Annotated in this window: 51 protein-coding genes (2 of these 51 cut by a window edge); 21 read left to right on the top strand and 30 right to left on the bottom strand. The window is 73.2% G+C overall.

The annotated features are described in order from the left end of the window. From ACQPXS_RS10290 to ACQPXS_RS10320, 7 genes are all read right to left on the bottom strand, one after another. Positions 1–919 carry the 5' portion of a glycosyltransferase gene (locus tag ACQPXS_RS10290; protein WP_433448993.1) on the bottom strand. 263 nt of this gene lie to the left of the window's left edge, so only the first 919 of its 1,182 coding nucleotides appear in the window; the start codon lies at positions 917–919; its stop codon lies beyond the left edge, outside the window. Next, positions 916–1,716 carry an alpha/beta fold hydrolase gene (locus tag ACQPXS_RS10295; protein WP_433448994.1) on the bottom strand — a complete coding sequence of 267 codons (801 nt, stop codon included), beginning with the start codon at positions 1,714–1,716 and terminating at the stop codon, positions 916–918. Before ACQPXS_RS10295 ends, ACQPXS_RS10290 begins: the two co-directional genes overlap by 4 nt. Positions 1,717–1,719: 3 nt before the next feature. After that, a complete protein-coding gene (locus ACQPXS_RS10300) occupies positions 1,720–2,040 on the bottom strand; it encodes an acyl carrier protein (RefSeq protein ID WP_433448995.1) in 321 nt (106 codons plus the stop codon). Beyond that, on the bottom strand, positions 2,037–6,833 hold the full coding sequence (locus tag ACQPXS_RS10305) for a beta-ketoacyl synthase N-terminal-like domain-containing protein (protein WP_433448996.1): 4,797 nt from the start codon (positions 6,831–6,833) through the stop codon (positions 2,037–2,039). Before ACQPXS_RS10305 ends, ACQPXS_RS10300 begins: the two co-directional genes overlap by 4 nt. Before the next feature lies 1 nt (position 6,834). Next, positions 6,835–13,842 carry an SDR family oxidoreductase gene (locus tag ACQPXS_RS10310; RefSeq protein WP_433448997.1) on the bottom strand — a complete coding sequence of 2,336 codons (7,008 nt, stop codon included), beginning with the start codon at positions 13,840–13,842 and terminating at the stop codon, positions 6,835–6,837. 385 nt (positions 13,843–14,227) lie between these two features. Further along, the gene (locus ACQPXS_RS10315; protein WP_433448998.1) at positions 14,228–16,054 is read right to left on the bottom strand and encodes an RICIN domain-containing protein; all 1,827 of its coding nucleotides are present in this window, start codon (positions 16,052–16,054) and stop codon (positions 14,228–14,230) included. 368 nt (positions 16,055–16,422) lie between these two features. Next, positions 16,423–16,875 (bottom strand): DUF4442 domain-containing protein, encoded by a 453-nt coding sequence (locus ACQPXS_RS10320; protein WP_351807952.1) that lies wholly within the window; start codon positions 16,873–16,875, stop codon positions 16,423–16,425. Positions 16,876–17,023: 148 nt separating this feature from the next. On the opposite strand from ACQPXS_RS10320, the gene ACQPXS_RS10325 reads away from it, so the two are divergent. Together ACQPXS_RS10325 and ACQPXS_RS10330 are read left to right on the top strand one after the other, a co-directional pair. Further along, entirely contained in the window at positions 17,024–18,043 is a 1,020-nt protein-coding gene (locus tag ACQPXS_RS10325) for a hypothetical protein (RefSeq protein WP_433448999.1), read from the top strand. Between the two features lie 166 nt (positions 18,044–18,209). Beyond that, the gene (locus tag ACQPXS_RS10330) at positions 18,210–19,505 is read left to right on the top strand and encodes an MFS transporter (protein WP_433449000.1); all 1,296 of its coding nucleotides are present in this window, start codon (positions 18,210–18,212) and stop codon (positions 19,503–19,505) included. On the opposite strand, the gene ACQPXS_RS10335 is transcribed toward ACQPXS_RS10330, so the two are convergent. From ACQPXS_RS10335 to ACQPXS_RS10345, 3 genes are all read right to left on the bottom strand, one after another. After that, the gene (locus ACQPXS_RS10335) at positions 19,467–20,312 is read right to left on the bottom strand and encodes a spermidine synthase (RefSeq protein WP_433449001.1); all 846 of its coding nucleotides are present in this window, start codon (positions 20,310–20,312) and stop codon (positions 19,467–19,469) included. The two genes, ACQPXS_RS10330 and ACQPXS_RS10335, sit on opposite strands and share 39 nt — an antisense overlap. Before the next feature lie 91 nt (positions 20,313–20,403). After that, positions 20,404–21,576 carry an elongation factor Tu gene (tuf, locus tag ACQPXS_RS10340; RefSeq protein WP_433449002.1) on the bottom strand — a complete coding sequence of 391 codons (1,173 nt, stop codon included), beginning with the start codon at positions 21,574–21,576 and terminating at the stop codon, positions 20,404–20,406. Positions 21,577–21,845: 269 nt separating this feature from the next. Beyond that, positions 21,846–22,568, bottom strand: coding sequence for a DNA alkylation repair protein (locus tag ACQPXS_RS10345; RefSeq protein WP_433449003.1), 723 nt, complete (start codon positions 22,566–22,568; stop codon positions 21,846–21,848). Positions 22,569–22,708: 140 nt separating this feature from the next. Here ACQPXS_RS10345 and ACQPXS_RS10350 point away from each other — a divergent pair, with 140 nt between their 5' ends. Together ACQPXS_RS10350 and ACQPXS_RS10355 are read left to right on the top strand one after the other, a co-directional pair. Further along, positions 22,709–23,860 (top strand): glutathione-independent formaldehyde dehydrogenase, encoded by a 1,152-nt coding sequence (locus ACQPXS_RS10350; protein WP_356305804.1) that lies wholly within the window; start codon positions 22,709–22,711, stop codon positions 23,858–23,860. Between the two features lie 98 nt (positions 23,861–23,958). Next, the gene (locus tag ACQPXS_RS10355) at positions 23,959–24,726 is read left to right on the top strand and encodes a TVP38/TMEM64 family protein (RefSeq protein WP_366487479.1); all 768 of its coding nucleotides are present in this window, start codon (positions 23,959–23,961) and stop codon (positions 24,724–24,726) included. A gap of 12 nt (positions 24,727–24,738) precedes the next feature. On the opposite strand, the gene ACQPXS_RS10360 is transcribed toward ACQPXS_RS10355, so the two are convergent. Continuing rightward, the gene (locus tag ACQPXS_RS10360; RefSeq protein WP_433449004.1) at positions 24,739–25,908 is read right to left on the bottom strand and encodes a thiolase family protein; all 1,170 of its coding nucleotides are present in this window, start codon (positions 25,906–25,908) and stop codon (positions 24,739–24,741) included. Positions 25,909–26,031: 123 nt separating this feature from the next. Here ACQPXS_RS10360 and ACQPXS_RS10365 point away from each other — a divergent pair, with 123 nt between their 5' ends. Further along, complete coding sequence (locus ACQPXS_RS10365; protein WP_351807960.1) at positions 26,032–26,502, top strand: winged helix-turn-helix transcriptional regulator; 471 nt, start codon at positions 26,032–26,034, stop codon at positions 26,500–26,502. A 253-nt stretch (positions 26,503–26,755) separates the two neighbouring features. On the opposite strand, the gene ACQPXS_RS10370 is transcribed toward ACQPXS_RS10365, so the two are convergent. From ACQPXS_RS10370 to ACQPXS_RS10380, 3 genes are read right to left on the bottom strand one after another with little or no spacing between them, the layout of a single operon-like run. Continuing rightward, positions 26,756–27,481 (bottom strand): cupin, encoded by a 726-nt coding sequence (locus tag ACQPXS_RS10370; protein ID WP_433449005.1) that lies wholly within the window; start codon positions 27,479–27,481, stop codon positions 26,756–26,758. Next, positions 27,478–28,407 carry a PmoA family protein gene (locus ACQPXS_RS10375; protein ID WP_433449006.1) on the bottom strand — a complete coding sequence of 310 codons (930 nt, stop codon included), beginning with the start codon at positions 28,405–28,407 and terminating at the stop codon, positions 27,478–27,480. Before ACQPXS_RS10375 ends, ACQPXS_RS10370 begins: the two co-directional genes overlap by 4 nt. Further along, positions 28,404–29,585 (bottom strand): Gfo/Idh/MocA family protein, encoded by a 1,182-nt coding sequence (locus ACQPXS_RS10380; protein WP_433449007.1) that lies wholly within the window; start codon positions 29,583–29,585, stop codon positions 28,404–28,406. Before ACQPXS_RS10380 ends, ACQPXS_RS10375 begins: the two co-directional genes overlap by 4 nt. A 246-nt stretch (positions 29,586–29,831) precedes the next feature. On the opposite strand from ACQPXS_RS10380, the gene ACQPXS_RS10385 reads away from it, so the two are divergent. The 3 genes from ACQPXS_RS10385 (at position 29,832) to ACQPXS_RS10395 (ending at position 31,503) form a co-directional block, all read left to right on the top strand. After that, positions 29,832–30,707 carry an undecaprenyl-diphosphate phosphatase gene (locus ACQPXS_RS10385; protein WP_433449008.1) on the top strand — a complete coding sequence of 292 codons (876 nt, stop codon included), beginning with the start codon at positions 29,832–29,834 and terminating at the stop codon, positions 30,705–30,707. 15 nt (positions 30,708–30,722) lie between these two features. After that, positions 30,723–31,232, top strand: a complete 510-nt coding sequence (locus ACQPXS_RS10390) for a DUF1877 family protein (protein ID WP_433449009.1) — start codon at positions 30,723–30,725, stop codon at positions 31,230–31,232. A 91-nt stretch (positions 31,233–31,323) separates the two neighbouring features. Then, a complete protein-coding gene (locus tag ACQPXS_RS10395) occupies positions 31,324–31,503 on the top strand; it encodes a hypothetical protein (protein WP_351807966.1) in 180 nt (59 codons plus the stop codon). Positions 31,504–31,569: 66 nt separating this feature from the next. Here the strand turns inward: ACQPXS_RS10395 and ACQPXS_RS10400 are convergent, their stop codons facing one another. Further along, positions 31,570–31,872, bottom strand: coding sequence for a DUF4291 family protein (locus ACQPXS_RS10400; RefSeq protein WP_433455783.1), 303 nt, complete (start codon positions 31,870–31,872; stop codon positions 31,570–31,572). Positions 31,873–32,153: 281 nt separating this feature from the next. On the opposite strand from ACQPXS_RS10400, the gene ACQPXS_RS10405 reads away from it, so the two are divergent. The 6 genes from ACQPXS_RS10405 to lnt all read left to right on the top strand — a co-directional run bounded on the left by ACQPXS_RS10405 (position 32,154) and on the right by lnt (position 38,175). Beyond that, positions 32,154–33,872: a hypothetical protein gene (locus ACQPXS_RS10405; protein WP_433449010.1), complete on the top strand. Its 1,719-nt coding sequence runs from the start codon at positions 32,154–32,156 to the stop codon at positions 33,870–33,872. After that, a complete protein-coding gene (locus ACQPXS_RS10410; protein ID WP_433449011.1) occupies positions 33,873–34,340 on the top strand; it encodes a hypothetical protein in 468 nt (155 codons plus the stop codon). A gap of 236 nt (positions 34,341–34,576) precedes the next feature. After that, positions 34,577–35,056 carry a hypothetical protein gene (locus ACQPXS_RS10415; protein WP_433449012.1) on the top strand — a complete coding sequence of 160 codons (480 nt, stop codon included), beginning with the start codon at positions 34,577–34,579 and terminating at the stop codon, positions 35,054–35,056. A 198-nt stretch (positions 35,057–35,254) separates the two neighbouring features. Further along, a complete protein-coding gene (locus tag ACQPXS_RS10420; protein WP_356305384.1) occupies positions 35,255–35,809 on the top strand; it encodes a hypothetical protein in 555 nt (184 codons plus the stop codon). A 143-nt stretch (positions 35,810–35,952) separates the two neighbouring features. Then, positions 35,953–36,429 carry a nuclear transport factor 2 family protein gene (locus tag ACQPXS_RS10425; protein WP_433449013.1) on the top strand — a complete coding sequence of 159 codons (477 nt, stop codon included), beginning with the start codon at positions 35,953–35,955 and terminating at the stop codon, positions 36,427–36,429. Positions 36,430–36,600: 171 nt separating this feature from the next. After that, complete coding sequence (gene lnt / locus ACQPXS_RS10430) at positions 36,601–38,175, top strand: apolipoprotein N-acyltransferase (protein WP_433449014.1); 1,575 nt, start codon at positions 36,601–36,603, stop codon at positions 38,173–38,175. On the opposite strand, the gene ACQPXS_RS10435 is transcribed toward lnt, so the two are convergent. Beyond that, entirely contained in the window at positions 38,093–39,004 is a 912-nt protein-coding gene (locus tag ACQPXS_RS10435) for a Gfo/Idh/MocA family protein (protein WP_433449015.1), read from the bottom strand. The two genes, lnt and ACQPXS_RS10435, sit on opposite strands and share 83 nt — an antisense overlap. A gap of 10 nt (positions 39,005–39,014) precedes the next feature. Next, entirely contained in the window at positions 39,015–40,184 is a 1,170-nt protein-coding gene (locus ACQPXS_RS10440) for an FAD-dependent monooxygenase (protein ID WP_433449016.1), read from the bottom strand. Positions 40,185–40,267: 83 nt separating this feature from the next. Between ACQPXS_RS10440 and ACQPXS_RS10445 the strand changes: the two genes are divergently transcribed. The 3 genes from ACQPXS_RS10445 to ACQPXS_RS10455 all read left to right on the top strand — a co-directional run bounded on the left by ACQPXS_RS10445 (position 40,268) and on the right by ACQPXS_RS10455 (position 41,992). Continuing rightward, positions 40,268–40,858 carry a TetR/AcrR family transcriptional regulator gene (locus tag ACQPXS_RS10445; RefSeq protein ID WP_351807975.1) on the top strand — a complete coding sequence of 197 codons (591 nt, stop codon included), beginning with the start codon at positions 40,268–40,270 and terminating at the stop codon, positions 40,856–40,858. A gap of 43 nt (positions 40,859–40,901) precedes the next feature. Further along, the gene (locus ACQPXS_RS10450) at positions 40,902–41,414 is read left to right on the top strand and encodes a DinB family protein (protein WP_433449017.1); all 513 of its coding nucleotides are present in this window, start codon (positions 40,902–40,904) and stop codon (positions 41,412–41,414) included. Between the two features lie 113 nt (positions 41,415–41,527). Then, entirely contained in the window at positions 41,528–41,992 is a 465-nt protein-coding gene (locus tag ACQPXS_RS10455) for a hypothetical protein (RefSeq protein ID WP_433449018.1), read from the top strand. Positions 41,993–42,030: 38 nt separating this feature from the next. Here ACQPXS_RS10455 and ACQPXS_RS10460 read toward each other — a convergent pair whose 3' ends face one another. From ACQPXS_RS10460 to ACQPXS_RS10490, 7 genes are all read right to left on the bottom strand, one after another. Next, on the bottom strand, positions 42,031–42,480 hold the full coding sequence (locus tag ACQPXS_RS10460; RefSeq protein ID WP_351807978.1) for a hypothetical protein: 450 nt from the start codon (positions 42,478–42,480) through the stop codon (positions 42,031–42,033). Positions 42,481–42,677: 197 nt separating this feature from the next. After that, positions 42,678–43,361: a uracil-DNA glycosylase gene (locus ACQPXS_RS10465; RefSeq protein WP_390683102.1), complete on the bottom strand. Its 684-nt coding sequence runs from the start codon at positions 43,359–43,361 to the stop codon at positions 42,678–42,680. 106 nt (positions 43,362–43,467) lie between these two features. Next, complete coding sequence (locus ACQPXS_RS10470; protein WP_433449019.1) at positions 43,468–45,045, bottom strand: ABC transporter substrate-binding protein; 1,578 nt, start codon at positions 45,043–45,045, stop codon at positions 43,468–43,470. A gap of 186 nt (positions 45,046–45,231) precedes the next feature. Then, complete coding sequence (locus ACQPXS_RS10475) at positions 45,232–45,999, bottom strand: SDR family oxidoreductase (RefSeq protein ID WP_351807981.1); 768 nt, start codon at positions 45,997–45,999, stop codon at positions 45,232–45,234. 13 nt (positions 46,000–46,012) lie between these two features. Then, positions 46,013–46,774, bottom strand: coding sequence for a 3-oxoacyl-ACP reductase FabG (gene fabG, locus ACQPXS_RS10480; RefSeq protein WP_356305361.1), 762 nt, complete (start codon positions 46,772–46,774; stop codon positions 46,013–46,015). A 148-nt stretch (positions 46,775–46,922) separates the two neighbouring features. After that, on the bottom strand, positions 46,923–47,372 hold the full coding sequence (locus tag ACQPXS_RS10485) for a DUF3037 domain-containing protein (RefSeq protein ID WP_351807983.1): 450 nt from the start codon (positions 47,370–47,372) through the stop codon (positions 46,923–46,925). Next, positions 47,369–48,133 carry a HipA family kinase gene (locus ACQPXS_RS10490; protein ID WP_356305359.1) on the bottom strand — a complete coding sequence of 255 codons (765 nt, stop codon included), beginning with the start codon at positions 48,131–48,133 and terminating at the stop codon, positions 47,369–47,371. Before ACQPXS_RS10490 ends, ACQPXS_RS10485 begins: the two co-directional genes overlap by 4 nt. A 160-nt stretch (positions 48,134–48,293) precedes the next feature. Between ACQPXS_RS10490 and ACQPXS_RS10495 the strand changes: the two genes are divergently transcribed. Next, positions 48,294–48,791, top strand: a complete 498-nt coding sequence (locus ACQPXS_RS10495; protein WP_356305357.1) for a Rieske (2Fe-2S) protein — start codon at positions 48,294–48,296, stop codon at positions 48,789–48,791. 6 nt (positions 48,792–48,797) lie between these two features. On the opposite strand, the gene ACQPXS_RS10500 is transcribed toward ACQPXS_RS10495, so the two are convergent. Then, positions 48,798–49,442, bottom strand: coding sequence for a cysteine hydrolase (locus tag ACQPXS_RS10500; RefSeq protein ID WP_433449020.1), 645 nt, complete (start codon positions 49,440–49,442; stop codon positions 48,798–48,800). 159 nt (positions 49,443–49,601) lie between these two features. Here ACQPXS_RS10500 and ACQPXS_RS10505 point away from each other — a divergent pair, with 159 nt between their 5' ends. Next, entirely contained in the window at positions 49,602–50,072 is a 471-nt protein-coding gene (locus tag ACQPXS_RS10505) for a pyridoxamine 5'-phosphate oxidase family protein (protein WP_351807986.1), read from the top strand. A gap of 3 nt (positions 50,073–50,075) precedes the next feature. Here the strand turns inward: ACQPXS_RS10505 and ACQPXS_RS10510 are convergent, their stop codons facing one another. After that, complete coding sequence (locus ACQPXS_RS10510; protein WP_433449021.1) at positions 50,076–50,978, bottom strand: LysR family transcriptional regulator; 903 nt, start codon at positions 50,976–50,978, stop codon at positions 50,076–50,078. A 74-nt stretch (positions 50,979–51,052) separates the two neighbouring features. Here ACQPXS_RS10510 and ACQPXS_RS10515 point away from each other — a divergent pair, with 74 nt between their 5' ends. Beyond that, positions 51,053–51,985: a DMT family transporter gene (locus tag ACQPXS_RS10515; RefSeq protein ID WP_433449022.1), complete on the top strand. Its 933-nt coding sequence runs from the start codon at positions 51,053–51,055 to the stop codon at positions 51,983–51,985. An 83-nt stretch (positions 51,986–52,068) separates the two neighbouring features. Here ACQPXS_RS10515 and ACQPXS_RS10520 read toward each other — a convergent pair whose 3' ends face one another. Continuing rightward, on the bottom strand, positions 52,069–53,400 hold the full coding sequence (locus ACQPXS_RS10520) for an aminotransferase class I/II-fold pyridoxal phosphate-dependent enzyme (RefSeq protein ID WP_433449023.1): 1,332 nt from the start codon (positions 53,398–53,400) through the stop codon (positions 52,069–52,071). A gap of 76 nt (positions 53,401–53,476) precedes the next feature. On the opposite strand from ACQPXS_RS10520, the gene ACQPXS_RS10525 reads away from it, so the two are divergent. Then, positions 53,477–54,157, top strand: a complete 681-nt coding sequence (locus ACQPXS_RS10525) for a pyridoxamine 5'-phosphate oxidase family protein (protein WP_433449024.1) — start codon at positions 53,477–53,479, stop codon at positions 54,155–54,157. Between the two features lie 14 nt (positions 54,158–54,171). Here the strand turns inward: ACQPXS_RS10525 and ACQPXS_RS10530 are convergent, their stop codons facing one another. From ACQPXS_RS10530 to ACQPXS_RS10540, 3 genes are all read right to left on the bottom strand, one after another. Then, on the bottom strand, positions 54,172–55,122 hold the full coding sequence (locus tag ACQPXS_RS10530) for a DMT family transporter (RefSeq protein WP_433449025.1): 951 nt from the start codon (positions 55,120–55,122) through the stop codon (positions 54,172–54,174). A 193-nt stretch (positions 55,123–55,315) separates the two neighbouring features. Further along, a complete protein-coding gene (locus ACQPXS_RS10535) occupies positions 55,316–56,320 on the bottom strand; it encodes an EamA family transporter (RefSeq protein ID WP_433449026.1) in 1,005 nt (334 codons plus the stop codon). Positions 56,321–56,390: 70 nt separating this feature from the next. Beyond that, positions 56,391–56,723, bottom strand: the 3' portion of a protein-coding gene (locus tag ACQPXS_RS10540) for a Clp protease N-terminal domain-containing protein (RefSeq protein ID WP_433449027.1). Its footprint extends 246 nt past the window's final position; the window shows 333 of its 579 coding nt (coding positions 247–579); the start codon falls outside the window, past its right edge; the stop codon is at positions 56,391–56,393.

The following is a 56,723-nucleotide window of genomic DNA, read 5'->3' on the forward strand; positions in this document are numbered from 1 at the left end:
GGGCCTCGCACACGGTGTTGTGTCCGGCATGGCAGACGACCGCGTCCATCCGCTCCAGCAGCGCGAGTTGGGGCACGGACGGAAGGACCAGGACGTCCTTGTCGCCGGCCGGCACCGCGAGCATGCCGCCCGGGTCGGCGATCACCGCCTGCACCCGGTCGGTGCGCTCCCGCAGCGCGCGGAGGCACTCGGCGAGGAACCGGCCGCCCGCGTCGGCGTTCGCGGTGCCCAGGGTCACCAGGACCTTCGCCCGGGCCTGGTCCAGCAGTTCCCAGGGAAATGCGGGGCCCGCCGGTCGGTCGGCGAGACAGGGGCCGACGTAGTGGATGTGCGGTGCCAGCGGTGCCTGGGGACCGATGAGTTCGGGTGTGCTGAAGATCAGCAGGAGGTGCGGCGAGGAACGCGGGTCGGCGGTCCCCGACGGGTCCCCGATGCGGGCGCGCAGTTCGGTCAGGCGGTACCGCAGCCAGGCGGCGACCTTCGGCAGGCCGTCGTAGGCGCCGGTGAACTCCGCCGAGGTGGTGGCCGAGGTGGCCCACGGCAGTCCGAGGCGATCGGCCACCAGGGCGCCCGCGAAGGCCTGCTGGTCGGCCACCACCACGTCCGGGCGGAACGCCTGGGCCGCCGCCCGGACCCCCGGTGCCATGGCGTCGGCGAGCGGGAGCAGGTACCACTCCCACAGGAACTTCAGCGCCTGAGCGCCGCGCAGGTCCGGCGGCCGTACGGCACCCTCGGCGCCCGGCACCGCGCCCGCGCAGCCGAACACCTCGGCGTCGGCGCCCGCGAGCCGCCGTACCAGCGCGGGGTCCGCGCACACCCAGGCCACGCGGTGCCCGCGCGCGGCCAGCCGGGCGGCGACGCCGACGGCCGGGTTGACGTGACCGGTCAGCGGCGGCACCACGAAGAGGAAGGCGCTCATCGGATCCCCGCCCCGGCGCCGATCAGGTCCAGGACGTGCCCGCCGACGGCCGTCGGCGCCTCCACCAGCACCGAGTGCTCGTGCCCGGGCAGCACGACCGCCCGGTAGTCGGTCAGCAGCACCCGCATCAGCGGGACCAGGTCCGCGAGGTCCGACTCGCCGCCGTAGACGCCGAGGACCGGGCAGCGTACGGCCCTGATCGCGGCCTCGGTCAGCACCCGGCTGGCCGGGATGTCCCGGCCGAGGGTGGTCTCGCGGGCGAGCCGGGCCGCGCCCTTGGCCAGCCGGGCGGTGTTGTGGCCCCGGTGGGCGGTGATCCAGGCGATCGCGTCGGGCTCGTTGTGGGCGAGCTGGTCCATGACCCGGTCGAGGATGCGGCCGAGCTTCGCCGCCCACGCCGCGGTCGCGGGCTCGGACTCGATCAGCGTCAGACTGGCCGTGCGTTCCGGGTGGCGGGCGGCGAAGCCGAAGGCGATCGTGCCGCCGTAGGAGTTGCCGACGAGGTGGACGGGGCCGGTGACGGCCAGCCGGTCGAGGAGGGCCTCCAGGTCGTCGATGTTGTGGTCGAGGGTGTAGCCCCGCGGCGGGCGCTCGCTGCGGCCGTGGCCGCGCAGGTCGTACATGACGACGTCGAGGCCGGCCCCGGCGAACGCGGGCGCGACGGTGAAGTAGTAGCTGGCCAGGCTGTCGGTGAGCAGCCCGTGCACCAGGACGACGGTGCCGTGCGGGACGCGGCCGTCGGCCGGCCCCGTGCGCTGGACGTGCAGCCGGATCCCGCCGGCGTCGACCATCGCCATGGCTCAGCCCGCCTGCGGGGTCTTCAGGCTCCACACCACGTGCTCCACGAGCCGGCCGACGGTCAGCTCGATGATCTCGTCGAACTCCATGCCGGCCAGGAACTCGGCGAGGTTGACCCGCCGGCCGTAGCGCTCCTCCAGCAGTCCGGCCAGGGTGACGAGGTCGATGCTCTCCAGCTCCAGGTCGCGGTTGAAGGTGGTGGACATGCCGATGACCACGTCGTCGTCGCCGTACTCGGCGAGCACGGTGCGGAGCATGCCGGTGAGGTCGGCGAGCACGGTGTCGGCGGTGGGCTGCGCCGGGGCCGGCTGGGTGGGGTTCATCGGGGGTACTCCTCGGCTGGTTCGTCGGGGTGTCCGGCGCCCGGACGTCCGTCGTCGGGATGGTCATCGTCGGGACGGCCGCCGTCGGTGCCAGGCCCGGTCGTCCAGGCCACCACGTACGTGCGCGGTTGCAGGGCGGGCGGGTTGGCCACCGGTGCGCAGTGCACGGTGTAGACGCGTTCCAGGCGGCCGGAGACCAGGAGCCGGCTGCCGTCCGGCGCGGCCTCCAGTACCGCGAAGTCCCGTGGTCTGCCGCCGAATCCGCCGCCCTCGGCCTTGGCGACCGCCTCCTTGGCGGCCCAGAACCGGGTGAACCACACGGCCTCTGCGCCGTGCGCCGCATGGACGCGCAGCAGGCGCAGTTCGGCCGGGCCGAGCGCGGTGGCGAGGGTCGCCGGGTCGCGCTCGGTGACCTCTTCGATGTCGATGCCGGGGCCGGGCCGCGGGGTGTGCGGCCGGACGACCGCCACGGCCGCCTCGGCGCGATGGGCGAGCGAGACGTCCAGCGGGGGCAGGGCACGGCCGTGGACGCCGGTGACGTACGGCCGCCCCGACTCGTCGTTGCGCACGCGCAGTTCCGCGGGGAAGACGGGTCCTTCGCCGTGCCGCCAGAGCCACTGCCGTACGGCGTCCTTGGCGGCGATCCGGCCGAGCAGCCACTGGCGGCGGCCGCGCGGCGGGCGTTCGGCGTACTCGGCCCGTTCGGCGCCGCCGAGCGAGTTGCGCATGATCAGCTCGCGGGAGGCGAGGTCCGGCCAGCGCTCGTGCACCAGCGTCCAGCCGCCCGGCATGGCCTGGGAGAGGGTGTTGCGGTCCGGGAAGCGTTCGACGGGCCGGGTGGTGGGGTCGTTGTCGAAGCGGCGGTCCTGCCAGCCGCCGATCACCGCCCATACCCGGCCGCCGACGGTGAGCTCCGCGTCGGCCTCCAGGACGGTGTCCGTGAGGGAGGTGATCCGCAGCACGCAGCCGACCTCGGTGCCGGGGGCCGGGTGCGGTCCGTGGATCCGCAGGTGCCGTATCCGCACGGGGAAGACGACCGTCCGCTCGGTGCGGGTCGCCATGATCCAGTAGCCGAGCAGCTGGCCCACGTTGTCCAGCAGTGCGCCGGGCGCGGCGGGCGCGGTGATCACACCCCGGATGTGCCGCTCGCCGATGGCGGTGAGGTCGGTCAGGCCCTGGAAGCCGGGGCCGTGAAACATCCAGCGGTCCCGGTAGAGCTGGGCGGCGGTGTGCTCGGGACGGCGTTCCGGGGCGTCCGGGAGCGGGCTGGGCGGGGGTGGTGCGGGGTGACGCGCGGCGAGCTCGACCGTGGCGCGGGCCGTGGGGCCGAAGGTGACGGTGACGCGGGCCGGGTGGCCGGGGGCCGCGGTGACGGTGACCGGTACGCCGACGGGTGGTGTGGCGGTGAGCCAGCGGTCGAAACGGGCCTCGTGCACGGCGGCCGCCCGCAGGCCGGGGGCCGCCGCCTCCGCCGCGTCCATCATGTGCCGGACGATCGTGGTGGCGGGGACGACCGGCCAACGGTCCTCGATGTCCGGCCAGTCGGGGCGCTGGGGGAAGAAGCAGTGGTCCAGGAGGTGGGGCATGGTGTGGGGGGAGATGTGGACGGTGGTGGTGGTCGGGGGCGGGGCTGTGGTGGGGGCGGGCGCGGGGGCCGTCGCCGTGAGGGCGGCGCCGCTGCGGTCGCGCCGGGCGCTCGCCGCGATCAACTGCGCTGCCGTGTCCGCGGTGTCCCGCAGCAGGGCGGTCAGCTCGGCGGCGGCCGGGAAGTGCGGGGCATGGTCGTCCAGTTCGCCGAGGTCCGGGCCGACCGAGCGGGCCGCGGGCCGCACGACAGGTGGTACCTGGCGCAGTTCTGCGCGGAGCGCGTCCAGCACTGGTCCGTCCAGGGAGACGAGGGCCCCGCCGAGGTCGAGCCGGACGGGTGCGCGGCGCCCGTGGGCCGGTGTGGTCGCCGTGACGGCCGGCGACCCGGCGGGCGTGGCCGGCGCGAGGTGCGGGGACCTGGCCGGCACCGTCGGCGCGGTGTGCGGCGGCACCGTGGCCCGCGTCGCCGGGGTCTGCGGCGGCACCCCCGCTGCCACGGCCGCTCCTGCGGTCCACAATGCCATGGCGACACGGCGCAGTTGGGGCATGCCGCCGCGCTCGGGCACGTTGGCGGCCACGGCCAGGTGGTCGCGGTCGCCGAGGGTGTCGGCGATCAGGGAGGTGAGCCGTCCGGGGCCCGCCTGGACGAAGACGCGGTGCCCGGCGGCGTACAGGGCCTCGGTCAGCTCGCGGAAGCGGACGGGCTCCAGCAGATGCCGTACGAACAGCTCGCGTACCGCCCGCTCGGCCCGGGGGAAGGGCGCGGCGGTCGTCCCGGACCACACCGCAACGGTCGGCGGGTGGAGCCGGAAGCGGCCGGCGGCCTCCCGGATGGGCGCCAGGTACGGCTCCAGCATCGGCGTGTGGAAGCCGGAGCGGAAGGGCAGCACCTGGCAGATCACGCCCTGCGCGCGCAGGGATCGTACGAACTCATCGACCGCCGCGCCGGGCCCGCAGACCATGGACTGGCGGGGCGCGTTGTCGTGGGACAGCTCGATCCCGGAGCCCGCCCAGGACTCGGCGAGCAGCGCGCGGACGTGCGCGGCGGAGGTGCCGAGGGCGGCGAAGGCGAGCCCGGGGACGGTGACGGTGTCCGGGTCGAACTCCGCCATGAACGCATCCACCTGGTCGGGGGCGTACAGCCCGCCCACCGCCATGGCCGTCCACTCGCCGACGCTGTGTCCGGCGACCGCGTCCGGTACGGCGCCCATGCGGCGCAGGGCCTGGTCCAGCAGGCGGCCCACCCCGACGACCCCGAAGCCGTGCCGGCCGACGTCACCGACCGGGACGTCCGCGCCGGGCAGCGGGGTGAGGCCGAAGTGGGCCGCGATGTCGTCGGTGCGGGGCGTGAAGGCGCCTTCCAGGCCGGGGAAGACGAACGCCAGCCGGCCGCCGCCGCCCGGGCCGAGCAGCGGGCCCGGCCGGAACCACACATCGCCCCGGCCGTGCCAGCCACGCCCCTTGGCGACCGCACGGCGGGCCAGGGCGAGCCGTTTCGGCGTCGGGTCCACGATCCCGAGCCGCACCGGACCGGCGTCGGGGTGCGTCCGGTGCGGGTCGAGACCGGCGGCGAGGACGACAGAGTCGCCGGCGCCGAGGACGGCCGCGAGGTCCGGCACACTCCCGGCGGCGAGCAGCAGGACCCGCTCGGGCTCGGCGACCTGCGCGCGAGCGGACGCCGAGCGCGCACCGGACGCCTCGTCCGGCACCGGTCGGGCACCCGTGGCTCCCGCGCGGCCGTAAGGCGCACCCCCCGCACCCCCGGCCTGCCCCGGCAGGGAGCCGAGCCCCGGCGCCTCCTCCAACACCACATGGGCGTTGATCCCGCCGAAGCCGAAGGCGTTCACGGCGGCCCGGCGGACCGGCTGCCGGACGTCCGACTCCCAGGGGCGGGACTGGTCCAGTGTCCGGAAGCGGGTGGCGGCGAGGGCGGGGTGGGGGTCGTCGCAGTGGAGGGTGGGCAGGAGGGTGCGGTGGTGGAGGGCGAGGGCGGCCTTGACCAGGCCGGCGACCCCGGCGGCCGGCATGATGTGGCCGATCATCGACTTCACCGAGCCGAGGACGGGGCGGAGGCCCTGGCCCTCGGCGGGCCCGAACACCTCGGCGAGGGTGGCGAGTTCGGCCGTGTCTCCGGCGGGGGTGGCGGTGCCGTGGGCCTCCAGCAGGCCGAGGGAGTCCGGTGCGGCCGGATCGAGCCCGGCGGCCCGCCAGGCCTGGCGCACGGCTCTGGCCTGCCCGCCCGGGTCCGGCGCGGCCAACCCCGCCGTACGGCCGTCGCCGGCCACGCCCGTGCCGCGGATCACCGCGTAGACGCGGTCGCCGTCGCGTTCGGCGTCCGCGAGCCGCTTCAGTACGACGACGCCCGTGCCCTCGCCGATGAGGATGCCGTCGGCCTGGCGGTGGAAGGGACGGATGCGCTGGCTCGGGGACAGAGCGCGCAGTTGGGCGAAGACGCTCCACAGCGTGATGTCGTGGCAGTGGTGCACTCCCCCGGCCAGCACCAGGTCGCAGCGGCCGGTGGTGAGTTCGGTGACCGCCTGGTCCACGGCCACCAGGGAGGAGGCGCAGGCCGCGTCCACGGTGTACGCGGGGCCGCGCAGGTCGAGCCGGTTGGCGATGCGGGAGGCGGCCAGGTTCGGCACCAGGCCGATCGCGGACTCCGGACTGTCGGGGCCGAGCCGTTCGGTGAACGCCGCGCGGATGCGGTCGAGTTGGGCGCCGGAGAGGTCGGGTAACAACTCGCCGAGGGTGCGGGTCAGTTGCCCGGCCGTGCGCACGCGCTGGTCTAGGCGGACCAGACCGGGGGTGAGGTAGCCGCCGCGGCCCAGGGCCACGCCGATCCGGTCCCGAGGCGGCAGCCGTTCCTCGCCGCCGGCGTCCGCGAGCGCGGCGGCGGCCACGTCGAGGGCGATCAGCTGGTCGGGCTCGGTGCCGGGCACCGAGGCGGGCATGATGCCGTAACGGGTGACGTCCACCTCGGCGAGGCCGTCCACGAAACCGCCGCGCCTGCAGTAGATCCGGTCGGGGGCGGCGGGTCCGGTGGCCGAGCCGGGCCGGTAGTAGTCGACGTCCCAGCGGCCCGCCGGGACGTCGCCGATCGCGTCGACTCCGTCGCGCAGGTTGCGCCAGTAGGCGTCGAGGCCGGGGGCGCCGGGCAGCAGCACCGCCATCCCGACGATGGCGACGGGGGATTGACGTACCGTCATGTCACCAGCCCGACGCGGTGTAGACGACGGCGCGGACGGACGGTTCGCCCCAGGCGAGTTCCCTCAGCAGGGCCGCGGTGCCCTCGTCGGGATCGATCAGCTCGATCCCGCGCCGGGCGTACTCGCGGCCCAGTTCCGCGCCGACCATGCCGCCGTGTGTCGCGGAGGGCGCCCAGGGTCCCCAGTGGACGGTCAGCACGCGAGCGCCCGTCCGGGCGGCCCAGTCGGCGCCGAGGACTTCCAGGGCGTCGTTGGCGGCGGCGTAGTCGGCCTGGCCGCGATTGCCGAGGACGGCGGCGATGCTGCCGAACAGCACGGTGAACGCGGGGGCGCCCGGCAGGTCGTCCAGGGCGGCGAACAGCGCTGCGGCCCCGGCCGTCTTCGTGCCGTAGACCAGCTGGAAGGACTCGGGGGTCTTGTCGGCGATCAGCCGGTCCTCGATCACCCCGGCGGCGAAGACGGCCCCGTCGAGCCGGCCGTGTTCGGCGTGGATCTCCTTGACCGCCCCCAGGACGGCGTCCGGGTCCCGGAAGTCCACCGAGCGGTAGCGGGCCTGGCCGCCGAGCGCGCCGAGTTCCGCGAGGGTCGCGGTGATCTCCCGCTGGGCGAGGATCAGTTCGGCGGCCCGGTTGATCTCGGCGGGGCCGGGCACCGCGCCGGGTCCGGCGGCGAGCGCCGCCCGCAGCTCGACGGGGGTGCGCGCGGCGGCGGTGTGCGGGGCCTCGGGTGCGGTGGGCGCGGGCGTACGGCCCAGCAGCTCGATACGGCACCGGCAGGCCCCGGCCAGCGTGGCCGCGAACCTCGCGGTGATGCCCCGGGCGCCGCCGACCAGCAGGACGACGGAGTCCCGGTCGAGGCCGAGCGCCGCCGCCTCGGCGGCACCGTCCCCGGCGGGTCCGGCGCCGGTGTGGGCGAGCGGGCCGAGGGGCGCGGGCACCAGCGCGAGACCGTGCCTGGCACCGGCCGCCGTACGCAGGACGACGGGGGCCGGTGCGGGCGCCCGTAGTTCGGCGAGCAGGGTGTCGGCGACGGCCGCCGGGGCGGTGTCCGCGACGGCCACGACCCGGGCGAGCAGGTCCGGGTACTCACGGCCGACGCTACGGAACAGGCCGTCCAGGCCCGCTGCTCGGAGAGCGCCCGCGCGATCCTCGGCCCGCAGGGCGCCGCCACGGTCGTCGGCCCTGAGGGCGAGCAGCCGGCGCGGGCCGCACGCGAGCGCCGCGCGGAGCACCGGGAAGGCGTCCGGCAGCACCGGGACGTCCGGGCCGGGCAGCGCGCCGAGGTAGACGACACCATCGACCGGGCCGTCGGCTGCGGTGAGGAGGTGGCCCGCGTCGAGCAGCACGGCTTCGGCTCCGTGCTCGGCGAGCCGCGCCGCGATCTCCTCCGCCGCGCCCGCACCGTCCCCGAGGAGGGCGAAACGCCGGCCGGACAGGGTGTGGTCCTGGTGGTCGTCGGCGGCGGGCGGGCCCGGCTCCGGGAGGGGCACGGGCCGCAGCTCGAAACGCCTAGGCGGAACGCCGGCGACGGGGGCCGGGGCGTATGCCGCGTCGGCCCGGTCCCGGGTGCGCCCGGCCGCTTCCGGGGATCGCCCGCTCGGCACGCCGGTGGACGCGCCCTCGGTCCGCTCCTCCGCGTTCCCGACCTGGCCTCCCTCGTCACCGGAGTGCGCCGCCCCCACCCGCGCGGTCAGCCACCCCGTCACCGCGGCAGCCGTACGCGCCTTGGCCAGTTCCTCCAGTTCGGCGTCGTCCAGCATTGCGGCGCTGCCCGCGATGCCCAGGCGCTTGGCGAGTTCGCCCGCTATCTCGGCCCGCTTGATCGAGTCGATGCTGAGGTCCGCCTCCAGGTCGAGGTCGGGCTCGATCATGTCGACGGGGTAGCCGGTGCGTTCGCTGATGATCTCCAGGACGACCCGCTCGAGGTCGCCCACCGGCGGTTCACCGACAGGCTCGGCCGATTGCGGCTCCGCACGAGGGGGTTCGACTGCGAGCGGCATCGGTGGGACGGGCGCCGGCGGTGTGGCGCCGGGTGTCGCGCCGAAGTAGGTGAGCAGGACATCGCGCTGGGCGGCGATCATCTCCCGGCTGGTGCGCAGGAATTCGGAGATGAGCGCGTCCCGGTCGGCCGGGGCGCCGTACGGCTGGTCGGTGGTCACGGTCGCCTCCACGACTCGTCGGGCCGGCGCGAGGGCACCGGGCAGGAGTGCTCCGTCGGCGGTGCGGACCAGGTGTCCGTCGACCGTCCAGCCGGGCCGCTCCGGTGCCGGACCGCGCAGCGCGTCGACGGCGTCGCGGCCCCGCAGGAGCCAGGCGGCGCGCACCGGCACTCCGGCGACGGCGAGCCGGGCGAGGGCGTCGAGCCAGCCGCGCAGGCCGCTGTCGGCGTCCGGTTCGCAGGCGACCGTGCGATGCGGGCGGTCGCCGAGGATCCGTGCGACGAGCCGGGTGAGGACCGTGCCGGGGCCGGCCTCGACGAAGACGCGCGCGCCCGCCTCGTACATGGCCTCGATCTGGGCGGCGAACGCGACGGGGGCACCGATCTGGGCGGCGAGTTCGCCGCGCACCTCGTCGGGGTCGAGCGGGTAGGGCGCGGCGGTGCGGTTGGCCCAGACGGGGAACTCGGGGGCCCGGACCGTCTTGTCCGCGAGGACCTTGGCGAATCGTTCCCCCGCCGTGGCCACGAGCGGGCTGTGGAAGGCGCAGGCCACGGGGACGCGCCGCGCGCCGAGCCCGGCGTCGCGCAGCAGCCGCACGGCCGTGTCGACGTCCGCCGCGGGTCCGGAGATGACCGTCTGCTCGGGCGAGTTGAGGTTGGCAACGACGACGGAGGCCGGTGCGCCGCTCGTGCGCAGGGCGTGTACGACGGTCTCGGCGCCGGCGCCGACGGCGGCCATGGTGCCGGGGTCGTCGCCCGCCGCGGCCAGGATCGCGGCGGCCCGCTCGGCGCTCAGCTCCAGCAGTGTCTCGGGGTCGAGGGCGCCGGCCGCGGCGAGGGCGACCAGCTCGCCGTAGCTGTGCCCGGCGGCCAGGTCGGGGTGGACCCCGGCCGAGGAGAGGAAGGCGTGGGCGGCGAGGCCCGTGATGCCGAGGGCGGGCTGCGCGGCCCGGGTGTCCGTCAGGGCGGCCCGCCGGCGCTCCCGCGCGGCGTCGTCGAAGGCGGCGGGCGGATGGACGGTGCCTGCGTGCGCGCGGCCGAGGTCCAGGTAGTACCGCAGCTCGGGACGGTGGACCAGGAGCTCGGCGAGCATCCCGGGCCGCTGGCTGCCCTGACCGGGGAACAGGAAGGCGACCTTGCCCGGCCCGGGGTCGACGCCCTTGCTCTGCGCCGGACGGTGGCCCCTGTCCCTCTCCGCCCCCGGCACCGCGTCCGTCACATGGATCCCGGCACCCGGATCGCGCTCCCCCGCGAGGAGCCGCCGCAGTTGTGCGGTGAGTTCCGCGGTGTCGCGGGCCACGAGGGCGGCCCGGACCGGTTCGTGCGAGGTGTCGGCGCGGCGGGACGTGGCGAGGGCGAGGTCGCGCAGGCGCCAGGAGTGGCCGTCGGCCTCGGCGGCCCGGAGGATCTCCTCGGCCTGCCGGAGGGCGGCCGCGGTGTCACGGCCCCGGAAGAGGAACAGCTCGGCCGGCCAGCCGTCCGGGGACTGGCGGGGTGGTACGGCGTCGGTGTGGGCGGCCAGCACGGCGTGGAAGTTGGTGCCGCCGAAGCCGAAGGCGCTGACTCCGGCGAGGCGTTCGGCGGCCGGTGCCGTCCAGGGCCGGGCGCGGGTGTGGAAGACGAACGGGCTGTGGCCCTCCGCCCAGGCCGGGTTGGGCCGCTTCAGGTGCAGCGTGGGTGGGGTGACCCCGGTGTACAGGGCGAGGGCCGTCTTGATCAGGCCCGCAAGGCCGGCGGCGCACTTGGTGTGCCCGATCTGCGACTTGACCGAGCCGAGCGCGCAGCCGCCCGCCCCCGCGCCCGCTTCGGTGAACACCTCGGCGAGCACGGTGAGTTCGGTGCGGTCGCCGACGACGGTGCCGGTGCCGTGTGCCTCGACCAGGCCGACGTCCGCGGGCGACACGCCGGCGTTGCGGTACGCCCGTTCCAGCGCCGCCCGCTGGCCTTCGGGGCGGGGTGCGGTGAGGCCGAGGGAGCGGCCGTCGCTGGCGGATCCGAGGCCCTTGACCACGCCGTAGATCCGGTCGCCGGCGCGTTCGGCGTCCGCGAGGCGTTTGAGCACCAGGCAGGCCACGCCCTCGCCGAGGGCGATGCCGTCGGCGGCGGCGTCGAAGGCGCGGGAGCGTCCGGTCGGGGAGAGCGCGTGGACGGAGGAGAACAGGACGTAGTCGTTGATGCCGTTGTGCAGGTCGGCGCCGCCGCACAGCACGAGGTCACTGGTGCCGGAGACCAGTTCCTTGCAGGCCACGTCGAGCGCGGCCAGGGAGGAGGCGCAGGCCGCGTCCACGGTGAAGTTGGCGCCGCCGAGGTCCAGCCGGTTGGCGATCCGGCCGGAGATGACGTTGGCGAGCATGCCGGGGAAGGAGTCCTCGGTCAGCCGGGGCAGTTGCCCGTCCAGCCCGTCGGGCACCGTGCCGTAGTACGACGGCAGGACCGCGCGCAGGGTGACGGCGTTGGACAGGTCGCTGCCCGCCTCGGCGCCGAAGACGACCGAGGTCCGCGCGCGGTCGAACGCCCGTCCCCGCTCGCCGTATCCGGCGTCCTCCAGCGCCCGGCGGGCCGCTTCCAGCGACAGCAGCTGGACGGGTTCGATGCTGCCGAGGGAGGCGGGCGGGATGCCGTAGCGCAGCGGGTCGAAGGGGATGCGGGGCAGGAATCCGCCCCACTTGGAGGCCGTGCTGCCGGCCGCGTGGTGCACGGCCGGGTCCCAGCGCTCGGGCGGCACCTCGGTGACGGCGTCGCGGCCGGTGACGACGTTGGACCAGAAGGCGGCGAGGTCGGGGGCATCGGGGAACATGCAGGCCATGCCGACGATGGCGATGTCCAGCGGTGCGGGCGGCTCCGGCTCGGCGGCGGATCCCACGCTCGGGTGGGCGGCCCGCCGCGTCCGGAAATCGCCGGCGTGCCGCGTCAGGAGATCGGCGGCGCCGTCGGTGACCGAGCGGTGCAGGTCCGCGAGGCTGGTGGTCGCCGAGCGCAGCACGGCGACCTCGCCGGCCATGAACATCCCGTCGGTGAGCTGCCGTTCCTCGTCCACGGTGGCCAACGCGCCGTCCGCTCCGCGCTCGACGCCCTTGCCGGCGATGCGCAGTCGGCCCACGTTGAGCCGTTCCAGCTCCTCCCAGACCTCGCGGTCGGTCAGCCCCCGGGCGCGTAGAGCGGTCTCGCGCGCACGGTAGTCGGCGGTGAAGGGGCTCGGGACGCAGCGGGTGGCGTGGCCGGGAGCGGTCTCCAGGAGGGTGGTCGCGGTGGCGGTGAGCACCTGCCGCTGGAACAGCGGATGGACGGCGCCGTGCGCGACGGCCTCCTCGGTGAACAGGTAGGCGGTGCCCATGAGCACGCCGACGGCGGCACTCCGGGCGGTGAGCGGTGCGGCCAGGGCGGCGACCATCGCCGCCGACCGCTCGTCGTGGACGCCGCCGGCGAACAGCACCTCCAGCCGCCGGGCGGTCGCGTCGTCGGCGTCGGCCAGGTAGTCCTGCAGTACGGCGAGTTGGGCCTCCCAGAGGGGGAAGGAGGCCCGGGGTCCGACATGGCCGCCGCACTCGGACCCCTCGAACACGAACCGGCGCGCGCCCGCGTCCAGGAACTGCCGCAGCAGTCCCGGTGAGGGGACGTGCAGGAAGGTGTGGATCCCGGCCCGCTCCAGCGTCTCCGCCTGTGCGGGCCGTCCGCCGGCGATGACGGCGTGCGTGGGCCGCAGTTCCCGTACGGCGTCCAGCTGGGCGTTCCTGATCTCCTCGGGCGCGAAGCCGAGCACGCCCACGCCCCAGGGCCGCCCGTCCAGCGCGGCCCGCGCCTCGGTGAGCATCGACCTGGTCCGCTCGCCGTCGGCGAGGGCCAGCGCCAGGAACGGCAGCGCCCCGTCCGCGGCGACGGCCGCGGCGAAGCCTGCCTGGTCGCTGACCCGGGTCATGGGTCCCTGTGCCACGGGGAGCCGGGTGCCGAGCGCCCGGCTCATCGGCGAACCGGGACGCAGTGCGGTGGCCGCGCCGCCGTCGGCCACGGAGTGCATCGCCGCCGACAGCTCCCGCACCAACCGCCGTACGTCCCCGGACCGTTCGGCGAACCGGGCGGCGAGGAAGCCGTCCTGGCCGACCGGCAGCAGCCGGCCGCGCACGTCGTCGGCGCCCAGCAGGGACGCGACCGCCGCGGGGTCGTCGGCCGGCAGGTGCGGGGCGTCCGGTCCCCGGCGCCGCAGGACCCGGTGGCCACCCAGCACGACGGTCTCCGAGCCGTCCAGGGAGCGCAGCACCGACCGGACCGTCTCGGGCAGCCCTGATTCGGCGAGCAGGGCCAGCTGGCTGTCGAGGACCACCCCGGCGGCACCGCCGGCCACGGCGGCCGCCGCCGCGCGCGGGCCGATGCCGCCGCAGGCCCAGACCGGGACACGGCACAACTCCTCGTCGGACAGCAGTTGTTGCAGCAGGACGAAGGTGCTCGGCTCGCCGACCCGGCCACCGCTCTCACGACCGCGGGCCATGAACCCCTGGGCACCTGCGCGCAGGGCCGTGTGCGCCTGCCCGATGTCCGTGACCTCGGCCAACACTCGGCAGTCGGCAGGGAGTTCGGTCCGGGGCCAGGTCGCGTCCGCGGTCAGGACCACGGTGCCGGGGGCGTCCGCGACCTCGGCCGGGGCGAGCGCGCAGCGTCCGGTCACCCGTACCCCGAAGGGGCCCGGCGCGGACCGTCTCAGCCGGGACAGCGCTTCTCTGGATCTCCGGTCTCCGGTGCCGAGGTCGAGGATGCCGACCGCACCGGCGGCGCAGGCCGCGGCGGCGAGGCCGGCGTCGGGTTCTCCGAAGGGGGTGAGGCACAGGACGAGGTCATGGGGGCGCACAGGCGAGGTCATGATGCTCCGGCACGATCGGCGAGACAGCACGGTGGGGGGTGTGCGGCGGAACGCTCTGGTGCGAGGGCACCGGAAACTAGCCTCGGCCTACTCACGGGTCAATAACGGCGCCCCCTTTTCGCGCCCGGTGACATCGATTCGGCCATCGGGTCGAATTCCCCGCAAGAACCGGAAAACGCGGTAATTCCCCGCACCGGTGCGGGCGCGGGACCACCCGGGCCCCGCGCCACACCACCGCAATCCGGGCGAAACGCCCGCCTGCTTCACCGCGCACTCATCCGACCGCAACGCGGCGGGACATCCACTGGACGTCTGTAAATTCCGCATGACTTCGGCGCCGTGGCTCGAACACGGCCGGGGGTCCGGGGACATCCCGCATCGCGCGTCAGCGAAGCAGTGCGCCCGTGGTCGCCGGTACGCCTGCGACCACGTCGGCGACCGGCGGAAGGACCCGGTGCAGCGCCCGCACCGCCCGGGCGGGCGACACGGATCCGGTGCGCCGCCGCTCGTGGCCGGCGCGGACCCGGGCAACCCGGGTCTCGTTCGCCTCACCGGACTGCGCCGGGTCCCCCGGCCTGCCCGGATCGCCGCCCGCGCCCTCCGGCTTCCCACGCGAGGTGTCCCCGTACGACGGACCCCTGGCACCCCCCTTCGAAGACCCCGGCTCCCGGCCCCCTGGCGCGGCGCCCGGCCGTCCCGTCCCACCCAACCCCGGCTCCAGCACCCACCGCTGCTCGGGTGAGCCGTCCCGCGGCACCAGCGCGACGCGCGCGAACGCATCGCCGGAGCCGGGAGCGAGCGCGAGGCCTTCGTGCCGGCGCGGCAGGATCTCGCCGCCGACGGTGATGTCGTACACCACCTCACCCGGGTGCACGACGCATCCGGCCAGGACGACGGTCTTCGTCCCGGGGTCGGCGGCCAGGCACAGGGACGGGTCGGCGGCGCTGCGCAGCACCCCGTCGTCCCGGTACGACCACTGCTGCGAGGCGGCGGTGGAGCAGGGCGCGAGTCCGACGCCCGCGCCCGCCCGCACGCCGTTCCCGCGCACGTCCAGGCAGCGCCCGGAGGCGAGGCCGCGCAGGCCGCCGCGGGCCACCTCGACGACTTCGCCGAGCGAGGCGGCGGAGGGGGAGGTGGCGGCCCGGGCACCGGTGCCGCCCGGGTGAGTGGTGTGGCCGGCGGGGGCGCCCCAGGTGGCGCCGACCCTGGGGACGCCGTTGTCATCGGACCAGCTCCTGGCCGCGAGGACGGTGGCGAGCAGCGCGAGCGAGGTCAGTCCGACGCCGATGACCACTGCCGTGCGGTGGCGGCCGGCGGTCCCGGTGCGATGTCTGCCTCCCGCCGGTTCGGGCACCGGCGCACGCGGCGCCTCCTCGGCGGCGTCGCGTCCGGGGCGCGAGTCGAGATAGCGGCGGGCGCCCCAGCCGAGCACGGTCTCGGCGAGCAGGAGGCCCAGGCCGCCGTCGAACAGGGCGAAGGTCTCGGCGGCGTGCCGGCAGTACGCGCAGGCCGTCAGATGGTGCCGTACATCCGGCAGCAGGGCGCCGCCGCGGCGCATGGGGACGTCCAGGAGGCGGTTGTAGAAGCGGCATTCCCGGGAGGGCGCGAGTTCCCGGTGGGCGCGTACGCAACCCGCCCGGAATTGCTCCCGTGCCTGTTCCAGGGCGGCCGTGGCGGTGGCCGGGTCGATGCCCAGCAGACCGGCGGGTATGTTTATCGGTTCCGCTTCTACCTCGATGTGCCACAGAAGGCATTGCGAGGCGCCGGGAAGGGCTTGGAAGGCGCGTTCGGCGAGTTGTCGCCTTTCCGGTGTTCCGGGCTTCGTCGCACGCAGTCCGCGGCCTCCGGTGGGTTTGCGCAATTCCGGCAGTGTCGCGCAGGCCACGTCGTCCGCCGCCCAGGCGCGGACGGTGTCGCGGACGGCGACCAGCAGCTGCGGGCGCAGGGCCCCGCCGGCCGCCCCGCCCGTCATCCGGCCGAGGACCTCGTGGAAGGCGGCGGTGGCCACGAGTTGGGGGGCGGGGCCGGCGGAGGCCAGGCAGACGACGGCGTAGTCGTGGGCGGCCCGCCAGTGGCGGGCCAGCAGCAGGGCGACGGCGTGATGGTGGGCGTGGTGCGGGCCGCCGAGCCGGGCGGCGAGTTCGCGGTCGGACTCCCCGGGTGAACCGGGCAGCGGCGGATAGGGCGGGCGTGGGGGGTGGGGGGACTGCACGGAACCATTTCCTTCCAGCCGCAGGACCGCACGCAAAATGCCGTCCTGTCGGAAAGCAGTGCCGATTGGTGCATACCTGTCGGGCCGGCCTTGGCGTTCGACGCCTGCCTTTGCCCTCCCGCGGGAAGGCTCACCCTCGCACACGCGGCTCACAGGAAACAAGAAGCTCGATTGACTCGGCCTCAAATTCAGCGAATTACATGAGAGTTACCGCCGGTATCGCTTCCACGGCCGGTTCCCGGGTTTCTCCGGGCACGGGTCACACCGGAGATGAGACGCGGTGCACGCCCCGGCACGACTCCGCACACACGAAGAGGGGCCCGCCCTCCGCCGGGCCGACCCCTCTCCTGCCAACTAGCCCGAATCCCCTAGCCGTTGGGACGCAGGGTCCAGACGACGGTCATCTCTCCCGTCACGGCGCCGTCGGCGCGGCGGATCTCGATCGCCACGGGGAACTCGGGGCGCTGCCCGGCGTCCAGCTCGGCGACGACCTCGGCGGCCGGACGGCCCAGCGTGGCGGTCGCGGTGACGGCGCCCATCGCGAGCTTCTTGTAGGCGATGTCGGCACGGACGGCGAGCGGCACCGCGCGGGAGAGCTGGTCCCCGAAGGCGGCCAGCACGATGGCCCCACTGGCCGACTCCCCGAGGGTGAACATCGCACCGGCGTGCGGCCCGCCCACATGGTTGTGGTACGCACCCTGGTCCGGCAGGGACACGACCGCCTTGTCCGGAGAGGTCTCCAGGAACTCCAGGTTCAGCGTCCGGGCCATGGGCACGGTGGCGGCGAGCATCTCGCCGATCGACATCTGGTCTGCGCTCATGACCCCATGTTACTCACGAGTAGCCGAATCGGGCCAGCCCCGAACCGTCGCCCGCCCCTCTTCACCACGGCATCCGCCCCGCATCGCTACGACCCTGACGAGGACCGGTGACCGAATCGTGTCCCCGGCGGCACTAGGGTTACTGGCCATGTGGCCAGATCAGCAGCCGCCAGGGGGCGCGCCGAACCCGCAGAACAACCCGCAGCACAATCCGTACCAGCAGCCGGGTTACCAGCAGCCGAACCCGTACCAGCAGCCCGGATACCAGCAGTATCCGCAGGCCGGGCCGTACGGCCAGCAGCCGCAGTGGGGGCAGCCGCAGCCGCCCACCGCGCCCGTCCCGCAGCCCCCGCAGGGAGGCGGCGGCCGCACCAGGCTGATCGCGATCGTCGCGGCCACGGCGGTCGTGGTGGCCGCCGCGGTGACCGGCTATGTCGTCCTCGGCGGCAAGGACGACAAGAAGGACCAGGCCGAGGGCAAGGGCGGGCAGCACAGCCAGTCGCCCTCGTCCCAGCCCACGGCCGGTCCGTCGGCGACGGACGACCCTCGCGGCGTCGACACGGAGAAGCCCACCGTGGCCGGCTGGAAGGCCGTCGTGAACCCCAAGTGGGGCGTGGCCTACGACGTGCCCGCCGACTGGGAGGTGCAGTCCCCGGGTATGGCCATCGGCTTCGACTTCCCGAAGAGCGAGCAGGACACGGGCATCGTCATGTCGGGCGTCGCCGAGTACCAGCCGAAGTGGTGCACCTCCGACGACGACAAGGACGGCCGTACCGAGGACACCTCTCTGGCGGCAGCGGGCGTCAAGGGTGCCAGCGGCGCCAAGGACACGGACGAGATCGCGATCAACACGCCGGCCTGGTGGGTCTTCGGCGGTTACACCCAGCCCGACAAGAAGACCATCTCCTGGGACAAGAAGGCCACCGCCTTCACCACGGCCTCGGGCATCAAGGGCAGCTACGCGTGGGCCCAGTCGACGCACACGCCGAAGAAGGGCAAGTGCATCAGCGACGGCAAGGCACTCACCTTCGGCTTCCAGAACTCGGCGCACGACTATGTGTCGTTCAACTTTTACGGGGCCAAGGGCGTGAACGGCGAGGTGCCCAAGGCGACCGTCCTGAAGATCCTGCGCACGGTGCGGCTGCACGGAGACCCGACGAACCAGTGAGCCCCTGGGATGTTCCGTCCCTCCGCGACGCGGCGGGACGGAACACCGGGGATTCTCGGGAAGCGTGCGGCGCGGCGCGTCGGGGCGCCGGGCGTTCACCGGCGGAAACCGGTCGCCGCGACGGAAACCGATTGCCCGCGCGGCGCCCGCGAGCGATAGTCGCCCGGTGAACTCGCCGTCCATTCCCCGCATCGCGCGCAGACCCTCCTGGGCGGGTCGCAACTACTCCCTGCTGACCGCGGCGGCCGTCGTGGCCGGCCTCGGTGCCAACGGCTCGCTCGTCGCCGCCGCGTTCGCCGTGCTGGGTGCGGGCGGCGACGGCGGCGACGTGGGACTGGTCGCCGCCGCGCGCACCGTGCCGCTGGTGGTGTTCCTGCTCATCGGCGGCGCCGTCGCGGACCGGCTGCCCCGCCACCGGGTGATGGTCGCCGCCAACGCCCTCAACTGCCTCTCCCAGGGCGCCTTCGCCGCGCTCGTCCTGCTCGGCGAGCCCCGGCTGTGGCACATGATGCTCCTCAGCGGACTCGGCGGCACCGGGCAGGCGTTCTTCGGACCGGCGGCCGAGGGCATGCTGCTGTCCTCCGTGGACGGCGAGCAGGCGGGCCGGGCGTTCGCCGTCTTCCGCATGGCCACGCAGGGCGCGGCCCTCGGCGGCGCGGCCCTCGGCGGCGCCCTGGTCGCGGCCGTCGGCCCCGGCTGGGTGCTCGCGCTCGACGCGGCCGCCTTCGCGCTCGCCGGCGCCCTCCGCTCCTTCCTCGACGTCAGCCACATCCCGCCGCGCACACCGGGCGGGGGCATGCTCGCCGATCTCCGCGAGGGCTGGCGGGAGTTCATCGGCCGGCCCTGGCTGTGGGGCATCGTCGTACAGTTCTCGATCGCCAACGCGGTGGTCGGCGCGGCCCAGGCGGTCTACGGCCCGCTCGTCGCCCGCGACAGCCTCGGCGGCGCGCGACCCTGGGGCCTGGCCCTGGCCGCGTTCGGCGCGGGCACGGTGGCCGGCGCCCTGCTGATGACCCGCTGGAAACCCCGCCGCCTGCTGCTCGCCGGCACCCTCTGCGTCTTCCCGCTGGCCCTGCCCGCCGCCGCCCTTGCCGTACCGGTACCGGCCGAGGCGCTGTACGTGGTCATGTTCGCCGCCGGTGCGACGGTGGAGGTGTTCGGGGTGTCCTGGATGACCGCGCTGCACCAGGAGATCCCCGAGGACAAGCTCTCCCGGGTCTCGGCGTACGACTGGTTCGGCTCGGTCTCGCTCATTCCGCTCGCGATGGCGCTGGCGGGCCCCGCCGAGAGCGCCTTCGGCCGCCCGGCCGCGCTGTGGGGCTGCGCCGGACTGGTCCTGCTGGTCACCGCGCTGGTGCTGCTGGTCCCGGACGTCCGCACGCTGTCCCGGCGCGGCCGGCCGGTGGCCGCTGCCCCGGCCGCGTCAGCCGATGCCGAACGCCCCGTCGGGGGGCTCGGGTGACGGTACGGCGTCGGCGTCCTCGACCGGCCGCGCGGAACCGGTGAACTCCCGTACCGCCGCCCCGTGTTCGACCCGCGCCGGAAAGGCGTCCGCCGCGGTACGGCGGGCCAGCGCCGCGGTGTCGACAGGCCGGTGCGCGGCGACGAGCACCGCGTTCCCGAACCGCCGGCCGCGCAGCACCGCCGGCTCGGCGATCAGCACCAGTTCCTCGAAGACGGTGGCGAACGTGGCCAGTTGGGAGCGCAGGAACCCGAACGGCGCGGCGTCCGCGAGGTTGGCCAGATAGACGCCGTCCGGGCGCAGCACCCGCTCGGCCTCCCGCGCGTAGGCGAGCGTGGTCAGATGCGCCGGCACCCGGGACCCGCCGAAGACGTCGGCGATCAGCACGTCGGCGTGATCGTCCGGCGCCGCCTCCAGCCAGGCCCGGGCGTCGGCGGCGTGCACCGCGACACCCGAGCCCGCCGGCAGCGGCACGTACTCGGCGACCAGCTCCAGCAGTCCCCGGTCGGCCTCGACGACATCCTGCCGCGAGCCGGGCCGGGTGGCGGCCACGTACCGGGGCAGCGTCAGCGCCCCTCCCCCGAGGTGCAGCACGTCCAGCGGCCGCCCGGCCTCGGCCACGACATCGAGCACATACCCGAGCCGCCGCGCGTACTCGAACTCCAGATACGCCGGCTCGTCCAGATCGACGTACGACTGCGGCGCCCCGTCGACGGTGAGCAGCCAGGCCCGCGCACGGTCGACGTCGGGCATGAGTTTGGCGGTCCCGTGGTCCGTGGTGCGGGTGACGGGTATGGAATCGTTCACTCATCCATTGTGGGTGACCGCACCCGCCCGGGTGCGCGGGGAACCGCGCGACCGGCCACGCCGGCGCTGCGGTCCCCCACGCACTCCCGCCTCACTCCACAGTGGACACCGTCCCCGCGCCCACGGTCCGTCCGCCCTCACGGATGGCGAACCCGAGTCCCGGCTCCAGCGGAACCTCCCGCCCGAGCTCGACACTCATCTCCACCGTCTCCCCGGGCCGGGCGACACCCACCGGACCGAGGTCGACGTCCCCCACCACATCCGCCGTACGGATGTAGAACTGCGGCCGGTACCCGGTCGCCACCGGCGTCGTACGACCCCCTTCGCGCCCCGACAGCAGATACACCCGGGCCGAGAACCGCCGGGCGGGCACGACGCTCCCCGGAGCCGCCACGACATGTCCGCGCCCCACGGCGTCCCGCGGCACGCCCCGCAGCAGCACCGCCACGTTGTCCCCGGCCTGCGCCTCCGCCATGGGCTTGCCGAAGGTCTCCAGTCCGGTGACGACGGTCTCCACATCGGCGCCGAGCACCGACACCCGGTCCCCCAGGCGGAGCGTGCCCCGCTCCACGGCGCCGGTGACGACCGTGCCCCGGCCGGTGATCGTGAGCACGTTCTCCACGGGCAGCAGGAACGGCGCGTCCAGGTAGCGCTCCGGCATGGGCACGTAGGTGTCCACCGCGTCGAGCAGCGCCTCGATGGACGCCGTCCAGCGCGGGTCGCCCTCCAGCGCCCGCAGCCCGGAGACCCGTACGACCGGCACGGCGTCGCCCGGGTAGCCCTGGGCCGTGAGCAGGTCGCGGACCTCCAGCTCGACGAGGTCGATCAGCTCCTCGTCGTCCGTGCCGTCGGCCTTGTTGAGCGCGACCACGATGTGGTCGACGCCCACCTGCCGGGCGAGCAGCACGTGTTCGGCGGTCTGCGGCATGATCCCGTCGAGCGCGGACACGACGAGGATCGCCCCGTCGAGCTGCGCGGCGCCGGTGACCATGTTCTTGACGTAGTCGGCGTGCCCCGGCATGTCCACGTGGGCGTAGTGCCGGGTGTCGGTCTCGTACTCGACGTGCGCGATGTTGATGGTGATGCCGCGCGCGGCCTCCTCCGGGGCGCGGTCGATGCGGTCGAAGGGCACGAAGGTGCCGGTGCCGCGCTCGGCGAGGACCTTGGTGATGGCGGCGGTCAGGGTGGTCTTGCCGTGGTCGACATGACCCATGGTGCCGATGTTCAGGTGCGGCTTGGTGCGCACGTAGGCCGTTTTGGGCATGGCTGTACCTCGAAGCCTCTCAGCCGTGGGAAGAAACGCGGGACCCCGAGGACTGGCCGACCCTCCCCCTGCGGGGTCCGCCGGACGTTCCGGAGAGGGTCAGCTTCGGGCGCCGTCGACAGCGGCCGCGAGAAACAGGACGGCAGCCTTCGGCGCATCCGCGACGGCGGATGCTGCGAGGAGGAAGGCGTACCGGGACATGCGGTCGATCATCGCCGAGCGGAGGTCCGGCGTCGAACGATTTTCGGCGATCTGCGGGTCGGGGCCGCTCAGGCGCCGATGTTCTTCAGCGCCTCCCGGACGGTCAGCGCGGCGAACCGGCCCCGTTCCCCCGCCAGGAAGGCCCGTACGGCCCCGGGGTCGGTCTTGGCGTACTCGCGCAGGGCCCAGCCGATCGCCTTGCGGATGAAGAAGTCGGGGTGCCCGGACTGGCGCAGGCAGTAGGCGAACAGCCGGTCGGCGTCGGTGCTTTCCTTGCGGGCCAGCTGGTGGAGCAGGGCGGTGCGTACCGGCCAGAGGTCGTCGTCGGTGATCCAGGCGTCCATGTCGGCGGTGAGCCGGGGGTCGGCGGCGACCAGGCGCCCGACCACGTGCGCGGCGAGCAGATCGACGGTGTCCCACCAGGGGACGGTCGTGACGAGGTGCCGGGTCACCGGCAGGAAACCGGAGGAGCACCGTCCGGCGTGCCGGCGCAGATAGTCCACCGCGAAGTAGTGGTACTCGCGCTCGGGCAGCGCCCAGCAGCGCAGCGCGATCGCGGTGCAGTCGGCCTCGTCGGGGCGGGGGGTGCCCGCGAGGACGGTGCGGGCGAGGGCGCGGCGGTCCGGGGTGGGGATGCCGAGGAAGGGCGCCACGTCCTTCATGTACGCCCGCATCGGGCCGGCCCGCCCGGCGTCGGCGGCGGCCGCGAACACGGCCGTCACCCGCTCCAGCACGGTGTCGGCGAGGAGGCTGCGCGGCACGTGCGGCGGAGCCGCGCCGGTGACGGTCATGGAGGAACTCTACTATCGAATACGCGTTCACCCATGTGGCCCGAAACCGGGCACGGCGGTCCCTGCGGACCTGGGTTGCACCCCCTTTCGTACCGGCGTTCCCTGGAATTACTGGCGGTGCAGCGGCGGAGGTGACAGAGGTGAAGGCCGTCGTCTACGAAGAGCCCTTCAGCGTGGTGGTGAAGGACGTCCAGGATCCCCGGATCCAGCATCCGAACGATGTGCTCGTACGCGTCACGTCGAGCGCGATATGCGGCTCGGACCTGCATATGTACGAGGGCCGCACGGCGGCCGAGTCGGGCATCGTCTTCGGACACGAGAATCTCGGCATCATCGAGGAGGTCGGCAACGGCGTGACCTCCCTGTCCAAGGGCGACCGGGTCGTGATGCCGTTCAACGTGGCCTGCGGATTCTGCAAGAACTGTCTGGCCGGGAAGACCGGCTTCTGCCTGACGGTCAATCCCGGATTCGCGGGCGGGGCCTACGGCTATGTGGCGATGGGCCCGTACAAGGGCGGTCAGGCCGAGCTGCTGCGGGTGCCGTACGCCGACTTCAACTGCTTGAAACTGCCTCCGGGCGACGAGTTCGAGACCGATTTCGTGCTGCTCGCGGACATCTTCCCGACGGGCTACCACGGCTGCGAACTTGCCCAGGTGTCCCCCGGTGAGAGCGTGGCCGTCTACGGCGCCGGACCGGTGGGGCTGATGGCCGCCTACTCGGCGCTGCTGCGCGGCGCGGCGAAGGTGTTCTCCGTCGACCGGGTGCCCGAGCGGCTCGCCAAGGCCGAGGAGATCGGGGCCATCCCCATCGACTTCACCAAGGGCGACCCGGCGGAGCAGATCAAGGAACAGACCGGAGGTGAGGGAACCGACAAGGGCGTCGACGCCGTCGGTTACCAGGCCCAGGCGCACGACGCCAGCCACGAGGAACCCGCCATCGTCCTCAACGAGCTGGTCATGACGGTACGGCCGACGGGCATGCTCGGCGTGCCGGGTCTGTATGTGCCCTCGGACCCCGGCGGTCCCGACGACCACGCCCGGCACGGACAGCTGCTGGTCTCCATCGGCAAGATGTTCGAGAAGGGCCAGCAGATGGGCACCGGTCAGTGCAACGTGAAGCGGTACAACCGCCAGCTGCGCGACCTGATCATCGCCGGGCGGGCCAAGCCCAGTTTCGTGGTCTCCCACGAGCTGCCGCTGGACCAGGCGCCGCAGGCGTACGAGAAGTTCGACAAGCGGGTCGAGGGCTACACCAAGGTGGTGCTGCACCCCGGTCACGCGCTCGCCGCGTGAGACCAGGGTTCACGGGTCCGGGCGCCCCAGGTGCCCGGACCCGCTCGATGCGGCACGCTTGACGGCGATCACACGCGTTCGTCGGTTAATGTCACCGGATGCTCGATGCCAACCGCTCTGGCACCGCCACGGCCTCTCCCCGGGCCGCCGCCACGGAGTTCGCCGTACCCGTGTCACCCCTGCCGCGCACCGGGTTCGCCGGTCGGTGTGCGCGGGCGCTGGCGCATCCCTATGCCCGGCTGTCGCTGTTGCTCGCTCTGCTCGCCGGTGCCGCCGCGTGCGTGCTGGCCTTCGAGCCGCAGCGGCTGCTCACGCACGGATGGCCGCCGCAGCTGAGCGGGGCGGCGGCGGCCACGGTGTTCGGCGTGGCGTACGGGCTGTGCACCGTGGCGTTCGTGCCGCGCCCCCTGCTCAACCTGGCGGCGGGCGCGCTGTTCGGCTCGCAACTGGGGCTGGCGACGGCGCTGGCGGGCACGGTGCTCGGGGCGGGCGTGGCCTTCGGGCTCGGCCGGGTTCTCGGCCAGGACGCGCTGCGCCCGCTGCTGCGGGGCCGCTGGCTGAAGGCGGCCGACGGTCAGCTGAGCCGGCACGGGTTCCGGTCCATGCTGGCGGCCCGGCTCTTCCCGGGTGTGCCGTTCTGGGCGGCGAACTACTGCGCGGCCGTCTCCCGCATGGGCTGGTGGCCGTTTCTGCTGGCCACAGCCGTCGGCTCGGTCCCGAACACCGCCGCCTACGCGGTCGCCGGCGCCCGCGCCGCCGCGCCGACGTCTCCCGCCTTCCTGATCGCGATGGCCGCCATCGCCGTACCGGCGCTGCTGGGCGCGGTGGTGGCCTGGCGCAAGCGTCACCACCTGCGCGGCCGGTAAGGGCCGCACCGGTCAGACGCCCTCGAGGACCATGGCGTTGGCCAGTCCGCCCGCCTCGCACATGGTCTGCAGGGCGTAGCGGGCGCCGCGCTCGCGCATGGCGTGGACCAGGGTGGTGGTCAGCCGGGTGCCGCTGGCGCCGAGCGGGTGGCCCAGCGCGATCGCGCCGCCGTGCACGTTGACCTTGGCCAGGTCGGCGCCGGTCTCCTGCTGCCAGGCCAGTACCACGCTGGAGAACGCCTCGTTGACCTCGAACAGGTCGATGTCGGCCACCCCCAGCCCGGCCTTGCGCAGCACCTTCTCGGTCGCCGGGATCACCCCGGTCAGCATCAGCAGCGGGTCGGAGCCAGTGACGGCGAAGCTGTGCAGGCGGGCGAGCGGGCGCAGGCCGAGGCGGGCCGCGGTGTCGCTGGAGGTGATCAGCACGGCGGAGGCACCGTCGTTGATGGGGCTGGCGTTGCCCGCGGTCACGTTCCACTCGATCTGCGGGAAGCGCTCGGCGAAGCCGGGGTCGTAGTAGGCGGGCTTGAGGCCGGCGAGGATCTCCGGGGTGCTGCCGGGGCGGACGCACTCGTCGCGGGCGACGCCGTCCAGCGGTGCGATCTCGGCGTCGAACAGGCCCTTGTCCCAGGCCGCGGCGGCCTTGCGGTGGGAGGAGACGGCGAACTCGTCCATCCGCGCGCGCGTGAGGGACCACTTGGCGGCGATCAGCTCGGCGCTGACGCCCTGCGGGACCAGGCCCTCGGGGTAGCGCTCGGCGATGCCGGGACCGAAGGGGTCCTTGCCTGCGGGCACGTTGGACCACATCGGCACCCGGCTCATCGACTCCACGCCGCAGGCGATCACGAGGTCGTACGCCCCGGACATGACGCCCTGCGCGGCGAAGTGCACGGCCTGCTGGGAGGAGCCGCACTGGCGGTCCACCGTGGTCGCCGGGACCGTCTCGGGGAAGCCTGCGGAGAGGACGGCGTACCGGGTGGTGTTCATGGCCTGCTCGCCGACCTGGTCGACGGTGCCGCCGATGACGTCGTCGATCAGCGCCGGGTCGACGCCGGAACGCTCGACCAGGGTGCGCAGGGTGTGGGCGAGCAGCTGCACGGGGTGGACGTGGGCGAGGGAGCCGTTCGGCTTGCCCTTGCCGATGGGGGTGCGTACGGCTTCGACGATCACTGCGTCGCGCATGGCGGGGCCTCCTTGGCCGCCTGGCTGTCCGCGGCGGGCCACGGCAGCTACCGGTGAGTAGGAAATCCAAACTCACGATAGCTCTGAGCGTTGGAAAATCAAACCCTCATCTAGACTGGCCCCATGGCCGCCACGAAAGACCCGCGCCCCTGCTCCATCGCCGACGCCCTCGCGCTGGTCGGCGAGAAGTACTCCCTGCTCGTGCTGCGCGAGGTGTTCCTGGGCAACGGCCGCTTCGACCAGCTCGTGCGCAACATCGGCGCGCCGCGCGACATCCTGGCCACCCGGCTGCGCCGGCTCGTGGACGCCGGAATCCTCACCAAGCGCGTCTACAGCGAGCGCCCGCAGCGCTTCGAGTACCGGGCCACGCAGGCGGGCCTGGAGCTGGAGGGGGTCCTGATGACGCTCAAGGAGTGGGGCGACCGCCACATCCGCAAGGGCACCGACCTGCCCATGGCCATCGAGCACGCCTGCGGCAACGAACTGGTGCCGGTCGTCACCTGCCGGGCCTGCGGCGACGAGGTCCGCCACGAGGACCTCACGGCCCATCCGCAGGCACCGGGGTGGACGCGCACGGGACCGGCGGCGGCGTAACGGCACCCCCGAAGGGGCGCGGGGCTGTGGTCGATGTGCGGCTACCGCCGCGTGGGCGCGAGCAGCCACGACGAAGCCGCAGACGCCCGGCGGTCCAGCGCGGCGCTACAGCGGCGCACCGTACACATCGAGCCGCCCGCACATCCCGAACCGACCCTCCTCGAAGGGTCGCTCCGCCCGCACGACGGCCTCGACAAGATGCGCCGGCGCCCCTCGGCCAACCGCCCCAGACGCCCGGCGGTCCAGCGCGGCGCTACAGCGGCGCACCGTACACATCGAGCCGCCCGCACATCCCGAACCGACCCTCCTCGAAGGGTCGCTCGACCCGCACGACGGCCTCGGCAAGGTGCGCCGCGTCCCCCTCGGCCAGCCGCTCCAGATGCCGCCCCGTCGCCTCCGCCGCCGCCAGCGCGCCGCGCCGCCACCGCTCTCGCCACTCGGCGACCCGGGGCCCGACCAGCGCGGCGGCGGCCCGGTGGAAGGCGGCGAGCGCCTGCGGGCCCGACGCCTCGCGCAGCGACCGGTAGCCCTCCAGGGCCAGGTCACGCCGAGCGCGGGCGATCCGCTCCCGCTCGGGCTCCGGCGCGCCGGCCGGGATCGTGGTCGCGGCGGCGTACGTCTCCGGGTCGGCCAGGTACTCCGGCGGGAGCGTGAGCACCGCGTCCCCGGCCTCCGGCAGCCCGCTGTTCTGCATGAGGACGGTGATGCGCAGATCGCCCTCGTTGACCAGCCGGTGGATGGTGCCCGGCGTGAACCAGGCGACCGTGCCGGGCACGAGCGGGGTGACCGCGAAGCCGGACGCGGTCAGCGTCTGGACCGCGCCCCGGCCGCCGGTGACGACGTACGCCTCCGAACAGGCCAGGTGTACATGGGGAGTTCCGCCGCGCACCCCGTCGGGGGCGAGCCAGTCGTACACGCACAGCCGGGACACGGCGACCCCGCCCGGCAGACCCGTGAACGTGTGCTCCCCGGCGCTCACCACGGATGCGCCTCCAGGTACTTCACGACGTCCTCCCGCCGCCAGGCACCGTCCGCCACCACGACCCGGTAGCGGCGGCGGAGCGTGTCACCGGGGGCGAGTTCCAACTCCTCGAAGAAGGACCAGGAGGGGGCGACGGCGGCGAAGGGCTCGTCGCGGACGAACCAGTGGGCGGGGTGGGTGCCGCCCGCGCCGGAGTGGTCGTTCTCCGGGGCGTGCGCGAAGACCAGGGTGGCGTGGCCGTCGATGCCGTCGTGTTCACCGCAGTAGGCGAGCCAGGGCGCCTGGGTGCCCATCAGGGCGGGGCCTTCTTCCTCAGGCCCGGTGATCCGCCCCTCCCGGAAGGCACGCGGGCCACGCCAGAACAGGCCGGTGTAGCCCGCCAGCTCACGTCCCGCGGTGGTCGGGCTGCCGAAGCGGAGCGGCTCGGCACGCCGGTTGGTGATCGCACTGGTCCACGTCAGTGCCCAGGAGCCGGAGTCCGGGTCGACGTCGTGGACCTCGATGCGCCGCTCCTCCTCGGCCCACAGCTCGCCGTCGTACGGATGCCAGGTCAGCCGCTCGGCGAGCACCGCCCGGCCGTCGGCCGCGGAGACCTCGTCGAAGCCGGCGTGGCGCATCGAGCCGACCCGCTCGGGCAGTTCGAGGTAGCCCTGTCCGTGCACATAGGTGTTGCCGCCCCACAGGTTCGCCCCGGACAGGTGCGAGGCGGTCAAGGAGAGGCCTTTGTGCCAGCGGTGGTCGTTCGGGCGGTAGTCGGTGACGACGGCTCCGGCGAGGGTGCGGACCGGGTGGAGATAGGGCCGGGGAGCCTCCCAGGCGGCCTCGGGGCGGTAGACGTAGGCGAACAGCTCGACACCGGTGGCCTGTTCGGAGACGGTGATCCGGTCGCCGTACGCGTGGACGAGCCGCAGTCCGCCGGTCATGCCGGGACCTCCTCGGCGGTCACGGGCGCCCAGCCGGGGGCGCCGCCGTGCAGGGCGGTGTAGTACGGGTCGCCGGGGACGATCTCGCCGGCGCGGACGGTCGTGTCGGTGAAGGCCGACTTGTACAGGGCCGTGATCAGCTCCAGGCTCGTACGCCCGTCCGCGCCGCTGCTGCGGGGCCGCTCACCGGCGCGCATGCTCGCGACCAGTTCACGCAGCTGGGCCAGGTGCGAGCTGGGCACGTCCGGGCCGAAGTCCCGCCACCGCGCCGCCTGTTCGGCGGGTACGTCCGGGGCGGGCACGATGCGCCAGTCGTCGTTGGCGTGCCCGTAGAGGTGGGTCAGTTCGACGGTCGCGCGCTCGCAGTCGATGCGGATGCGGCTGACCTCGTCCGGGCTCAGCACGCTGTTGACGACGGTCGCGAGGGCGCCGCTCGCGAAGCGGACCAGCGCGGTGGAGACGTCCTCCGTCTCCACGTCGTGCACCAGCCGCCCGGCCATGGCCCGTACCTCGCTCCACGGCCCGAGCAGGTCCAGCAACAGGTCCGTCTGGTGGATGCCGTGGCCCATGGCCGGGCCGCCGCCCTCGGTGTGCCAGCGGCCCCGCCAGGGCACGGCGTAGTAGGCGGTGTCCCGGTACCAGGTGGTCTGACAGTGCGCCACCAGGGGCCGCCCGAGGGCGCCTTCGGCGAGCAGCCTGCGCACATGGCGGGATCCGGAGCCGAACCGGTGCTGGAACACGATCGCCGCGTACGGCCCGCCGTCCGCGCCCTCCTCCGCCTCGATCGCGTCGAAGTCGGCGAGCGAGGGCACCGGAGGCTTCTCGCACCACACCCAGGCCCCGGCGCGCAGCGCGGCCACGGTCTGCGCGCGGTGCAGGGTGGGCGGGGTGCAGATGCTGACCAGGTCGGGCCGTTGCTCGGCCAGCATCCGGTCGAGGTCGGTGTAGGCGTGCGGGATGCCGGTCTCGGCGCAGAAGGCCTCGACGGCGCCCCGGTCGATGTCGACGGCGGCGACGACCTCGGTCTCGCCCTCCCGCGCGAGCTGAGCCAATGCGGGCAGATGGGAGCCGCGCCCGATGGCGCCGGTGCCGATGACGGCGGCCCGGATGCGCCGGCCGGTGAACGGGGCTGTCAGACGCGGGCTTTGGGACCTGGGCGGGAGGGGAGAGGGCGGCATGGGCGGGTTCAGCACTCCTCCGGTACGGCGGGCGCGCGGGCCGACAGTGCGGAAGTGATACGGCGAGCAATGCAGCAAGCGCTTTCTCCTGCGCTGCAACGTAAGCGGCCGGGCCGGGACCGGTCAATACCACGGACCGTCCGGGGCTGCCCAACCCCCGTTTCCACGCCATCACTCGGGCCCGCTACGCTGCCCTCGGCATTTGATCATCCTTTTACCTTCTCAGCACTTGGACGCCGTACCTCCATGTCTTGGTTTGAATCCCTCGTCCTCGGACTCGTCCAGGGGCTGACCGAGTTCCTGCCGGTCTCCTCCAGCGCGCATCTGCGGCTGACCGCGGCGTTCTCGGGCTGGAAGGACCCCGGGGCGGCCTTCACGGCGATCACGCAGATCGGCACGGAGGCCGCGGTGCTGATCTACTTCCGGAAGGACATCGGCCGGATCGTGGCGGCCTGGTTCCGCTCGCTGTCCGACAAGGCGATGCGGCGGGACCACGACGCGCAGATGGGCTGGCTGGTGATCGTCGGCTCGATCCCGATCGGGGTGCTGGGCGTGACGCTGAAGGACCAGATCGAGGGGCCCTTCCGCGATCTGCGGGTCACCGCCACCATGCTCATCGTCGTCGGCCTGGTCATCGGCGTCGCCGACCGGCTGGCGGCCCGCGACGAGACCGGCGGCCGGCACCGCGCGCCCCAGCAGCGCAAGGCGCTGGAGGATCTCGGCGTCAAGGACGGCCTGGTCTTCGGGCTGTGCCAGGCCTGCGCGCTCATCCCGGGCGTCTCCCGCTCCGGTGCGACCATCAGCGGCGGCCTGTTCATGGGCTACAAGCGGGAGGCGGCCGCCCGCTACTCCTTCCTGCTCGCCATCCCGGCGGTGCTCGCCTCGGGCGCGTTCGAGCTGAAGGACTCGGTGAGCGAGGGGCAAGTGGCCTGGGGGCCGACCCTGTTCGCGACGGCCATCGCGTTCGCCTCCGGCTACGCCGTCATCGCGTGGTTCATGAAGTGGATCTCCAACAAGAGCTTCATGCCGTTCGTCTGGTACCGCGTGGCCCTCGGGATCGTCATCGTCGCGCTGGTCTCCGCGGGCGTTCTCAGCCCGCACGCGGCGGAGTCGGCGGGCTGAGCGCGGGCACGTCACATGGCTCTCACCCAGCAGTTCGCCCGCGTCACCCCGCGCTACCTGGAGCACTGCCGTGCGGCGGCCCTCGCCTCCCCCGACACCGCACCGGGCTGGGCCCCGCCGCCGACCGACACCCTGGACACGGACTGGGCGCTGTGGGGCCTGCTCCGGTTCTGCCGCGGCCCGCGTGCCGACGCCGCCGCGGCGGGCGTGCTCGACCGGCTGACAGGCGGCGACCAGGACATGGACTTCCTCGACCACCCCGACGTACACGACGGTTTCGGCGGTCCGCCCCGGCTCCTGTCCGCCGCCGCTGTTTCGGCCATCTCCCGGGCCCTGGACGACACGGACCTCGACGCCGTCCTCGCCCGGCTGCCCGCGGCCCCGCCCGCAGCAGCGGCCGCCTGCGGATTCCCCGGCTTCAGCGGTGACGTAGGGGCCTACCTGGCCGGGCACTTCACCACCACCCGCGCCTTCTTCCGCGAGGCGGCCCGGCGGGGCATGTGCGTGGTGGTCTGGGTCAACTGAGGGCGCGACGGCCGGCGACGGTGACCAACCTCAGGCCTTCTGTGTAGCCGGGCGGTAGCGCAGTGTCAGTGCTTACCCCTAGGCTGTCCGCATGTCCCCCGATGTCCTGCCTTCTGGCACCGTGCGGTCCGCCGCCGAGGTGAACGAGCAGATCCGGGCGCTGTGGCTGCGTGCGGGCGGCACCCTGTCGGCCCAGGAGCGCGCGGAGTACGAACTGTTGGTGGTCGAGTGGGCCAAGGCGATCCGCGGTGAGGTCATCGAGGCGGCCTGACCCGCCCGGCGACCCGCTGCCGCCTGCCTTCGCCCGCAGACGTACGAGCGCCTCGTCCACCACCGGCTACGGCCGCTCCTCGCGCAACACGCCTGTCGCCCGCTCCAGTTCACCGGCCTGCACCAGGCCATGGATCTCGGTGGCCGGCGCTGTCACGTCCTCGATGCCCCCGATCCACTCGTCGGCGTACCACGCGGCCGCCCCTCCCGCCAGGCCGAGCCGCAACGACCGGTGCGGCAAAGGACTGTGGTGCGGATCCCGCTCCGGGTCCCACTGCACCCGGGCCGGGGCCCGACGCAACTGCCGCTTCCAGGAAGCCCGGTCCTCGTGCAGGGCAGGCACGTGGCGCGACGGACAGGGGTGCCGCAGACGGTCGAGCCGTGTTCACGGCCCTCTCCGGTGCATCCCGTGTGCGCGGTCCGGCCCGGTTCGAAACGAGTTCGGTTTCTCGCGACGGACGCCGCCTGTCTCCTCGTAGAGCAGAGGAAGGCACCACCCGTACCGCTATGCACCACCACCCTTGGTCCGACTCGCGAACCTACGAGGTACCTGTGGCTCTCCTCTCGACACTCCGTCTTCACCGCCACCCGCGGTCGCGGGGGCGTCTCGTCGTCGGGTTGCTGGCACTCATCGCCGGAACCCTGCCGAGTGTGTCGGCCGACGCCGCCACCCCGCCCTCCGGATCGGTCAGCGACACTGCGCCCACGACCACGTGGAGCGCCGGTCCCTTCGCCGTCCCGAACGTCTCCGGCACTACCGGGACGGTGAGCTGCGGGAATGCGCAACCCTGCGACGACTACACCCTGAAGGTGTCAGTGCCCGTGGGCTACGACGCCGGTCACAGCCTGCGCGTCGACGTCAAGTGGCCGGATCCGGCCGCCGACTTCGACCTGTACGTCCTCGACGCGGACGGCCGCGAGGTGGCCGCCTCCGCCTCTTCCAGCGACCCGGAGACCGTGCTGCTTCCGGCGGTGACGGCGTCGTACACCGTGCGCGTGGTGCCGTACGCCCCGCTCGGCGACAGCTTCACCGGCACCGCGAGCCTGGTCGCCGACCCGGCCGCTCCGCCGCCGAGTACGGCGACCCCGCCGACGTACGCGAACTCCTCGGCCCCCGGCAGCATCAAGGACGCGCACAACGCCGGCGAACCCTCCATCGGTGTCGACCGCGCGACCGGCGCCGCGATGTTCCAGGCGTACACCTCGACGCTCAAGGTCACCTACGACAGTGCCGGCGCCGCCACCTGGCAGGACAAGAGCGCCGACGCGGCCAACGGCTGTCCCCAGGGCAGCACCACCAGCCTCGACCCGATCCTGTTCACCGACCCGGCGACCCACCGCACCTTCGAGTCGCAGCTCGCCGGCAAGACCGCTCTGACCTGCTACACCGACGACGACGGCGAGACGTGGACGCCGACCGGCGGCTCGGGCATCGACTCCGGTGTGGATCACCAGACCATCGGCGGCGGCCCCTTCGCCACGGGCGAGCCGGGCCCCGTCACGGCATACCCCAACGCGGTCTACTACTGCTCCCAGGACATCGCCGACGCCTCCTGCGCGGTCAGCAGGGACGGCGGTCTGACGTACGGGCCCGCCGTTCCGATGTACTCGCTGCTGGACTGCGGCGGCCTGCACGGGCACGTGAAGGTCGCCCCGGACGGCACGGTGTACGTGCCCAACAAGGGCTGCGGCGGCAACCAGGCCGTGGCCGTCTCCGAGGACAACGGGCTCACGTGGACGGTCCGCAAGAACCCGTCCAGCACCCCCGGTGACTCCGACCCGAGCGTGGGAATCGGCGCCGGCGGCACTGTGTACATGGGCTACCAGAACAGCGACGGCACCGCGCGGATCGCCGTCAGCCACGACAAGGGCAGGACGTGGCTGTACGACCAGAACGTCGGCGCGTCCCTGGGCATCAAGAACATCGTCTTCCCCGCCGTGACCGCGGGCGACGACAACCGCGCCGCCTTCGCCTTCCTGGGCACCACCACCGGGGGCGACTACCAGGACACAGCCGGCTTCAAGGGCGTCTGGCACCTGTACGTGGCCACCACCTACGACGGTGGCCAGTCCTGGGTCACCGTCGACGCCACCCCCACCGACCCGGTGCAGAAGGGGTCCATCTGCACGGGCGGCACCACCTGCGGCCAGGACCGCAACCTCCTGGACTTCATCGACGTCACCCTCGACGCCCAGGGCCGCGTGCTCGCCGCCTACGCCGACGGCTGCACCGGCACCTGCGCCACCGGCGGAGCGCAGAACCACGACGCACTGGCCTCCATCGCCCGCCAGTCCTCCGCCAACACGCTGTACGGCGCGTACGACGCCGTGGTCGCCGTCAAGCACAAGAACTCCAAGGGAGGCCGCTAGGTGAAGCCGTTCACCCCGGCTGCCGTGCTGGTCGGCGCCTTCCTCGGTCTGGCGGCCGTCACCGGATGCTCGCCCGCGCCACGGAACGCCGGACCCGTGCGAGCGACGCCGTTCACGGCCGCCTCCGCGCCCGGCGGCTGCCCCACCGCCGCCTCACTGCCGCTTCCCAAGGACTTCCCGGCGGATCTGCCGGTGCCCGAGGGCGCGGTCGTGACCTCGGTGGAGCACCGCACCGGCGGCCGGCTGATCGTCGCCACGGTCGTACGGAGCGGCTTCGACGCCACCCTGGCCTTTCTGCACAAGCAGCTCCCCGAGGCCGGATACACCCTGAAGGACGGTGAGGTGGAGAAGGACGACGCCGAGTCGGACTTCTCCTCCGCGACCGTCCGGGGCCGCTGGACGCTGCGGAAGACGCCCGACTGCGAGGGAGGGGTTTACGTGACATACCTGACGTCGGCGGTCTCCTGAACTCGGCCCGGCCGAGACCTCTTCCCGGCCGGTGGCACCCCGAGTGGCCACCTTTCGCGGCAAGCGGCACCCCCGCGTGCGACCCGAAGGGTGGCCCCTCGGACCGGAAGACCGCTGGTGCCCAGGTGCACCGCGTGACCTGCCCCGGAAGCGGCGCTCGCGACAGGTTCGGTCCGGCTCGGTCAGGTCTGGAGACCCACTGGTGCCGGCGCGGCCTTTCGGACAGGCTGCGGCACATGGACTGGATGCCCCTGCTCTCCACACTGGCCGGTGCCGCCATCGGTATCGCGGCCACTCTGATCGCCGATCGCAACCGGTGGCGACGGGAAGAAGCCAGGCACGCGCTGGAGATACGGCGCGAGGTGTACACCGTGTTCGTTACCGCCCTCAAAGCCGCAGGTGAAGATATACGCGCCGTCGCCTTGGGCGATCACCTGTCCGCGTCGGCACGTGACGCGGCCGTGCGGGAGGCCGTCCGCGGCACGGGCATCTACACAGCAAGTGAACGCCTCTGGCTCGTGGGGCCGCCGCAGGTCGTGACGGCGGCCAACGAAGCGTTCCACGGTCTGCGCGCCCTGCGCGACGCCTACGCCCGAGGCGTGGCTGTCGGCTCCGACGAGGAAGCGCCCCTGATAGCGCGGCGGCGCGCGGCCATGGCGCAGATGCGTCACATCATGCGTGAGGACCTGGGTATCGGACCGCTTGGTATCGAGTGACCGTCACCCGTCCCCGTGTGAATTGCCGCTTCCCGCTGCCCTCTTCGGCCCTGGCCGGTCGGTCTTGCGGAGCTCCCTCTGCCTGGTGATGCTGACCTGTGCGCGATCAGAGTGAGCTTTCGGGTGGATGACCGGGGGTAGCGGGTGAGCACATCAAGGGATGACGACGCCCAAGGTCCGCTGGCGGAATTCGCCGCCTTGAGACAGGAGATCATTCAGCGGCAGGCCACTCAGCACAACGTCCTCGCGTTACAACTGACCATCTCCGGAGCGGTCTTCAGTTTCGGCCTCACCGGTACGTCCAGGAGCGGGTTCCTGCTGATCGTTCCGGTCAGCACGTACATGCTGTGCTCGCGCTTCGTCGAGGACCACGTCGGTATCGGACAGCTGGGCCGTTACATCCGCGAGCATCTGAGTCCACGTATACCGGGAGGTCTCGGCTGGGAATCCTGGGTCATCCAGAACCCCGCCAGGTTCGGCATACCAGGGTTGCTGTGGATCTATGCGTACTTCGTCACCTATCCGGGGGTGGCACTGCTCGCCCTCGGAGCGGCAGCTCCCGCAGCGTTCACGACGGACCATGGCCACCGGTCACTCGGTGTGACGTTCGGCCTGGTAGTCGTATGGCTGCTCGGTCTGACGGTGACGGCCCTGTGCTGCCTGTTGTTGTGGCGAACGGCCAAGTCCACCCAGGCCCCCGACCCGACCCACCGCATCCACCCACCGCAACCGCGCAGCGAGCCGGTGGACTGATGCCTGAGGACTGCGGAACTTCGGTTCGGGCTCGATCGGTTGTTCGTTCATGGGGTCGGGTCGGGGTGGTCTTCGTGCCCCGCACCACCGAATAACCCCGCACGCCTCTTGGCTCCGCGCCCGCCATGCCCAAAACTGTCCCGATGACCCAGCGCGCTGAGCTCGCGACCGTGATGGACCGGCTGGCCGTGGACGAGTTGATCACCGCGTACGCGGTGGCGGTGGACGACGGGGACTGGACCGCGTACCGGATGCTGTTCACGGCGGACGGCCGGGCCGACTACCGTTCGGCCGGCGGCATCGAGGGCGACGCGGGACAGGTCGCCGGATGGCTCGCGGAGAGCCTCGCGGTGTTCGCCATGCGCCAGCACCTGATCGTCAACCGCCAGGTCCGGTTCGGCTTCCTGGAGCACGACACCGGCGACACGGCCTCGGTACGGGCGGACTACCTCAACCCGATGCGCTTCACGACCAACGGCAGCCCGACGGCGCCGGACCTGGTGTGCGGTGGCCGCTACGGCTTCACCCTGCTGCGCACACCGGAGGGCTGGCGGCTGCGCGAGGTGGTCGTCGAGGAAAAGTGGCGACAGCTGCCGGCCAAGTCTGCACCGGCCCCCTAGGGGCCGCCGTCTCGGCATGCGGTTCCGCCGCGTGGGCGCGGCAGGCGCACACCGGCCCGCAGCCGCTCGACGACCGCCCGCACCGAGCTCTTCCGCGCACACCCGATGCCCCCTGTCCTAGATCGCTCCGGACGCGCACACTGGAGTGAGCGCAGGGTAGGGAGGGCCCACATGAGGACGATCGACCACTGGCTGACCTCCCCTTGGCGGCGCTCCGGCGTGGCCGCGGTCGCCGGTGCCCTCCCCGTGCTCGCCTTCCCCGCGCCGGCCCTGTGGTGGTTCGCCTACGTCGCCCTGGTCCCCTGGATCCTGCTGGCCCGCTCGGCGCCGACCGGACGCCGCGCGGCGTACGACGGCTGGAGCGGCGGCTTCGGCTTCCTGGTGGCGGTGCACCACTGGCTGCTGCCGAGCCTGCACGTGTTCATCTTCCTGATAGCCGTCCTGCTGGGCGCGCTCTGGGCGCCCTGGGGCTGGCTGGTGCGCCGGTTCCTGGGCGGGCGGCCGACGCCGGGGCGGGGTGCCGCCGCGGTGCTGGTGCTGCCGTCCGGCTGGCTGATGGTGGAGCTGGTGCGGTCCTGGCAGGGGCTCGGCGGGCCGTGGGGCATGCTGGGCGCCAGCCAGTGGCAGGTGTCGCCGGCGCTGCGCCTGGCCTCGGTCGGCGGAGTGTGGCTGTTGAGCTTTCTGGTGGTGGCCGTCAACGTGGCGGCGGCCGTGCTGATATCCGTGCGGGAGGCCCGCGTCCCGGCCGTGGCCTCGCTGGTCGCCACCGCCGCCGCGACCTCGGCCGCGTGGGTCTGGGCACCGCGTCCGGAGGTCGACGGGCAGGTGCGGATCGCCGTCGTACAGCCCGGAGTCGTGGACGGGCAGCACAGCGGCGGGCGGCGTTTCGCGCGGGAAGTGCAGCTGACCCGGACGCTCGCCGGGCAGCACCTCGACCTGGTCGTGTGGGGCGAGTCCAGCGTGGGGTACGACCTGGGCGACCGGCCCGACCTGGCCCGGCGGATCGCCGCGCTGTCCCGCGCGACCGGGGCGGACGTGCTGGTGAACGTGGACGCCCGCCGCTCGGACCGGGCCGGGATCTACAAGAGTTCGGTGCTGATCGGTCCGGACGGCCCGACCGGCGAGCGGTACGACAAGATGCGGCTCGTGCCCTTCGGCGAGTACATACCGGCCCGCTCGCTGCTCGGCTGGGCCACCTCGGTCGGCAAGGCGGCCGGCGAGGACCGCAGGCGCGGCACCGAGCAGGTCGTGATGAACGTCGGGCACGGACTGCGGATCGGCCCGCTGATCTGCTTCGAGACCGCGTTCCCCGACATGAGCCGGCATCTGGCGGAGGACGGCGCCGACGTCCTGCTCGGCCAGTCCGCCACGTCCACCTTCCAGGACAGCTGGGCGCCCGAGCAGCATGCCTCGCTGGCGGCGCTCAGGGCCGCCGAGACCGGCCGCCCGATGGTGCACGCCACCCTCACCGGCGTCTCGGCCGTGTACGGTCCGGACGGGCAGCGGCTCGGTCCGTGGCTCGGCACCGACGCGAGCGGCGCGCACGTGTACGAGGTACCGCTCGCGCACGGCATCACGCCGTACGTCCGCTACGGCGACTGGCCGGTGCACGGCGCGCTGCTGGTGCTGGCGGCGCTGTGCGTCACCGAGAGCCTGCGGGCGCTCAGGCTGCGGCGGAACGGTCCACAACCGCTCGTACCACACGCTCGCACAGCTCGTGAGTCGCCAGCGCGTCCCGGGCGCTGAGCACCTTCCCGGCGCGCACGGCGTCGAGGAAGGCGAGGACCGCCTGCTCGATGCCGCGCTGCCGGGCCACCGGCACCCAGTCGCCGCGGCGGCGCACGGTCGGCTGGCCCTTGTGGTCGATCACCTCGGCGAGGTTGACCACCTGGCGCTTGGTGTCCTGTCCGGAGACCTCCAGGATCTCCTCCGCGGAGCCGCTGAGCCGGTTCATCACGCCGAGCGCGGTGAAGCCGTCCCCGGCGAGCTGGAGCACGACATGCTGCAGCAGCCCGCCTTCGACGCGGGCCCGCACGGTGACGTCGTCGATCGTTCCCGGCACCAGGAAGCGCAGGGTGTCGACGACGTGGATGAAGTCGTCCAGGATCATCGTGCGCGGTTCCTCGGGCAGCCCGATGCGGTTCTTCTGCATGAGGATCAGCTCGCGCGGGTGCTCCAGGCACTGCGCGTACCCGGGCGCGTACCGGCGGTTGAAGCCCACGAACAGGCAGACCCCGCGCTCCTCGGCGAGCCGCACCAGCCGCTCGGAGTCGGCGAGTTCGTAGGCGAGCGGCTTGTCCACGAACGTCGGTACACCCGCCTGGAGCAGCCGGGTGACGATCTCGGGGTGGACGGCGGTCGGCGCGTGCACGAAGGCCGCGTCGAGACCGGCGCCGAGCAGCGAGTCGAGCGTGGCGTGGCGCCGGCCGGCCGGCAAGTGCAGGCTGTCCGCGACCCGGTCGAGGGTGGCAGGCGTCCTGGTCTGCAGGTGGAGCTCGACCCCCGGCCGCATGGCCAGCACCGGCAGGTATGCCTTCTGCGCGATGTCCCCGAGTCCGATGCAGCCGACCTTCACGTGCTCTCCCCTACCGCTTGGTTGCCTCTCCGGCAGCATACGGCGGCCGCCAGTCGGCGATGTTGTCGAAGCCGCGCATGAGGAGCGCGGGTGCGGCCTTGGACAGGGCCGCGATCACGGTGTCGCGTACGGCGGCGGCGACGGGGTTGCCGGCCATGTTCACGCGGGCGGCCTTGACGGCCCGGCGGGCGATCGCGGTGGTGCGCGGGAGCCGGGCGGCGGTGTAGGCGGCCAGGTCGTCGCGGTGGTGCGCGAGCACGCCGGCGTCCTCGATGGCCTGGTTGCCGCCCTGGCCGAGGGTCGGCGGCATGGCGTGGGCGGCGTCGCCGAGCAGGGCCACGCGGCCCAGGTGGTAGGCGGGCAGGGGCGTGGCGATGTGGTGGACGTCGTGCCGGAGCACGTCCTCGGGGCGGGCGGCGGCGAGCACGGCGGGAACGGGATCGTGCCAGTCGCCGAACAGGCGCAGGAGTTCGGCCTTCTCGTCGTCGGGGGCCTGCCCGCCGGCCGGGGTCATGGCCGCCGCGTAGGCGTAGACGCGGCCGTCCTTGACCGGTTGGGTGCCCCAGATGCGGCCCCGGCCCCAGGTCTCGTGCGGGGCGAACCGCACGCCGGGAACCGGGATCAGCACCCGCCAGGTGGTGAACCCCGCGTACTGCGGGCCGGGATGCTCCGGGAACAGGGCGTGGCGGACACGGGAGTCGATGCCGTCGGCGCCGACCACCAGCTCGGCCTCCAGCTCGTCGTCGCCGACGCCCACCCGGGCGGGCCGCCGGCCGTCGCCGGGGTCGGCGAGGTGCGCGGTGGCCGCGGTGCGGACGGCACCGGGCGGCAGCAGGCCCGCGAGGCGGTCGACCAGGGTGGCGCGGGGCAGCAGGACCAGCGGGCCGCCGAAGCGGGCGGCGGTCGCCTCGGCACTGGACCGGGACAGCCACCGCCCGCTCGGGGTGCGCAGCCCGCCGTCCCCCTGCCAGGCGGCCAGGTCGCGGATCTCCTCGCCGATGCCGAGCACGTCCAGGGCGCGCAGGGCGTTCGGGGCGAGCGAGATGGCCGCGCCGACCGGTTCCAGGGAGCGGGCCCGCTCCAGCACGGTCACGTCCCGGCCCGTGCGGTGCAGGGCCGCCGCCGCGGCCAGGCCTCCGATGCCGCCGCCGATGACGATCGCGCGCGCCGACTGAACCATGGCTCCTCCCGAGTTCCCCGAAGACTACACCTGTAGTGAGTGCAACTCTACTACAGCTGTAGTGAGACAGATAGGGTCACCCCATGTCCGTACGCACCCCCGGCGCCCCCCGTGCCGATCTCGTCGCCGACGCCGCCCTCGCCCTGCTCGCCGAGCGCGGGATGCGCGGGCTGACGCACCGGGCGGTGGACGAGGCGGCGGGGCTGCCGCTGGGCTCGACGTCGAACGTGGCGCGCACCCGGCAGGCACTGCTGGAACTGGCGGTACGCCGGCACGCCGAGCGCGAGGCCCGGGTGCTGGACCTGGCCGAGATGCCGGATCCCGCCGGCGGACCCCAAGCGCTGGCCGACGGGCTGGCCCTGGCCGTGCACCGCTCCCTGACCCGGGGCCGCGATCTGCTGATCGCCCGCTACGAACTCGCCCTGGAGGCCACCCGCCGCCCCGAGCTGCGCGCCTTCTACGACCGGACCGGTGCCGTCTTCAAGGAGCAGCTGGCCGCGATGCTCACCGCCGTGGGCTCACCCGACCCGGCCCGGCATGTGCTGTCCCTGGTGGCCTGGACGGACGGCCTGATGTTCTCCTGCGCGGCGGGGTCGTTCAGCGCGGAGGAACCGGGTCTGGAGGAGATCCGCGAGGGTCTGCGGGAGCTGCTCGCCGGGATGCTGGCCCGGTGAAAACCCCTGGTGGGTGCGCCTGTTCTTCGACGAGGATACGACCATGACGACCGAACGCCGAGAGCCCGCCCTGAACGCCGGTGAACGCGCCATGCTGGAGGGCTGGCTGGACTACCACCGCCGGACGCTGGCCTGGAAGTGCGAGGGCCTGACCGACGAGCAGCTGCGGACCGCGTCCGTGCCGCCCTCCGAGCTGTCCCTCATGGGCCTGGTACGGCACATGGCGGAGGTGGAACGGGGCTGGTTCCGCAAGGTCCTGGTGGGCGACGACCCCGGCCCGGTCTACTGCACGGAGGAGGACCGGGACGGCGACTTCCATCTCACCGAGGCCGACACCTGGCAGGAGGCGTACGCGACCTGGCAGGCGGAGATCGGGATCGCCCGGCGGAACGCGGCCGGCTTCGAGCTCGACGATCTGTCCAAGGGCAAGAGCAGGTTCAGCGACGAGCCGTTCAACCTGCGCTGGATCTACACCCACATGATCGAGGAGTACGCCCGGCACAACGGCCACGCCGACCTGATCCGCGAGCGGATCGACGGCGCCACCGGCGACTGACGTCAGCCCCGGCACGCCGAAACCCTCCGTACGGGGCACGAGATCACCCGTGCGGGGGTATCGACCTCGGCTCTCTGGTGCCAACCCGGGCGCGGACCAGCAGAGTTGCGCGGGTGCATCGAACGACGACCACCGCAGCGCTCCTGGTCACCGTGGCCGTCTCGGCCCTCTCCGGCTGTGTGACGGTACAGCACCCCGCGCCACCCGCGCCGCCGAGGGACACGGCACCCTCCCTCCCGACGGCACCCCGGCCGGACGGCAGCGCAAAGCCCCGGGCCGTACAGGCGCCGGCCCAGGAGGCACTGGAGATGACGGGCCCGTCGCGGCATCCGAAGCACGCCACACCGGCCACGCCGCAGCACACGGTGGGGGCTCCCCCGGTCGTGCGCCGCCCCCCGGCCGCCCCGCCCGCTCCCCCGCGTCCCCGCGAGCACCCCCGGCGGCCGCAGAGCCCCGTCCCCGACCTGCCGAACGCGGTTCCCAAGGCCCCGAACGTGTGCGCCCTGGGCAGGCGGTACGGCGGCTGGCGGGCCGACAGCCCGGAGGCGGCGATCTGCGAGCGGACCTACGGCCACTGAAGGCGCCCCGAAGGGGGCGCAGCGCACCCCGGTGGCCGCTAGTCGCCCAGCCGGAGCTCCAGCCGCCCGATGGCCGCCCACACCCCGTCGCCGTACCCGTCGTCGGCCAGAGCGGCGGCGGCATCGCGCGCCCGGCGCAAATGGCCGCGGGCGGCCTCGTCCCGGCCCAGCTTCACATAGTCGGCGGCGAGATTGAGATGGAGCGAGGGAATCAGCCCCAGCGCGCTCGGCGGGGCGCCCCGCTCCTCCGCCGCGGACAACGCCCTGAGGTCCCAGGCGAGTTCGTCCTCCGGGTCGTCCTGGGTGTCGGCGAGGTAGTGGGCCAGGGTGCAGCGGTGCAGCGGGTCGCCGTCCTCGCCGATCTCCGCCCACAGGTTCAGGAAGCGGCTGCGGGCCTCCTCGCGGTCCCCTCCGTGATGCAGCATCACGACCTGCCCGATCCGCGTCAGCAGGGCATCCGGTGCCGCCTGCTCCTGTTGCTCCGCCACGGTTGCCCTCCGGGCTTTCGACCGTTGTTTGGTGCTGACGCTAAACGGCGCCGCGAGGATTCTCGGTCAGGCGGCGCCGTGGCACCTTCGGCCGGTGGGCCACTGCGGGACCGTCGTGGCTGGTCGCGCCCACGCGGCGGAGCCGCATATCGACAAAGCCCCGCGCCCCTTTGAGGCGCCCTCCCGGCCCTGCGGCATCAGCCCAGGTTCGGGATCCGCCAGTCGATCGGCTCATGCCCCTGCGCGGCGATCGCCTCGTTGATCCGGGTGAACGGGCGGGAGCCGAAGAACTTCTTCGCGGACAGCGGCGAGGGGTGCGCGCCCTTGACCACCACGTGCCGCTCCTCGTCGATCAGCGGCAGCTTCTTCTGCGCGTAGTTGCCCCACAGGACGAAGACCGCCGGGTCCGGGCGGGAGGCCACGGCGCGGATCACCGCGTCGGTGAACTTCTCCCAGCCCTTGCCCTTGTGCGAGTTGGCCTCGCCGGCGCGGACGGTGAGGACCGCGTTGAGCAGCAGCACGCCCTGCCGGGCCCACGGCATCAGGTAGCCGTTGTCCGGAATCGGCAGGCCCAGCTCCTCCTGCATCTCCTTGTAGATGTTCCGCAGGGAGGGCGGGGTCTTCACGCCGGGGCGGACCGAGAAGCACAGGCCGTGGCCCTGGCCCTCGCCGTGATACGGGTCCTGGCCCAGGACGAGGACCTTCACCTGCTCGTACGGCGTCGCGTCCAGCGCGGCGAAGACCTCCTCGCGCGGCGGGTAGACGGGACCCCTCGCCCGCTCCTCCTCGACGAACTCGGTCAGCTCCTTGAAGTAGGGCTGCTGCAGCTCGTCGCCCAGAACCCCGCGCCAGGACTCGGGCAGCATGGCGATGTCGGTCACGTCAACGTCCTCATGGTCGATCGACTACGTCGTGCGGTCACTTGCAGGATTCAGAACCTACAGGCGACCACTGACAACCGGCACGCCAAGGCCGGTTCAGCGACGCTCACCAGCTGGTCTTGCGGTGCAGCGCCCACATCATCATGATCGTCGACGGGTCGAGGGCCTGCTCGCCGCCGGAGATGTCCTCGCTGGCGGCGATGAACTGCCGACCCTGCCAGAGCGGGATCAGCCGGGCGTCGTTGACGAAGACCTGCTGGGCCTCCTCCATGTCCTTGACCGTCTGGGCACGGTCGCTCTCGGCGCGCGAGTGGGGCAGCAGTTTGTCGGTGATCTCCTTGGACGGGTAGGGCGTGCCGAGCGCGTTGTGCTCGCCGACGAACGGGGCGATGAAGTTGTCCGCGTCGGGGAAGTCCGGGAACCAGCCGCGCCCGAACACCGGGTACTCGCCCTTCTGGTACCCGACCACGTAGGTCTTCCACGGGCGGCTCTTGAGCGTGATCGTGAACAGCCCGGAGGCCTCCAGCTGCCGCTTCAGCTCCTGGAACATCAGCGCCGTCTCGGAGCCGTAGCGGTCGGTGGTGTACCAGAGGGTGAGCGGGACGCGCTGGTGGATGCCCGCGTCGGAGAGGATCTTGCGGGCCTTGGGGACGCTCGGGTCGCCGTAGTCGTCGAAGAAGCCGGTGGTGTGTCCGGTCAGGCCCCTGGGGACCATCGAGTACAGCGGGTCGACCGTGTCCTTGTAGATCTTGTGCGCGATGGCGCCGCGGTCGACGATCTGGGCGACGGCCTTGCGGACGGCCGGCTGCTTGGCCCAGGGGTCCTTGGGGTTGAACACCAGGTAGCTGATGTCGATGCCGGCGCCGTCGACCAGCTGCAGGTTGCTGTTGCCGTGCTGCTGGAGGGTGAGGATGTCGTCGGCGGCGAGGCCGCGGTAGGTGACGTCGATCTGCTTGTCCCGCAGTGCCTTGACCATCTGGGCCGAGTCCTGGAAGTAGCGGATGGTCACCGCGTCGTTCTGCCGCTTGGCGAAGCCCTGGTAGTTGCCGTTGGCGACGAGGACGGCCTCCTTGCCCTCCTCGTAGGACTGGACCTTGTACGGCCCGGAGCCGTAGACGTTGTCGTCCTTGCGCAGGGAGCGCGCGGGGTAGTCGTCCGGGTCGACGATCGACATGGCCGGCGTGGCCAGCACGAACGGGAAGGTGGCGTCCGGCTGGTTGAGGTGGAAGACGACCTCGCGGTCGCCGAGCGCCTGCACCCGGTCCAGGCTGCCGAGCAGACCTGCGGGTCCGCCGGGGGCGTTGATCGTGCGGATGCGGTCGATGGAGTGCTTGACGGCCCGGGCGTTCAGCGGGTCGCCGTCGGCGAACTTCATGCCGGCGCGCAGCGTGCAGCGGAAGGTGCGGCTGGACGAGTCGGTGAAGGAGCAGTTCTCGGCGGCGTCGGGCTGGGGGGCGGCGGCACCGCTGGGGAAGGCCAGCAGCGTCTGGAAGATGTTGCGGTACAGCTCCCAGGAGCCGTCCCAGGCGCCGGCGGGGTCCAGCGTGCTGGGGGCACTGGTGGTACCGACGACGATGGGGCCCTTGCTGTCGCCGTCACCGTCGGACAGCAGACTGCAGCCGGCCACCAGGGATATGGACGCGATCGCCGCGACTCTCCGCAGGAATCGGTTCCGGTTGAACACGCGCACGCTCCTCGATCTGCCATACCAAGGGTCGGCAGACCATACCGCAGCGTTCGCGCCCCTGAACCTCCCCGGAAACAGGCCTTCTTGATCGATTTCGCGATGACGACGTTGTCAGTCCGATGAGCGGATTCAACGGGGCTTCCGGGCGCCGATCCGTCCGAAAATCGGCGCCCGGAAGATGGCTCAGCCCACGCCGGCGTTCAGGAAGATGCCGCCGTCCACGACGAGCGTCTGACCGGTGATCCAGTCGGACTGCTCGGAGGTGAGGAAGGCGGCGGCCCCGCCGATGTCGGAGGGCACGCCGAGCCGGCCGAGGGGGTAGGCGGCGGCCGCCTCCTCCTCGCGGTTCTCGTACAGCGCCTGCGCGAACTTCGTCTTGACCACGGCCGGGGCGATCGCGTTGACCCGCACCCTCGGCGCGAACTCGTGCGCCAGCTGCTGGGTCAGGTTGATCATCGCGGCCTTGCTGACGCCGTAGGCGCCGATGAACGGCGAAGGCGCGAGGCCCGCGATCGAGGCGATGTTGACGATCGCGCCGCCGTTGTCCTTCTGCCAGGCGTGCCAGGTCTTCTGGGCGAAGCCGAGCGCGGAGATCACATTGGTCTCGAAGACCTTGCGGGCCACGTCCAGGTCGAGGTCGGCGATCGGGCCGAAGACCGGGTTGGTGCCCGCGTTGTTGACCAGGAAGTCGAGGCGGCCGAAGGCCTCCATGGTGCGCTCGACGGCCTCGGTCTGGTGGTCCAGGTCGTGCGCCTTGCCGGCGACACCGATGACCCGGTCCGCGCCGAGCTTCTCGACGGCCTCCTTCAGCGCGTCCTCGTTGCGGCCGGTGATGCACACGCGGTCGCCACGGGCGACGAGCGCCTCGGCGACGCCGTAGCCGATGCCGCGGCTGGCGCCCGTGACCAGGGCGACCTTGCCCGAGAGCTCGGGGAGTTCAGCGGAAGTCATGTACCCGTATCCCTTAGTTGAGCGGTCCGCCGGCGACGTACAGCACCTGGCCGGAGACGAAGCCGGCGGCCTCGCCGGTGAAGAAGGCGATGGCGTTGGCGATGTCCTCGGGCTCGCCGACGCGCTGCACCGGGATCTGGGTGGCGGCGGCCTTCTTGAAGTCCTCGAAGCCCATGCCGACCCGGTCGGCGGTGGCCTTGGTCATCTCGGTGGCGATGAAGCCCGGCGCGACGGCGTTGGCGGTGATGCCGAACTTGCCCAGCTCGATGGCGAGGGTCTTGGTGAAGCCCTGCAGGCCCGCCTTGGCGGCGGAGTAGTTGACCTGGCCGCGGTTGCCCAGCGCCGAGGAGGAGGAGAGGTTGACGATCCGGCCGAAGCCCGCGTCGACCATGTGCTTCTGCACGGCCTTGGTCATCAGGAACGAGCCGCGCAGGTGCACGTTCATGACGGTGTCCCAGTCGGAGACGCTCATCTTGAACAGCAGGTTGTCGCGCAGCACGCCCGCGTTGTTGACCAGGATCGTCGGGGCGCCCAGCTCCTCGACGATCCGGGCGACGGCCGCCTCGACCTGCGCCTCGTCGGACACGTCGGCGCCGACCGCGATCGCCTTGCCGCCGGCGGCGGTGATCTTCTCGACGGTGTCCTTGCAGGCGGCCTCGTCGAGGTCGATCACGGCGACCGCACGGCCCTCGGCGGCCAGTCGTACGGCGGTGGCGGCGCCGATGCCGCGCGCCGCGCCGGTGACTACCGCGACCCGCTGTTCAGTGGTGGACATTGCTGCTTCTCCTCGCCCTTGAGAGAACCTGTCGGGGCCCTGGGAAGGAGCCCCTGGTGCGGTGAGCGACCGCTTAGTACCTTCAGTGCATGTGACGCTAGAAGCCCTGGCACCCGGTGTCAACGGCACACCGGGTGCGTGTGATCCATTACCTCACCAAGAGGTCGAGCAACCGCTCCGTCTCGGCCGCCGGGTCGGTGGTCAGGCCGGTGTGCACGGGACCCGGCTGGACCACCGTGGAGCGAGGCGCGATCAGCCAGCGGAAGCGGCGCCCGGCGTCGTCCGCGGCGGCCTGGCCGGCCTGAGCACCGCCCGCGCAGTGGCGCTCGACCGCACCCAGCGCCGCCCGGATGCCGGCCACGTCCGCTTCCGGGTCCAGGGCGAGCAGCCGGGCCTCGTCCAGGTGGGTGCGGGCGCCGACGTAGGCCCGCGCACGGCTGTAGACGACGACGCCCGCGTTGATGCACTCGCCGCGCTCCACGCGCGGTACGACCTTGAGCAGCGCGTACTCGAACACGTCCCGGTCGCCGCCCTGGCCCGCCCGGGTGATGTGCCGCTCGGTGACATGGCCGGCCATGTGGATGTGGGTCTCGCTCACTTGGTCCCCTCGATGCCGGTGATGCGCTCGGCGATGACGGCCGCGCGTGCGAACAGCGGCCCGGCGTAGGCCCGGCGCAGGTCGTCCGGGGTGTCGAAGCCGGGCTCGTCGGTGAGCCAGGCGTCCGGGATCTCGGCGGTGACCTCGGCGAGCAGGTCCTCGGTGACCCGGTGTGCCAGGTCGGCCGCCGCGGCGGCGACGTCCGGGGCGAAGCGGGCGAGGGCGTGGTCGGAGGCGTCGTAGGGGCGGGCCGCGGAGGCCTCGGCGGAGGGCCAGTTGTGGTGCCAGATCATCGTCGCGCCATGGTCGATGAGCCACAGCTCGCCGCGGTGCACCAGGAGATTCGGGTTGCGCCAGGACCGGTCCACGTTGTTGACCAGCGCGTCGAACCAGACGATCCGGCCGGCCTCCTCTGGGCTCACCGGGAAGGCGAGCGGGTCGTAGCCGAGGGCGCCGGAGAGGAAGTCCATGCCGAGGTTGGTGCCGCCGCTGGACCTGAGCAGGTCCTGCACCTGCTGTTCGGGCTCGCCGAGGCCGAGGACCGGGTCCAGCCGGACGGTGACCAGCCGGGGCATGCGGAATCCGAGGCGGCGGGCGAGTTCGCCGCACACCACCTCGGCGACCAGTGTCTTGCGGCCCTGTCCGGCGCCGGTGAACTTCAGGACGTAGGTCCCGAAGTCGTCGGCCTCGACGAGCCCCGGCAGCGAGCCCCCCTCACGCAGGGGCGTGACGTAGCGGGTCGCGGTGACTTCCTTGAGCATCGCCCCAGGTTACTGGTGGCGGCCGACAGCAAACCCACAGCTGTGGCTTACGGCCGTCTCATGCCCGGACGGCAAGGATCTGGCTGCCCGTCTGAACGGGTGGCGCCCGGGCGCCGTACCCCTGGACGGACCACGACAAGCTCCGCGGAAGGGAACCCACATGACCAGCGCATCGCCCCAGCCCCATGCCGGACCGGCCCGCCGCACCGTCGTGGCGGCCGCCGGAGCGGCGGGGCTCGCCGCCGCGCTGACCGCCTGCGGTTCGGGCGACAACTCGTCGGACACCGTCAACACCGGATCCGGTTCCTCCGGCTCGACAGGGACCACCGGCTCCACGGGAGCGTCGCAGAACAGCGGCGGCTCCGCCGGGGGCACCGCGCTCGCCAAGACCTCCGACATCCCCGAGGGCGGCGGGAAGGTCTTCAAGGACCAGGGCGTGGTGGTCACACAGCCGGCGGCGGGCACGTTCAAGGCGTTCTCGTCCAAGTGCACCCATCAGGGGTGCGCGGTCGGCAGTGTGGCGAACGGCGTGATCGTCTGTCCGTGCCACAACAGCCACTTCTCCGCCGAGGACGGCAGCGTGAAGAAGGGCCCCGCGACGCAGCCACTGCCAGCGGCGAAGATCACTGTCTCCGGCGAGGACATCAAGCTGGCCTGAGCCCTCTCAGCCCCGTCCGCGCGGCCGTCGGAGACAGCCGAGCACCTCGTCGGTGGTCACGACCGTGGCGACCAGCGCGAGGGTGTGCCGGATCATCGCGGGGGTGTAGTCGGCGGGCACCCCCGCGATGGCGTCGGCCGGGACGACGGCGGTGTAGCCCAGGTTGACCGCGTCGAACACCGCGTTGGGTATCGCCACGTTGGCCGAGACACCGGTGACGATCAGGGTGCGGCAGCCGAGGTTGCGCAGCAGCGCGTCGACGTCGGTGCCGTGGATCGGGGACAGGCCGTGCAGCCGGCGCACGACGACATCCTCCTCGGCGACCTCGATCGGGGCCGCGACCCGCACCGCCGTACTGCCGCTCAGCTGCTGCACGGGAAGCCGCTCGGCGGCCCGGAACAGCCGGGCGTTGCGGCTCGCGCCCCGGCCGTCCGGGCGGCGCTCGGCGATCGCGTGCACGACCTGGACACCGGTCTCGTGGGCGGCGGCGACCAGCCGGGCCACATTGCGCAGCGCGCCTGAGGAGCGGGCCTCGCGGGCGAGTTCCGGCAGGGCGCTGTCCGTGCCGACGACCCCCTGCTGGCACTCCACGGTGAGCAGGACGGTGCTTGCGGGGTCGAGGAGTTCGCTGAGCTGTTCGTACGACGGCATGGCGCGCGCCCCCCTTGAAGCAGATCCATCGAAGCCGGCCCGTTGAAGCCGACCCGTTGGAGCCGGCCACTTGAGCAGACCTGTTTTCTTTTCTGACGTGGTGTCAGAGGATCAGCACACCATAGTTCTCTGGCACGACGTGGGAGAAGAGGGGGCCGCATGACCGTCACTCAGCAGCGCCGGGGCCGGAAGATCATGATGACGCCCGGCGAGCTGGACGAGTTCCTCACCAGTCAGCGCACCTGCCGGGTCGCGACCGTCTCGGCGGACGGCACTCCGCATGTCAGCGCGCTGTGGTTCGCCTGGGACGGCGCCTCGCTGTGGCTGTACTCGGTGGTGCGCAGCAGGCGTTGGGCGCAGCTGCGCCGCGATCCGCGGGTGGCCGTGGTGGTCGACTCGGGCGAGGAGTACGACCAGTTGCGCGGCGTCGAACTGTCCGGCCGGGTGGAGTTCGTGGGCGAGGTGCCGCGCACCGGGGAGTTGTGCGCCGAGCTCGACACGCCCGAGACGCTGTTCGCGCGGAAGAACTTCGGCCTGGACGAGATGCCGCACGACGGCCGCCACGCCTGGGCCCGGCTGACCCCGGAGAAGATCGTCTCCTGGGACTTCCGCAAGCTGGGGCCGCAGTAGGGGTCAGCCGACCTTCTGGGCGGCGGTGCGCAGGGCCTCCACCGCAGCCCGGATCGACGGGCGGCGGTCGGCGTCCGCCCGCCAGACCACGTACACGTGCCGGCGCACCCGCTGCTTGAGCGGCACGAGAACCACACCCTCCGGGACCGGGTGCCGGCCCAGCAGCGGCGCGATGCACACGCCCAGTCCGGCGGCGACCAGGCCGAGCTGGGTGTGGGTCTCGCCGGCGCGGTGGCCGACGATCGGCTCGACGCCCTTGGACCGCAGCGTGAACATCAGCCACTCGTGGCAGAACTCGCCCTCGCCCCAGGTGATCCACTCGTCCTCGGCGAACTCGGTGAGGTCCACCTCGTCCCGGTCGGCGAGCCGGTGCCCGACGGGCATGGCGACCTCGGCCGGGTCGTCCAGCAGCGGTGCCTTGACGAGGCCGTCGGGCACGGGCATCGGCTTGTTGTACCAGTCCAGGACCACCGCGAGATCGAGAGCGCCCCGGACGACGGCCGCGATGCCCTGCTCCGGCTCCAGCTCGCTGGAGCGCACACGCAGCCCGGGATGCCGGGCCCGCAGCGCACCGAGCGCGAGGGGGAAGAGCCCGCGAGCGGCGGTCGGGAACGCGGACAGCCGCAGCTCGCCGACGACCTGTCCGCGATGCGCCTCCAGGTCGGACTCGGCGAGTTCGACCTGCGACAGGATGCGCGCCGCGTGCTCCGACAGCAGCCGGCCGGCGTCGGTGAGCCGCACCCCCCGGCCGTTCTTGGCGAGCAGCTGCTGACCGATCTCGCGCTCCAGCTTGCCCAGCTGCTGGGAGACGGCGGAGGTGGTGACGTGCAGCACGTCCGCGGCGGCGCTCACCGAGCCGTGCCGGGCGAGGGCGTCCAGGGTGCGCAGGCGCTCCAGGTTCAACATGTAAGGGATTCTACGAGGTACCAGGTGAGAAATGTAGATTGTGCTACGAGGTTGCCTCCAGCATCCTTGAGGTCATGAGTACGGCCACGTCACCCCGCACCCAGTCCCCCGCCCCCGCCCGCCCCCGCGCCCGCCTCGACTGGCGGCTGCGCTTCGGCGCGCTGTCCCTGATCTGGGGCTTCAGCTTCCTGTTGATCAAGGTGGGCACGGAAGGCTACGCGCCCTTCCAGGTGACCCTCGGGCGTCTGGTGTTCGGTACGGCGGTGCTGGCTGCGGCGATGGCGGTGAAGCGGGAGAGGCTGCCGCGCGGGGCCCGGCTGTGGGGGCACATGGCGGTCGCCGCGTTCTTCCTCAACGCCCTGCCGTTCTCCCTCTTCGCCTACTCCGAGCTGACGATCCCGTCCACGCTGGCCGGTATCTGCAACGCGACCTCGCCTCTGTGGGGCATGGCCCTGTCCCTGGTCGCCCTCTCCGAGGACCGGCCGACCCGGGTCCGCGTGGCCGGCCTCGGTCTCGGCTTCCTCGGGGTGCTGACGGTCCTGGGCGCGTGGCAGGGCTTCCACGGCCTGGACGCCACGGGTACGGCGATGGCCCTGCTGGCGTCGCTGAGCTACCCGGTCGGCTGGATCTACGTCCGGCGCACCCTCGCGGGGACGGGCAACTCCCATCTGTCCATGACGGGCGCGCAGCTGCTGTTGGCGACGCTTCAACTGGCCGTCGTCACGCCGCTGTTCGCCGGGTTCCCCACGCATGTCTCGCTGCTCCCGATGCTGGCGATCGCCGCGCTGGGGGCGCTGGGGACCGGGCTGGCGGTTCTCATTCAGTACGGGCTGGTCGCCGAGGTCGGGCCGACGACCGCGCAGATGGTCACGTACTTCATTCCCGTGATCGCCACGGCGGCCGGTGTCGCGATCCTCGGGGAGTCGCTGCGGTGGACGACGCCGGTGGGTGCGGTCGTCGTTCTTGCGGGGGCCGCGCTTACCCAGGCGCGGCGGAAGTCCGCCTGAAGGGGAGGGGCTTGCGGTTTCGGCGCGAGTGCGGGCCGCATGCGGTCGCTCGCGCGCTTCCCGCGCCCCTTTCCCACTCGCCGTCATCCATAGACGCGGTCCGGTGACGGTCGTACCGCCGCCGCCACCGCGTCCGCCAGGAGGCCGATGTCCTCCTCGGTGAGGGTCGAGACGGTGATGCGGATTCCCGGCGGGGAGGCCACGCGGAAGCGGGCCCCCGGTGCCACCGCCCAGCCCGCCTGCAACAGGCGGGCCACCGCGCCGGTCTCGTCGGGGACCGGTACCCACACGTTCATGCCACTGCGGCCGTGGGCGGCCACTCCGCGTTCCGCCAGCGCGTCGACCAGGGCGTCGCGCCGGGCGCCGTACGCCTTCGCCACCGCCGCCCGGTCCACCGCGCCCTCCGCCCACAGCCGGGCCACAGCCCGCTGCAGCAGCAGGCTCACCCAGCCCGGGCCGAGGCGCTGGCGGCCGCGTACCCGGTCCACGGTGACCGGGTCACCGGCGACGACGGCCACGCGCAGGTCGGGGCCGTAGGCCTTGGAGGCCGAGCGGACGACGGCCCAGTGGTGGGTGACCCCCGCGAGGGGGTGCAGCGGGAGGTCGACGATGCCGTGGCCGTGGTCGTCCTCGATCAGCAGGGTTCCCGGATGCTCGCGCAGCACCGCCCGCAGGGCACGCGCGCGTGGGGCGGTCACCGAGGCGCCGGTCGGGTTCTGCGCGCGGTCGGTGACGATCAGCGCGCGGGCCCCGGACTCCAGGGCCCGGCGCAGGCCTTCGGGGCGGGGTCCGTCGTCGTCGATGCCGACCGGGACCGTACGCAGGCCCAGCGCCGGGACCAGGTCGAGGACGCTGCCCCAGCCGGGGTCCTCCACGGCGACCGCGTCGCCCGGTCGGAGGTGCGCCGCGAGGACGCGTTCGATGGCGTCGAGGGAGCCGGACGTCACGGTCAGCGGGCCGTCCGGGACGCCGTCGGCGTCGAGTTCGGCGCGGGCCATGCGGAGGAGGTCCGGGTCGACCGGGTCGTCGCCGTAGAGGACGGGCCGCCGGTCGCCCTCCCCCGCCGCCGCGGCGAGGGCCGGGGCGAGCCGGGGCAGCAGGGCGGGATCGGGGTTGCCGGCCGCCAGGTCGCGGCCGCCGGCGGGGACCTCCACCCGCAGTTCCTCGCGGCCGGTGGTGGCCGGCTTGGGCCGGACCCGGCTGCCCCGCCGGCCGGCCGTCTCGATCACCCCGCGCTCGCGCAGGGTGCGATAGGCGGCCGCCACGGTGTTGGGGTTCACCCCGAGCCGGGTCGCCAACTCCCGCATGGGAGGCAGGGGTTGTCCCGCCCGCAGCTCACCGGTGCCGACCGCGCGCTCGACGCTGGCCGCGATCTCGGCTGCGCCGCGCCCCTCGATGGGATACTCTCCTAGCACAAAGAACATAATGCACTAGTGCAATACGAATCGCAAGATCGCCAGATCGCCGTTGCTCGCCCATGGAGGAACCGTCATGCAGGGGACGACCGAGGAAGCCCGGGCCGCCGCCTACACCCCGACCGACCGCACCGTGCCCACGCGCTCCGCGGACCGGGCGTCGTACGACAGGGAACTGGTGCACGCGATACTCGACGAGGGGTACGTCTGCCACCTCGGCTTCGTCCGCGACGGTGCCCCGGTGGTGCTGCCGACCCTGTACGGCCGGGTCGGCGAACGGCTGTACGTGCACGGATCCACCGGTTCCCGCCCGCTGCGGATGACCGGCGACACCGACCCGGGCCTGCCGGTGTGCCTGACGGTCACTCACGTGGACGGGCTGGTGCTGGCCCGGTCCGCGTTCCACCACTCCATCAACTACCGCTCCGTGGTGGTGCACGGCGTCGCACGCCAGGTCACCGACCCCGAGGAGCGGCGCCTGGCCCTGGACGCGCTGGTGGACCACGTCGTGCCGGGCCGCGCCGCCGACTCCCGGCCCGCCAACAAGAAGGAGCTGGCCGCCACCGCGGTGATCCGCCTGGACCTGGACGAGGTCTCGGCCAAGGTCCGCACCGGCGGCGCGAACGACGAGCCGGAGGACCTCGCCCTGCCGCACTGGGCCGGCGTCGTCCCGGTGCACAGGGGGTACGGCGCGCCGGTTCCCAACGCCGACCTGGCACCGGGCGTCGAGCTCCCGGACTACCTGAAGGCCCGGTAGGCCCCGGACAGGACCTACACCGGGACGTCCTCCCGGCCGCCGGCCCCTCGGGCCTCGCCCACCGCGAGGACCGCGACCGCGCCGAGCAGGAGCAGGGTGCCGGCCGCGGTGGCCGCCGTGAGCCGCTCGCCGAGCAGGACGACGGCGAGCACCGCCGCGGTGACCGGCTCCAGCAGCATGATCACGGACACGGTGGCGGACCGTACGACGGCCGCCCCGGCGAAGTACAGGGCGTACGCGAGGGCCGTGGGCACCGCGGCGATGTAGAGCATGAGCCACAGCAGCCGCGCCGGGTGGGCGGTGTGCGGGAGCAGTCCCTCGTGCAGGGCGAACGGCAGCAGGCACAGGCCGGTCACCGCGAAGGCCCCCACGGTGGTGTCGGAGGCGTCGGTGGCCCCGGCCCTCCCCCACCAGCGGGTCAGGAGCGTCATGGCGCCGTAGCCCGCGGCCGAGACGAGCGCCAGGAGCACTCCCGCCGGCCGTACGGTCGCGGCCGAGCCGCCGAAGGTGAGCACGGCCAGCCCGGCGAGCGCCCCGGCGACGGCCGGCGCCCCGCCGGCGCCGAGCCGTTCCCCGAACAGCAGCCGGGCGCCGAGCGCGATGAGGACGGGGCCCGCGCCGAGGGTGACGACGGTGGCCACGGCCAGGCCGGTCGACGCCACGGCGGCGAAGTAGGCGGTCTGGAACACCGCCAGGCCCAGACCGGTGGCGAGGACCCGGCCGGCCCTGCGGACCAGGGGTTCGGCGCCGGCCGGCCGGGTCCACGGGCGCAGTCCGCGTCCGGCGAGCAGCAGGACCAGACCCAGCGCGCAGCGCCAGAAGGACAGTCCGAAGGCGCCCATGTCACTGGTCCGCTGGACCAGGGAGGCGGCGGCGCCGGCGGTGCCCCAGGCGGCACCGGTGATGATCAGATAGAGCAGGCCACGCCCCACGGGCAGGCCGGAAGCGGCGTTCGACGTCGTCAAGGGATTCTCTCCGCAGAAGCGCACCACGAGGTGCGGAAGTTCGGGGCGGCCCGCCTCAGCGGGGCGCACGGACTTCGTCTGCGGGCAGCACCGTCCGGCCCGGCGCGCACCCGCGCGGGGCCGATGTCCCGGAGGCCCGCCTCAGGCGGCCGGGGGCGGAAGGACGAGTGCGTTCAACGGCATGATCAGCACCTTAGGCAGCCGTACCGCGGGCCGACAACTCCCTTTCGGACCCGCCCGCGGCCACCGGCTCGGCGGAGCCCTTCGCGGGGGCCGAGGACTGGGCGATGAACGCGCCGACCAGGACGACCGCGCCACCGGCCACCTGGGGAGCCGACAGGTGCTCGCCGAGCAGCACCCAGGCCAGCACGGTCGCGATGACCGCCTCCAGACAGGCCACGACCCCGGCGACCTGCGGCGACAGCCGGCGCACGGACAGCACACCGGTGACGTACGCGACGACGGTGGCGATCAGGACGATCCAGCCCAGCAGCGCGAGGGCGGGTACGGCGGTGCCGTTCATGTCGGCCGAGCCGGTCAGCACCGACCAGCGCATGCCCCAGGGACGGGCCACGACCGTCAGCACGAGGGCACCGACGAGCAGGCCGTAGGCGATGACGCCGAGCGGGTCGGGCGCCTCGTCGCCCGCGTCGCCGCCGTGGTCGGCCAGGACGAAGTAGCCGACCTGGCAGCAGGCGGCGCCGAGCGCGAGCAGCAGGCCCAGCGCGTCGAAGCTCAGCCCCGACCAGACCTCCACCACGCAGGCGAGACCGCCGGCCGCGAGGACCACGCCGAGCGCGGCGGCGCGCGTCACGGGCCGCCGCTGCACGAACCGGACCCAGCCGAGCACCAGCGCGGGAGCGAGGTACTCGATGAGCAGCGCCACGCCGACCGGGATGCGGGACAGCGCCGCGAAGTAGCAGGCCTGGACGCCGGCGACGGCGAGCAGTCCGAACCCGGCGAGCAGCGCGGGGCGGCGGCGCAGCAGCGCGCGGTGCCGCACGGCGACGGGCAGCATGACGACGGCGGCGCCGGCCACGCGCAGCCAGACCACGTGGAGCGGGTCGAGTCCCGCCTCGATCAGCGGCTTGGCCGCCACTCCCGACCCGCCGAAGGCCAGCGCCGAGGCGAGCGCGAGCCCCAGCCCGACGCCCTTGCCGCGGCTGTCCTGACTGCTCTCTGACATATGCACCGGCACATGATGACAGGCGGCGACATGAGCGTCATCCCTGTTGACACCTGTCTCAGGCTCCGGACGTCCAACGGTGTCAGTGAGCCGGGCCCGAGCCGGCGGCGTACTCGTCCGCGCCGGGTTCGACCGGGGTGCTCAACTCGCGGATGCCGGCGCGTCCGAGGACCTCGACGGCGCGGGAGGCCGGGTCCGCGGTGAGCGCGGCGAGGAGGTCGAGGCCGGTGACGCGGGGCTCGCCGCGCAGCCGGGCCCGGTCGCGGGCGGCGGCGAGGGCGGCGGCGGCCGCGGGCGACCAGCCGGCGGTGTCCCTGGGTTCGCGCGCGCCGGGCACGGCCGCGGCGGGGACGACGGCGAGCGCGCCGGAGTCCTCGACGCTGCCCTGCCAGCGCAGCCCGTAGCCGATGCTGCG

The sequence above is a fragment of the Streptomyces sp. CA-142005 genome, from assembly GCF_050942335.1.
Taxonomy (GTDB): domain Bacteria; phylum Actinomycetota; class Actinomycetes; order Streptomycetales; family Streptomycetaceae; genus Streptomyces.

Coding starts and splice junctions, on each gene's coding strand:
- ACQPXS_RS10440 (WP_433449016.1), bottom strand. CDS start 40,184: ATGGTTCAGTCGGCGCGCGCGATCGTCATCGGCGGCGGCATCGGAGGC.
- ACQPXS_RS10395 (WP_351807966.1), top strand. CDS start 31,324: ATGTCCCCCGATGTCCTGCCTTCTGGCACCGTGCGGTCCGCCGCCGAG.
- ACQPXS_RS10365 (WP_351807960.1), top strand. CDS start 26,032: ATGGCCGCCACGAAAGACCCGCGCCCCTGCTCCATCGCCGACGCCCTC.
- lnt (WP_433449014.1), top strand. CDS start 36,601: ATGAGGACGATCGACCACTGGCTGACCTCCCCTTGGCGGCGCTCCGGC.
- ACQPXS_RS10320 (WP_351807952.1), bottom strand. CDS start 16,875: ATGAGCGCAGACCAGATGTCGATCGGCGAGATGCTCGCCGCCACCGTG.
- ACQPXS_RS10325 (WP_433448999.1), top strand. CDS start 17,024: ATGTGGCCAGATCAGCAGCCGCCAGGGGGCGCGCCGAACCCGCAGAAC.
- ACQPXS_RS10390 (WP_433449009.1), top strand. CDS start 30,723: ATGGCTCTCACCCAGCAGTTCGCCCGCGTCACCCCGCGCTACCTGGAG.
- ACQPXS_RS10500 (WP_433449020.1), bottom strand. CDS start 49,442: ATGCCGTCGTACGAACAGCTCAGCGAACTCCTCGACCCCGCAAGCACC.
- ACQPXS_RS10300 (WP_433448995.1), bottom strand. CDS start 2,040: ATGAACCCCACCCAGCCGGCCCCGGCGCAGCCCACCGCCGACACCGTG.
- ACQPXS_RS10510 (WP_433449021.1), bottom strand. CDS start 50,978: ATGTTGAACCTGGAGCGCCTGCGCACCCTGGACGCCCTCGCCCGGCAC.
- ACQPXS_RS10295 (WP_433448994.1), bottom strand. CDS start 1,716: ATGGCGATGGTCGACGCCGGCGGGATCCGGCTGCACGTCCAGCGCACG.
- ACQPXS_RS10425 (WP_433449013.1), top strand. CDS start 35,953: ATGACCCAGCGCGCTGAGCTCGCGACCGTGATGGACCGGCTGGCCGTG.
- ACQPXS_RS10355 (WP_366487479.1), top strand. CDS start 23,959: ATGCTCGATGCCAACCGCTCTGGCACCGCCACGGCCTCTCCCCGGGCC.
- ACQPXS_RS10360 (WP_433449004.1), bottom strand. CDS start 25,908: ATGCGCGACGCAGTGATCGTCGAAGCCGTACGCACCCCCATCGGCAAG.
- tuf (WP_433449002.1), bottom strand. CDS start 21,576: ATGCCCAAAACGGCCTACGTGCGCACCAAGCCGCACCTGAACATCGGC.
- ACQPXS_RS10450 (WP_433449017.1), top strand. CDS start 40,902: ATGACGACCGAACGCCGAGAGCCCGCCCTGAACGCCGGTGAACGCGCC.
- ACQPXS_RS10505 (WP_351807986.1), top strand. CDS start 49,602: ATGACCGTCACTCAGCAGCGCCGGGGCCGGAAGATCATGATGACGCCC.
- ACQPXS_RS10475 (WP_351807981.1), bottom strand. CDS start 45,999: ATGACTTCCGCTGAACTCCCCGAGCTCTCGGGCAAGGTCGCCCTGGTC.
- ACQPXS_RS10375 (WP_433449006.1), bottom strand. CDS start 28,407: ATGACCGGCGGACTGCGGCTCGTCCACGCGTACGGCGACCGGATCACC.
- ACQPXS_RS10495 (WP_356305357.1), top strand. CDS start 48,294: ATGACCAGCGCATCGCCCCAGCCCCATGCCGGACCGGCCCGCCGCACC.
- fabG (WP_356305361.1), bottom strand. CDS start 46,774: ATGTCCACCACTGAACAGCGGGTCGCGGTAGTCACCGGCGCGGCGCGC.
- ACQPXS_RS10490 (WP_356305359.1), bottom strand. CDS start 48,133: ATGCTCAAGGAAGTCACCGCGACCCGCTACGTCACGCCCCTGCGTGAG.
- ACQPXS_RS10310 (WP_433448997.1), bottom strand. CDS start 13,842: ATGACCTCGCCTGTGCGCCCCCATGACCTCGTCCTGTGCCTCACCCCC.
- ACQPXS_RS10515 (WP_433449022.1), top strand. CDS start 51,053: ATGAGTACGGCCACGTCACCCCGCACCCAGTCCCCCGCCCCCGCCCGC.
- ACQPXS_RS10445 (WP_351807975.1), top strand. CDS start 40,268: ATGTCCGTACGCACCCCCGGCGCCCCCCGTGCCGATCTCGTCGCCGAC.
- ACQPXS_RS10305 (WP_433448996.1), bottom strand. CDS start 6,833: ATGACGGTACGTCAATCCCCCGTCGCCATCGTCGGGATGGCGGTGCTG.
- ACQPXS_RS10415 (WP_433449012.1), top strand. CDS start 34,577: ATGGACTGGATGCCCCTGCTCTCCACACTGGCCGGTGCCGCCATCGGT.
- ACQPXS_RS10385 (WP_433449008.1), top strand. CDS start 29,832: ATGTCTTGGTTTGAATCCCTCGTCCTCGGACTCGTCCAGGGGCTGACC.
- ACQPXS_RS10345 (WP_433449003.1), bottom strand. CDS start 22,568: ATGACCGTCACCGGCGCGGCTCCGCCGCACGTGCCGCGCAGCCTCCTC.
- ACQPXS_RS10525 (WP_433449024.1), top strand. CDS start 53,477: ATGCAGGGGACGACCGAGGAAGCCCGGGCCGCCGCCTACACCCCGACC.
- ACQPXS_RS10380 (WP_433449007.1), bottom strand. CDS start 29,585: ATGCCGCCCTCTCCCCTCCCGCCCAGGTCCCAAAGCCCGCGTCTGACA.